This window comes from Citrobacter sp. MGH106, from assembly GCF_001037495.1.
GTDB lineage: Bacteria > Pseudomonadota > Gammaproteobacteria > Enterobacterales > Enterobacteriaceae > Citrobacter > Citrobacter murliniae.
Genome location: NZ_KQ089822.1, coordinates 2,798,926 through 2,856,596, shown reverse-complemented (window position 1 = coordinate 2,856,596; position 57,671 = coordinate 2,798,926). Strand labels below are relative to the sequence as shown.

The 57,671-nt window shown below is 51.0% G+C and carries 45 protein-coding genes and 1 pseudogene (2 of these 46 only partly in view); 30 read left to right on the top strand and 16 right to left on the bottom strand.

Annotated features, from left to right (window positions below):
• Nucleotides 1-749 carry the 5' portion of a formate transporter FocA gene (gene focA, locus SK36_RS13440; protein ID WP_003831909.1) on the bottom strand. The gene continues 109 nt to the left of window position 1, outside the view, so only the first 749 of its 858 coding nucleotides appear in the window; it begins with the start codon at nt 747-749; the stop codon falls past the left edge of the window.
• Between the two features lie 404 nt (nt 750-1,153).
• Nucleotides 1,154-2,914 (bottom strand): 30S ribosomal protein S12 methylthiotransferase accessory factor YcaO, encoded by a 1,761-nt coding sequence (ycaO, locus tag SK36_RS13435; RefSeq protein WP_048221759.1) that lies wholly within the window; start codon nt 2,912-2,914, stop codon nt 1,154-1,156.
• A 136-nt stretch (nt 2,915-3,050) separates the two neighbouring features.
• Here ycaO and SK36_RS13430 point away from each other — a divergent pair, with 136 nt between their 5' ends.
• From SK36_RS13430 to SK36_RS13370, 13 genes are all read left to right on the top strand, one after another.
• Complete coding sequence (locus SK36_RS13430; protein ID WP_045441258.1) at nt 3,051-3,743, top strand: DUF421 domain-containing protein; 693 nt, start codon at nt 3,051-3,053, stop codon at nt 3,741-3,743.
• A gap of 213 nt (nt 3,744-3,956) precedes the next feature.
• Nucleotides 3,957-5,045 carry a 3-phosphoserine/phosphohydroxythreonine transaminase gene (gene serC / locus SK36_RS13425; RefSeq protein WP_045441259.1) on the top strand — a complete coding sequence of 363 codons (1,089 nt, stop codon included), beginning with the start codon at nt 3,957-3,959 and terminating at the stop codon, nt 5,043-5,045.
• A gap of 70 nt (nt 5,046-5,115) precedes the next feature.
• Entirely contained in the window at nt 5,116-6,399 is a 1,284-nt protein-coding gene (gene aroA / locus SK36_RS13420) for a 3-phosphoshikimate 1-carboxyvinyltransferase (RefSeq protein WP_048221758.1), read from the top strand.
• Between the two features lie 182 nt (nt 6,400-6,581).
• Nucleotides 6,582-7,265, top strand: a complete 684-nt coding sequence (cmk, locus tag SK36_RS13415) for a (d)CMP kinase (RefSeq protein WP_045441261.1) — start codon at nt 6,582-6,584, stop codon at nt 7,263-7,265.
• Nucleotides 7,266-7,378: 113 nt separating this feature from the next.
• A complete protein-coding gene (gene rpsA / locus SK36_RS13410) occupies nt 7,379-9,052 on the top strand; it encodes a 30S ribosomal protein S1 (RefSeq protein WP_045441262.1) in 1,674 nt (557 codons plus the stop codon).
• A 161-nt stretch (nt 9,053-9,213) separates the two neighbouring features.
• Nucleotides 9,214-9,498, top strand: a complete 285-nt coding sequence (gene ihfB / locus SK36_RS13405) for an integration host factor subunit beta (RefSeq protein ID WP_003035780.1) — start codon at nt 9,214-9,216, stop codon at nt 9,496-9,498.
• 204 nt (nt 9,499-9,702) lie between these two features.
• Nucleotides 9,703-11,967 (top strand): ComEC family protein, encoded by a 2,265-nt coding sequence (locus tag SK36_RS13400; protein WP_048221757.1) that lies wholly within the window; start codon nt 9,703-9,705, stop codon nt 11,965-11,967.
• 36 nt (nt 11,968-12,003) lie between these two features.
• A complete protein-coding gene (gene msbA, locus SK36_RS13395; protein ID WP_048221756.1) occupies nt 12,004-13,752 on the top strand; it encodes a lipid A ABC transporter ATP-binding protein/permease MsbA in 1,749 nt (582 codons plus the stop codon).
• Nucleotides 13,749-14,726: a tetraacyldisaccharide 4'-kinase gene (gene lpxK, locus SK36_RS13390; protein ID WP_048221755.1), complete on the top strand. Its 978-nt coding sequence runs from the start codon at nt 13,749-13,751 to the stop codon at nt 14,724-14,726. The genes msbA and lpxK overlap by 4 nt, the downstream gene beginning before the upstream one ends.
• Nucleotides 14,727-14,767: 41 nt before the next feature.
• Nucleotides 14,768-16,000: a winged helix-turn-helix domain-containing protein gene (locus SK36_RS13385; protein ID WP_048221754.1), complete on the top strand. Its 1,233-nt coding sequence runs from the start codon at nt 14,768-14,770 to the stop codon at nt 15,998-16,000.
• Nucleotides 16,001-16,051: 51 nt separating this feature from the next.
• Nucleotides 16,052-16,234 carry a protein YcaR gene (gene ycaR, locus SK36_RS13380; RefSeq protein WP_045441267.1) on the top strand — a complete coding sequence of 61 codons (183 nt, stop codon included), beginning with the start codon at nt 16,052-16,054 and terminating at the stop codon, nt 16,232-16,234.
• Nucleotides 16,231-16,977: a 3-deoxy-manno-octulosonate cytidylyltransferase gene (gene kdsB, locus SK36_RS13375; protein ID WP_045441268.1), complete on the top strand. Its 747-nt coding sequence runs from the start codon at nt 16,231-16,233 to the stop codon at nt 16,975-16,977. The genes ycaR and kdsB overlap by 4 nt, the downstream gene beginning before the upstream one ends.
• A 153-nt stretch (nt 16,978-17,130) precedes the next feature.
• Nucleotides 17,131-18,024, top strand: a complete 894-nt coding sequence (locus SK36_RS13370) for a YcbJ family phosphotransferase (protein ID WP_045441269.1) — start codon at nt 17,131-17,133, stop codon at nt 18,022-18,024.
• Here the strand turns inward: SK36_RS13370 and elyC are convergent.
• The gene (elyC, locus tag SK36_RS13365; RefSeq protein WP_045441270.1) at nt 18,001-18,780 is read right to left on the bottom strand and encodes an envelope biogenesis factor ElyC; all 780 of its coding nucleotides are present in this window, start codon (nt 18,778-18,780) and stop codon (nt 18,001-18,003) included. The genes SK36_RS13370 and elyC overlap by 24 nt on opposite strands.
• Nucleotides 18,781-18,915: 135 nt before the next feature.
• Here elyC and cmoM point away from each other — a divergent pair.
• From cmoM to SK36_RS13330, 7 genes and pseudogenes are all read left to right on the top strand, one after another.
• Nucleotides 18,916-19,706: pseudogene (gene cmoM / locus SK36_RS13360) on the top strand (tRNA uridine 5-oxyacetic acid(34) methyltransferase CmoM).
• A complete protein-coding gene (gene mukF / locus SK36_RS13355; RefSeq protein WP_045441272.1) occupies nt 19,699-21,021 on the top strand; it encodes a chromosome partition protein MukF in 1,323 nt (440 codons plus the stop codon). Before cmoM ends, mukF begins: the two are co-directional and overlap by 8 nt.
• Complete coding sequence (mukE, locus tag SK36_RS13350; protein ID WP_048221753.1) at nt 21,002-21,706, top strand: chromosome partition protein MukE; 705 nt, start codon at nt 21,002-21,004, stop codon at nt 21,704-21,706. Before mukF ends, mukE begins: the two co-directional genes overlap by 20 nt.
• Nucleotides 21,706-26,166 (top strand): chromosome partition protein MukB, encoded by a 4,461-nt coding sequence (gene mukB / locus SK36_RS13345; RefSeq protein ID WP_048221752.1) that lies wholly within the window; start codon nt 21,706-21,708, stop codon nt 26,164-26,166. Before mukE ends, mukB begins: the two co-directional genes overlap by 1 nt.
• Nucleotides 26,167-26,431: 265 nt before the next feature.
• Nucleotides 26,432-28,183: a L,D-transpeptidase gene (ldtD, locus tag SK36_RS13340; protein WP_048222744.1), complete on the top strand. Its 1,752-nt coding sequence runs from the start codon at nt 26,432-26,434 to the stop codon at nt 28,181-28,183.
• A gap of 175 nt (nt 28,184-28,358) precedes the next feature.
• Nucleotides 28,359-28,907, top strand: a complete 549-nt coding sequence (locus tag SK36_RS13335; protein ID WP_016152461.1) for a peptidoglycan L,D-endopeptidase MepK — start codon at nt 28,359-28,361, stop codon at nt 28,905-28,907.
• A 28-nt stretch (nt 28,908-28,935) separates the two neighbouring features.
• Nucleotides 28,936-29,583, top strand: coding sequence for an MBL fold metallo-hydrolase (locus SK36_RS13330; protein WP_045441276.1), 648 nt, complete (start codon nt 28,936-28,938; stop codon nt 29,581-29,583).
• Between the two features lie 55 nt (nt 29,584-29,638).
• On the opposite strand, the gene aspC is transcribed toward SK36_RS13330, so the two are convergent.
• The 4 genes from aspC to pncB form a co-directional block, all read right to left on the bottom strand.
• Nucleotides 29,639-30,829 carry an aspartate transaminase gene (gene aspC, locus SK36_RS13325; protein ID WP_045441277.1) on the bottom strand — a complete coding sequence of 397 codons (1,191 nt, stop codon included), beginning with the start codon at nt 30,827-30,829 and terminating at the stop codon, nt 29,639-29,641.
• Between the two features lie 183 nt (nt 30,830-31,012).
• Nucleotides 31,013-32,086, bottom strand: coding sequence for a porin OmpF (ompF, locus tag SK36_RS13320; protein WP_045441278.1), 1,074 nt, complete (start codon nt 32,084-32,086; stop codon nt 31,013-31,015).
• 587 nt (nt 32,087-32,673) lie between these two features.
• Nucleotides 32,674-34,074 (bottom strand): asparagine--tRNA ligase, encoded by a 1,401-nt coding sequence (gene asnS / locus SK36_RS13315; protein WP_048221751.1) that lies wholly within the window; start codon nt 34,072-34,074, stop codon nt 32,674-32,676.
• 166 nt (nt 34,075-34,240) lie between these two features.
• Nucleotides 34,241-35,443 carry a nicotinate phosphoribosyltransferase gene (gene pncB, locus SK36_RS13310; protein WP_048221750.1) on the bottom strand — a complete coding sequence of 401 codons (1,203 nt, stop codon included), beginning with the start codon at nt 35,441-35,443 and terminating at the stop codon, nt 34,241-34,243.
• A gap of 265 nt (nt 35,444-35,708) precedes the next feature.
• On the opposite strand from pncB, the gene pepN reads away from it, so the two are divergent.
• On the top strand, nt 35,709-38,321 hold the full coding sequence (gene pepN, locus SK36_RS13305; protein ID WP_045441334.1) for an aminopeptidase N: 2,613 nt from the start codon (nt 35,709-35,711) through the stop codon (nt 38,319-38,321).
• A 37-nt stretch (nt 38,322-38,358) separates the two neighbouring features.
• Here pepN and ssuB read toward each other — a convergent pair whose 3' ends face one another.
• Genes ssuB through ssuE form a run of 5 tightly spaced genes read right to left on the bottom strand, consistent with a single transcriptional unit; the run spans nt 38,359 to nt 42,610 of the window.
• Nucleotides 38,359-39,126 (bottom strand): aliphatic sulfonates ABC transporter ATP-binding protein, encoded by a 768-nt coding sequence (gene ssuB / locus SK36_RS13300; protein ID WP_045441335.1) that lies wholly within the window; start codon nt 39,124-39,126, stop codon nt 38,359-38,361.
• Complete coding sequence (gene ssuC / locus SK36_RS13295; protein ID WP_045441336.1) at nt 39,123-39,914, bottom strand: aliphatic sulfonate ABC transporter permease SsuC; 792 nt, start codon at nt 39,912-39,914, stop codon at nt 39,123-39,125. The genes ssuB and ssuC overlap by 4 nt, the downstream gene beginning before the upstream one ends.
• An 11-nt stretch (nt 39,915-39,925) precedes the next feature.
• Nucleotides 39,926-41,071 (bottom strand): FMNH2-dependent alkanesulfonate monooxygenase, encoded by a 1,146-nt coding sequence (gene ssuD, locus SK36_RS13290; protein WP_048221749.1) that lies wholly within the window; start codon nt 41,069-41,071, stop codon nt 39,926-39,928.
• Nucleotides 41,068-42,042: a sulfonate ABC transporter substrate-binding protein gene (locus SK36_RS13285; protein ID WP_045441338.1), complete on the bottom strand. Its 975-nt coding sequence runs from the start codon at nt 42,040-42,042 to the stop codon at nt 41,068-41,070. Before SK36_RS13285 ends, ssuD begins: the two co-directional genes overlap by 4 nt.
• On the bottom strand, nt 42,035-42,610 hold the full coding sequence (gene ssuE / locus SK36_RS13280; protein ID WP_045441339.1) for an NADPH-dependent FMN reductase: 576 nt from the start codon (nt 42,608-42,610) through the stop codon (nt 42,035-42,037). Before ssuE ends, SK36_RS13285 begins: the two co-directional genes overlap by 8 nt.
• Before the next feature lie 244 nt (nt 42,611-42,854).
• On the opposite strand from ssuE, the gene pyrD reads away from it, so the two are divergent.
• Nucleotides 42,855-43,865, top strand: a complete 1,011-nt coding sequence (gene pyrD, locus SK36_RS13275; protein ID WP_045441340.1) for a quinone-dependent dihydroorotate dehydrogenase — start codon at nt 42,855-42,857, stop codon at nt 43,863-43,865.
• Between the two features lie 166 nt (nt 43,866-44,031).
• Nucleotides 44,032-44,574 carry a cell division protein ZapC gene (gene zapC / locus SK36_RS13270; RefSeq protein ID WP_045441341.1) on the top strand — a complete coding sequence of 181 codons (543 nt, stop codon included), beginning with the start codon at nt 44,032-44,034 and terminating at the stop codon, nt 44,572-44,574.
• On the opposite strand, the gene SK36_RS13265 is transcribed toward zapC, so the two are convergent.
• Nucleotides 44,571-45,680, bottom strand: coding sequence for a YcbX family protein (locus tag SK36_RS13265; RefSeq protein WP_048221748.1), 1,110 nt, complete (start codon nt 45,678-45,680; stop codon nt 44,571-44,573). The genes zapC and SK36_RS13265 overlap by 4 nt on opposite strands.
• Before the next feature lie 98 nt (nt 45,681-45,778).
• Here SK36_RS13265 and rlmKL point away from each other — a divergent pair, with 98 nt between their 5' ends.
• The 6 genes from rlmKL to rmf all read left to right on the top strand — a co-directional run bounded on the left by rlmKL (nt 45,779) and on the right by rmf (nt 53,704).
• Nucleotides 45,779-47,887, top strand: a complete 2,109-nt coding sequence (rlmKL, locus tag SK36_RS13260; RefSeq protein WP_045441343.1) for a bifunctional 23S rRNA (guanine(2069)-N(7))-methyltransferase RlmK/23S rRNA (guanine(2445)-N(2))-methyltransferase RlmL — start codon at nt 45,779-45,781, stop codon at nt 47,885-47,887.
• 12 nt (nt 47,888-47,899) lie between these two features.
• Entirely contained in the window at nt 47,900-49,807 is a 1,908-nt protein-coding gene (locus SK36_RS13255) for an ABC transporter ATP-binding protein (protein ID WP_045441344.1), read from the top strand.
• A 14-nt stretch (nt 49,808-49,821) separates the two neighbouring features.
• Nucleotides 49,822-51,075 (top strand): membrane integrity-associated transporter subunit PqiA, encoded by a 1,254-nt coding sequence (gene pqiA, locus SK36_RS13250; protein WP_048221747.1) that lies wholly within the window; start codon nt 49,822-49,824, stop codon nt 51,073-51,075.
• Between the two features lie 4 nt (nt 51,076-51,079).
• On the top strand, nt 51,080-52,720 hold the full coding sequence (gene pqiB, locus SK36_RS13245; RefSeq protein ID WP_045441346.1) for an intermembrane transport protein PqiB: 1,641 nt from the start codon (nt 51,080-51,082) through the stop codon (nt 52,718-52,720).
• Nucleotides 52,717-53,280, top strand: a complete 564-nt coding sequence (gene pqiC, locus SK36_RS13240; protein ID WP_048221746.1) for a membrane integrity-associated transporter subunit PqiC — start codon at nt 52,717-52,719, stop codon at nt 53,278-53,280. The genes pqiB and pqiC overlap by 4 nt, the downstream gene beginning before the upstream one ends.
• Before the next feature lie 256 nt (nt 53,281-53,536).
• On the top strand, nt 53,537-53,704 hold the full coding sequence (rmf, locus tag SK36_RS23765) for a ribosome modulation factor (RefSeq protein ID WP_003035871.1): 168 nt from the start codon (nt 53,537-53,539) through the stop codon (nt 53,702-53,704).
• A 107-nt stretch (nt 53,705-53,811) separates the two neighbouring features.
• Here the strand turns inward: rmf and fabA are convergent, their stop codons facing one another.
• Nucleotides 53,812-54,330, bottom strand: coding sequence for a bifunctional 3-hydroxydecanoyl-ACP dehydratase/trans-2-decenoyl-ACP isomerase (fabA, locus tag SK36_RS13235; protein WP_010429339.1), 519 nt, complete (start codon nt 54,328-54,330; stop codon nt 53,812-53,814).
• A 68-nt stretch (nt 54,331-54,398) separates the two neighbouring features.
• Complete coding sequence (locus tag SK36_RS13230) at nt 54,399-56,159, bottom strand: AAA family ATPase (RefSeq protein WP_048221745.1); 1,761 nt, start codon at nt 56,157-56,159, stop codon at nt 54,399-54,401.
• Nucleotides 56,160-56,344: 185 nt separating this feature from the next.
• Between SK36_RS13230 and matP the strand changes: the two genes are divergently transcribed.
• Nucleotides 56,345-56,797, top strand: coding sequence for a macrodomain Ter protein MatP (gene matP, locus SK36_RS13225; RefSeq protein WP_045441349.1), 453 nt, complete (start codon nt 56,345-56,347; stop codon nt 56,795-56,797).
• Nucleotides 56,798-56,883: 86 nt separating this feature from the next.
• On the opposite strand, the gene ompA is transcribed toward matP, so the two are convergent.
• Nucleotides 56,884-57,671 carry the 3' portion of a porin OmpA gene (gene ompA, locus SK36_RS13220; RefSeq protein WP_045441350.1) on the bottom strand. The gene runs 271 nt beyond the window's last position, so 788 of the gene's 1,059 nt are visible here — the last part of the coding sequence; its start codon lies beyond the right edge, outside the window — the gene reads right to left on this strand; its stop codon occupies nt 56,884-56,886.

The following is a 57,671-nucleotide window of genomic DNA, read 5'->3' as shown; positions in this document are numbered from 1 at the left end:
AAATTCATCACGGTCAGGTGAGAAAAATTCTCCGGAGAGGAACCGACTGCGGTCCAGAATTCCGGGGTGGCGAAATCGCGTATTACGATACCCATAGGGATCATAAACATGTTTGCGATACTGTGCTCAAAACCGCTGGCAACAAACATTGCGACCGGTAATACCATGATAAACGCTTTGTCCATCAGGCTGCGACCTGAGTAGCTCATCCATACGGCCAGACATACCATCAGGTTAGCCAGAATGCCAAGGCTAACAGCCTCAACAAAAGTATGGTGCACTTTGTGATCGGCTGTTTGTAGAACGTTAAGCCCCCATGCGCCATTGGCGGTCATGTACTCGCCAGAAAGCCACATCAGTAACACGAAGATGAGGGCGCCAATCAGGTTGCCGACATATACGTTAAGCCAGTTCTTTGCCAGTTGGCCCCAGGTAATACGACCACTCGCCTTAGCGACGACAATCAGTACCGTTGAGGTGAAGAGGTCTGCACCGCAGACAACACACAGGATCAACCCCAGGGAAAAGCAGATACCACCCACCAATTTTGCCATACCGAAAGGCATTGTTCCGGTGCCGGTGGTGGCGGTGATATAGAAAACAAAGGCAATTGAAATGAATACACCGGCAGTAATTGCCAGATAGAACGTCTTAAGCGGATGTTTCGTTGCTTTATAGACGCCTGCTTCTTCGGCAACTTTGGCCATTGCAGCAGGTAGAATAAGATCAAAAGGGTTGTCAGCTTTCACACTAACTCTCTCTTTATTAAGTCGGCGACGAGATACTAACAAAGCATTATAGATGAGAATTTGATATAGATCATATCTCGCCTGGCTTATAGGCCCGTAAGACGCATGGTTTTTATGCAATTACGGTGTAACTTTTTGATTATCCAAGTAAAAATAAATTTTAAAAATTATAAAGTGAGTTGAATTTTTTCCTTTTGCCCCCTGTTGAGCAGTTAATTAAAATGGAGTAATTGCAATAAAAGGTAACATTACTAAGTTAATTTTTTTAATATCAACTACTAATATTTAACCTTGCTTTTACATTTATTTTTGATTACGCAAAAATAAAAAAATGGGGCACTAAAAGCGCCCCGTAATATAGCGTAGTCAATTGTTGAAGCCTACTCAGAGTAGGCTGTTTGCCACTATTTTGACCAGTGTGCTGCTTTAGCACGCTGCAATTTTTCGTAGGCTCTCAGCAAAGACTGATGTGCCGGGAACGCTTGCAGATCGTTGTCAACGGGCTGGAGGCCATAGAAAGGCGCTTCTCCGCTCAATGCCGCACTTGCCGCTTCAACGGCATCAGCACCGTACATGCGAACAAAGGCATTCAGATATTGCAGCGGTTGCCGATCTTCTTCTTGCGACAGCAGCAACAGCGTTTGCAGACAACGGTAATAGTTTGCACGTTCGGCGCTAAAGACAGAGGCGTTAAATTCCATCGTCCATTCCGTCCAAATCAATGCCTGCTCCAGGTCGCCACCAGCCAGAGCCAGCATGACTTTTAACTCGCCAATGCGCAGGGTAGACCAACCGTTGTCCGGACCAGTCGCCAGGCCCAGCAGTTCACGCACGCGAGTAAAGTCGTCAAAACCTTCTTCATCCAGTTGTTCGAGCAGATTGAGATAGTCTTCTTTATCCCATTCACTGCCCGGCAGAGAAAGGATTGTCTCACGCAAATGCGCGCCCATACCGTTGTTCGCTAACCACAAATCTTCAGCCGGATAGATGTCAGACATACCGGGAACGATAATGCGGCAAGCGTACACGCCCAGGTGTTCGTAGTCGGCGATATACACTTCTTTATCTTCAGTGTTGAAGATAGCCATCAGGGTGGCGAACTCCTGTTCCGTGGTTCCGGAGAAATTCCAGTCGACGAACGGATAATCAGCATCCTGTTTGAACAGATCCCAGGAGATCAAGCCGCTGGAATCGATGAAATGAGTTTCGAGGTTGGTGTGTTCAGCGACTTCTTCGTCGTCGAAGGTCGGCGGAGTGAACACATCGAGATCTTTCAGACCACGGCCTTGTAACAGTTCGGTGACTGTACGTTCCAGTGCCACGCCAAAATCAGGATGTGCGCCGAATGAAGCAAAGCAGGTGCCATTGGCAGGGTTAAACAAAACCACGCAGATTACTGGGTATTTGCCGCCCAGAGAGCCGTCATACGCGAAAATCGGGAAACCTTCCGCTTCCAGTTTGGCGATGGACTCGACAACCGCCGGATAGCGCGCCAGCACGTCGGCAGGAATTTCCGGCAGGCTGATGCTTTCCGCGATAATACGATTCTTCACATAACGTTCAAAGACCTCAGACAAACCCTGAACGCGCGCTTCATTAGGCGTGTTACCGGCGGACATCCCGTTAGATACGTACAGGTTGCCGATAATGTTCATCGGAATATAGACGGTCTGGTTATCAGACTGGCGGGTAAACGGCAGGCCGCAGACACCGCGTTCTTCATTGCCTGACTGCAGATCGATAAGCATGCTTCCGGTCAGTTCATTTTCTGGATCGTAGAATGCGCGCAGACGCGGATCCAGCAGACCTTCCGGAACGTTGTCGTCTTCGGTCAACGGGAACCACTTTTCGTTCGGATAATGCACGAACGGACTGTTAGCGATGGTTTCACCCAACCAGAAATCAGCAAAGAAGTAGTTAGTGGACAGACGCTCAAAATATTCACCCAGCGCGGAAGCCAGCGCTGCTTTTTTCGTCGCGCCCTTGCCGTTGGTGAAGCACAGTGCGCACTCTTTATCGCGGATATGTACAGACCAGACGTTAGGAACGGGGTTTAACCATGAAGCTTCTTCAATATGGAAACCGAGGTCGAGCAATTTTTGCTGGAAGCGGGCGATGGAATCTTCCAGAGCGGCATCTTTGCCGGGGATAAATGTTTGCGTCATGAAAATCACTTTTGTCGTACGGAAAGCGCGCAATGATACGGGTTTTAAATGAATGGCGCTATCGCCGCTACCACTGCGGCGTAAATAAAAGTATTGGCTATGCTTTCACACAGTCCACAACGTTTAGAGCGTAAGAATGAAAGCATTTGATTTGCAGCGTATGGCTCTTGATAAGGTGCCAATGGATTTTCTTGGCGAGGTTGCTCTGCGTAGCCTCTATACCTTTATATTAGTTTTCCTTTTCTTAAAGCTCACAGGACGGCGTGGCGTTCGTCAGATGTCACTTTTTGAAGTGCTGATTATTTTGACGCTGGGTTCAGCTGCGGGTGATGTGGCGTTCTATGACGATGTCCCTATGCTTCCGGTACTGGTGGTTTTTATGACCCTGGCGCTGCTTTATCGTTTAGTGATGTGGTTAATGGCACATAGCGAAAAGCTGGAGGATTTGCTGGAAGGCAAGCCAGTGGTCATCGTTGAGGATGGCGAACTGGCATGGTCAAAGCTTCACAACGCCAATATGACGGAATTCGAATTCTTTATGGAGCTACGTCTCAATGGTGTCGAGCAACTTGGGCAGGTCAGGCTGGCGATTCTTGAAACGAACGGGCAGATTAGCGTCTATTTTTTCGAGGATAAACAGATCAAACCCGGACTAAGCATTCTTCCCAAACACTGCACACAACGATTTAAGGTTGTACCTGAAGCGGGAGACTATGCCTGCGTACGTTGTAGTGAAGTGATCCAAATGAGTGCGGGCGATCATCAATTATGTCCGCGCTGTGCAAATCCAGAATGGTCGAAGGCCAGCCGGGCAAAACGCGTCACCTGACAGCGAAAATCTCGGTTTTTTTCCGTCAATCCGATAGATTCTGTTGTGTGATGCATCGCTCATTTTTACCCTGGTCATTTTTACCCATTGCGGCGCGTGTCACTGAATGATAAAACCGATATCCACAGGAATAACTTATACCCAATGTCTGTCACAGGAATTATCGTAACGACAGGATGTTGATCGGATAACAACACAACGTGGTGAGGGGAAATGGCTCAGGTCTTCAATTTTAGTTCAGGTCCGGCAATGCTACCGGCAGAAGTACTTAAACTGGCTCAACAGGATCTTTGTGACTGGAATGGTCTTGGCACGTCGGTAATGGAAATTAGCCACCGGGGTAAAGAGTTTATTCAGGTCGCAGAGGAAGCCGAGCAGGATTTTCGTGATCTTCTCAGTATCCCCTCCAACTATAAAGTGTTGTTCTGCCATGGTGGTGGTCGTGGGCAGTTTGCCGGTATCCCATTAAATATTCTGGGTAATAAAACTACGGCGGATTACGTTGATGCCGGTTATTGGGCAGCCAGTGCTATTAAAGAAGCGAAAAAGTACTGCACGCCGAATGTTATTGATGCCAAAGTTACCGTTGACGGCCTGCGTGCTGTCAAGCCAATGAGCGAATGGCAGCTTTCTGATAACGCGGCGTACCTGCACTATTGTCCGAATGAAACCATCGATGGCATTGCGATCGATGAAACGCCGAAGTTTGCCAGCAATGTGGTGGTGACGGCGGATCTATCCTCCACCATTCTTTCCGGCCCGCTGGATGTTAGCCGCTATGGCGTTATCTATGCTGGAGCACAGAAGAATATCGGTCCAGCAGGGCTGACGATTGTTATCGTTCGTGAAGATTTACTGGGTAAAGCCCACGTGTCCTGTCCGTCGATCCTTGACTACACCGTACTGAACGACAATGACTCCATGTTCAATACACCACCGACTTTTGCCTGGTATCTTTCTGGTCTGGTCTTTAAATGGCTGAAAGAACAGGGTGGTGTTAATGCTATGGATAAAATTAACCAGCAAAAAGCAGAGCTACTGTATAGCGTGATTGATAACAGTGACTTCTACCGCAATGATGTCGCGAAGTCTAACCGCTCACGCATGAACGTACCGTTCCAGTTAGCTGACAGCTCGCTGGATAAACTCTTCCTGGAAGAGTCGTTCGCAGCGGGTTTGCATGCGCTGAAAGGACATCGGGTTGTCGGCGGTATGCGAGCGTCTATCTACAATGCCATGCCGCTTGAAGGTGTGAAAGCGCTGACCGATTTCATGATCGATTTCGAGCGTCGCCGCGGTTAATTTGTTGTTTCTTTTCATCCCCGCAGCCAGCCTGTGGGGTTTTTATGTCTGTTTTTGAGAGTTAAGTTTCATGGAATCCCTGACGTTACAACCCATTGCGCGGGTGGATGGCACCATCAATCTGCCTGGATCCAAAAGTGTTTCTAACCGCGCTTTGCTGCTGGCTGCATTAGCGAATGGTACTACTGTCCTGACAAACCTGCTGGACAGCGATGATGTTCGCCATATGCTCAATGCTCTGAACGCGTTAGGGATTAGCTATACCCTTTCAGCCGATCGCACTCGCTGTGAAATTACTGGCAATGGTGGCCCATTACATGCCGAAGGCGCTGTCGAACTGTTCCTCGGCAATGCCGGAACCGCGATGCGCCCTTTAGCTGCTGCGCTGTGTCTGGGAAATAATGATATCGTGCTGACGGGCGAACCGCGCATGAAAGAGCGCCCGATTGGTCATCTGGTAGATGCGCTACGCCAGGGCGGAGCAGAGATTGAATACCTTGAGCAGGAAAACTATCCGCCTTTACGTCTGCGCGGTGGTTTTGTTGGCGGGCAGGTAGAGGTTGACGGCAGTGTTTCCAGCCAGTTCCTGACAGCGTTATTGATGACCGCACCGCTGGCACCGCAGGATACGACGATCGCGATTAAAGGCGAACTGGTGTCAAAACCCTACATCGACATCACACTGAATTTGATGAAAACGTTTGGTGTTGAAATTGAGAACCAGAATTACCAGCGCTTTGTGGTGCAGGGGGGGCAGCAGTACCAGTCTCCGGGTCATTACCTGGTAGAAGGGGATGCGTCATCAGCCTCTTACTTCCTCGCTGCCGGAGCGATTAAAGGCGGTACAGTAAAAGTCACTGGGATTGGCCGCAATAGTATGCAGGGCGATATTCGTTTCGCTGATGTGCTGGAAAAAATGGGCGCGACCATTACCTGGGGGGACGACTTCATAGCCTGTACGCGCGGTGAATTAAACGCTGTTGATATGGACATGAATCACATCCCGGATGCGGCAATGACCATTGCCACCGCAGCGCTTTTTGCTAAAGGTACGACGACCTTACGTAATATCTACAACTGGCGTGTCAAAGAGACCGACCGTCTGTTCGCAATGGCGACAGAGTTACGTAAAGTTGGTGCTGAAGTGGAAGAGGGGCATGATTTTATCCGTATTACACCGCCAGCATCGTTAACATTCGCGGACATCGCGACCTATAACGATCACCGTATAGCGATGTGTTTCTCTCTGGTGGCGTTATCTGATACGCCAGTTACTATTCTTGACCCTAAATGTACCGCAAAAACCTTCCCGGATTACTTTGAACAGCTGGCGCGTATTAGTACGCCTGTCTGATTTGATCGCCGCACCATCGGGTGCGGCACATTCTTACGCTTTCTGACATCCCCGATTGTCCATTTATTCTACACTCAGCTTCAATGACTCTGTATTTTTCACACAAAGATAACGATCGTTGACGTTGGCGCGTATAATGCGCGGCGTTCACGTTAACGGTATGCCTGTTTAAGGAGAAAAAGATGACGGCAATTGCCCCGGTTATTACCATTGATGGCCCAAGCGGTGCAGGTAAAGGCACCTTGTGCAAGGCAATGGCGGAAGCATTGCAGTGGCATCTGTTAGATTCTGGCGCGATTTATCGTGTACTGGCGCTCGCGGCGTTACATCACCATGTTGATGTCGCTTCTGAAGATGCGCTGGTCCCGCTTGCGTCGCATCTGGATGTGCGCTTTATCTCAACAGACGGCAATCTGGAAGTTATTCTGGAAGGTGAAGATGTTAGCGGTGAAATCCGCACCCAGGAGGTGGCTAATGCTGCATCTCAGGTGGCTGCGTTTCCTCGTGTTCGTGAAGCACTTTTACGTCGCCAACGCGCCTTTCGCGAAGCGCCGGGATTGATCGCTGACGGACGTGATATGGGGACAGTGGTGTTCCCTGACGCACCGGTGAAAATTTTTCTGGACGCGTCCTCGCAAGAACGTGCGCATCGACGTATGCTACAGTTGCAGGAGAAGGGCTTTAGTGTTAACTTTGAACGCCTTTTGGCCGAGATCGAAGAACGCGACGACCGCGATCGTAATCGTGCTGTAGCGCCATTAGTTCCTGCTGCCGATGCTTTAGTTTTGGACTCAACCCGATTAAGCATTGAGCAAGTGATTGAAAAAGCGTTACAATACGCGCGCCAAAAACTGGCACTCGCTTAAGTGCGACCGAATTTGCAGTACCCCCGTTGCAATGGAATGACAGCGGGTATGTTAAACAACCCCATCCGGCATGGAGCCAGGTGGACGTTAAATATGAAACCTGAAGATTAAACATGACTGAATCTTTTGCTCAACTGTTTGAAGAATCCTTAAAAGAAATCGAAACCCGTCCGGGTTCCATCGTTCGTGGTGTTGTTGTTGCTATCGACAAAGATATCGTACTGGTTGATGCCGGTCTGAAATCTGAGTCTGCCATTCCGGCAGAGCAGTTCAAAAATGCCCAGGGCGAGCTGGAAATCCAGGTTGGTGACGAAGTTGATGTTGCTCTGGATGCAGTAGAAGACGGCTTCGGTGAAACTCTGCTGTCCCGTGAAAAAGCTAAGCGTCACGAAGCTTGGATCACGCTGGAAAAAGCTTACGAAGAAGCTGCGACCGTTACTGGTGTTATCAATGGCAAAGTCAAGGGTGGCTTCACTGTTGAGCTGAATGGTATTCGCGCGTTCCTGCCGGGTTCCCTGGTAGACGTTCGTCCGGTCCGCGACACGCTGCACCTGGAAGGCAAAGAGCTTGAGTTCAAAGTAATCAAGCTGGATCAGAAGCGTAACAACGTTGTTGTTTCCCGTCGTGCCGTTATCGAATCCGAAAACAGCGCAGAACGCGATCAGCTGCTGGAAAACCTGCAGGAAGGCATGGAAGTTAAAGGTATCGTTAAGAACCTCACTGACTACGGTGCATTCGTTGATCTGGGTGGCGTTGACGGCCTGCTGCACATCACCGACATGGCATGGAAACGCGTTAAGCATCCGAGCGAAATCGTAAACGTTGGCGACGAAATCACTGTTAAAGTGCTGAAGTTCGACCGCGAGCGTACTCGTGTATCTCTGGGCCTGAAACAGCTGGGCGAAGATCCATGGGTAGCTATCGCTAAGCGTTATCCGGAAGGTACCAAACTGACTGGTCGCGTGACCAACCTGACCGACTACGGCTGCTTCGTTGAAATCGAAGAAGGCGTTGAAGGCCTGGTTCACGTTTCCGAAATGGATTGGACCAACAAAAACATCCACCCGTCCAAAGTTGTTAACGTTGGCGATGTAGTGGAAGTTATGGTTCTGGATATCGACGAAGAACGTCGTCGTATCTCCCTGGGTCTGAAGCAGTGCAAAAACAACCCATGGCAGCAGTTCGCGGAAACCCACAACAAGGGCGACCGTGTTGAAGGTAAAATCAAGTCTATCACTGACTTCGGTATCTTCATCGGCCTGGACGGCGGCATCGACGGCCTGGTTCACCTGTCTGACATCTCCTGGAACGTTGCAGGCGAAGAAGCAGTTCGTGAATACAAAAAAGGCGACGAAATCGCAGCAGTTGTTCTGCAGGTTGATGCAGAACGTGAGCGTATCTCTCTGGGCGTTAAACAGCTCGCAGAAGATCCGTTCAACAACTGGGTTGCACTGAACAAGAAAGGCGCAATCGTAAACGGTAAAGTGACTGCAGTTGACGCTAAAGGCGCAACCGTAGAACTGGCTGACGGCGTTGAAGGTTACCTGCGCGCTTCTGAAGCTTCACGTGACCGCGTTGAAGATGCAACTCTGGTTCTGAGCGTAGGCGACGACGTTGAAGCTAAATTCACCGGCGTTGATCGTAAGAACCGTGCAATCAGCCTGTCTGTTCGTGCTAAAGACGAAGCTGATGAGAAAGATGCAATCGCAACTGTTAACAAACAGGAAGATGCAAACTTCTCCAACAACGCAATGGCTGAAGCTTTCAAAGCAGCTAAAGGCGAGTAATATCGAGTACTCTCTCATTCCTTTGTGCTATCAACAGCACAAAGGGTGACGAGTAGCTTGACAGATGACAGGATTCGTCCTGTAATCAATGACAAAGGGCGGCTACGGCCGCCCTTAATCAATGCAGCAGCTAATTTTGCCTTTAAGGAACCGGAGGAATCATGACCAAGTCAGAATTGATTGAAAGACTTGCAACCCAGCAACCTCATATTCCCGCGAAAGCGGTTGAAGATGCAGTAAAAGAGATGCTGGAACATATGGCCTCGACTCTTGCGCAGGGCGAGCGTATTGAAATCCGCGGTTTCGGCAGTTTTTCTTTGCATTACCGCGCACCACGCACCGGACGTAATCCGAAGACTGGCGATAAAGTGGATCTGGAAGGGAAATATGTTCCGCACTTTAAACCGGGTAAAGAACTGCGCGATCGCGCCAATATTTACGGTTAAGTTTTAAAAGAAACTTAAGCGCGAAAAAGCACCTGAATGGGTGCTTTTTTCATTTTGACACCCATATTTGAATGCCTCCTCGCAGTTAATTTGCACGTTACATTTCCCATGTAAAAACCGCGGAACCCACCGCGTTTAACGGACAATTTTCACCAGACAACCGTTAAGCTGTACTGCACACTTCCGCCAACAGGGAGGTGTCTGATGAAAATAACAACGGTGAGTTTGTGTGCGTTGTGCGGCATGCTGCCACTTACGCTATTGCCAGCGCTGCCTGGAGCGCTGTATTTCAGTGGTCTGTTTTGTCTGGCATGTATGCTCTGTCTTATTCCTCGCAAATATCTGCAATACACCGGATTAACCCTGTTGTTCTTTCTCTGGGGAATACTGGCGGCGAAAGAAGCGATCTGGGCGAGTAATACGCTCCCTGCCAGGACCCAGCAGGCCATCGTCCAGATTACCAGTACGGACAATAAGACGACACACTACGGGAAAATAACGCACCTTCAGGGACGTCGGATATTTCCAGCAGTGGGGATCGTGCTGTACGGACAGTATTTACCCGGCGATGTTTGTGCGGGCCAGCAATGGGATATGACGCTCAAGGTTCGTGCGGTACATGGGCAGTTGAATGAAGGTGGATTTGATAGCCAGCGTTATGCGCTAGCACAGCATCAGGTGCTGACTGGGCGTTTTCTGCAGGCCACGGTTATCATGCCAAAATGCAGTTTGCGTGCTCGTTACCTCTCTTCACTCAATACCGCTCTGGCCACGTATCCCTGGCAGCAGGTCATACTGGGCCTGGGAATGGGGGAACGATTATCCGTTTCGCAAGAGGTGAAAACCATAATGCGTGATACCGGCACTGCGCATTTGATGGCCATTTCCGGGCTGCACATTGCTTTTGCCGCACTACTGGTCGGCGGGTTGATACGCGGCGGACAATTTTTTATGCCGACACGATGGCTCCACTGGCAGGTACCGCTGGTTGGCGGAATAGCCAGTGCGGCATTCTATGCATGGCTAACGGGTTTACAACCTCCTGCATTACGTACGGTGGTTGCACTGATTGTGTGGGGAGCGCTTCAATTAAGTGGTAGGCAGTGGAGTGGGTGGTCGGTCTGGGTATGTTGCCTGGCCGCCATCGTACTGGTGGATCCAGTCAGCATTCTTTCTCAGAGCCTCTGGTTATCGGCTTTTGCTGTTGCGGCACTGATATTCTGGTATCAGTGGGTTCCAGTGTCGGATCGACCGCTATCCCGTGTCGGACATGTAATCCTGGCGCTGATCCATCTTCAGTTGGGTATTACCGTTCTGTTGATGCCTGTGCAAATCGCTTTTTTTCACGGCATCAGCCTGACATCTTTTCTGGCTAATTTATTTGCCGTCCCGCTGGTTACGTTCGTTTCCGTCCCGCTGATACTCGCCGCAATGATTGTGCATTTAACCGGTCTGGTGATGCTCGAATCGGGACTATGGTATTTGGCTGACCGTTCTCTGGCGCTTCTATTCTGGACGCTCAACAAGCTGCCAGAAGGGTGGGTTAACATTGATGAACGCTGGCAATGGCTAGCATTATCTCCCTGGTTGATGCTTATCGCATGGCGGCTGAATATCTGGCGTACCCTGCCGATAGTCTGTATTTCTGGACTGTTTTTGCTGAGCGTGCCGCTCTGGATAACGCCGCGAAATGACGTATGGCAGGTGCATATGCTGGATGTCGGGCAGGGGCTGGCGATGGTGATTACCCGTAATGGGAAGGCGATACTTTATGATACCGGTCTGGCCTGGCCGGAAGGCGACAGCGCGCAACAGCTCATTATTCCCTGGTTACGCTGGCACAACCTGGAACCGGAAGGGATTATTCTCAGTCATGAGCATATGGATCACCGGGGGGGATTACGCTCACTACAAAAGACCTGGCCATCTTTGTGGACAAGAAGTCCGTTGGGCTGGGAAGGGCATCTTCCTTGTTTTCGCGGGGAGAGGTGGCAATGGCAGGGTTTAACGTTTAGCGCACACTGGCCAATCAGAAGAAATAAAGAGCAGGGAAATAATCAATCCTGCGTGGTAAAAGTTGATGATGGAAATCACAGCATCCTTCTGACAGGTGATATTGAATCTTCTGCTGAACAAAAAATGCTAAGTCACTACTGGCAGCATCTTCGGTCTACTTTTATTCAAGTTCCGCATCATGGCAGTAATACCTCCTCATCATTAGCGCTGATTCAGCGGGTTGGCGGACAAGGCGCTTTAGCCTCAGCGTCACGCTACAATGCCTGGCGCCTGCCATCCAGGAAGGTGAAGCAGCGTTACCTGCAACAGGGTTATCAATGGCTGGATACACCTCATCAGGGCCAAGTTACACTGGATTTTTATCAGAAAAGTTGGCGAGTACGCAGTTTAAGGGATCAGATTTTACCCCGTTGGTATCATCAGTGGTTTGGCGTGCCGGAGGATAACGGGTAGAATATGCGGCTATTCTAACAAATGCTGGTTTTTTGAATGCATAACGATAAAGATCTCTCTACGTGGCAGACATTTCGCCGACTATGGCCAACCATAGCGCCTTTTAAATCGGGTCTGATCGTGGCGGGTATAGCGTTAGTCCTTAACGCGGCCAGCGATACCTTCATGTTATCGCTCCTTAAGCCATTACTGGATGATGGTTTTGGTAAAACAGATCGCTCAGTGCTGCTGTGGATGCCGCTGGTGGTTATTGGGCTGATGATTGTACGTGGCTTAACCAGCTACGTCTCCAGCTACTGTATTTCATGGGTGTCAGGCAAAGTGGTTATGACCATGCGCCGCCGCCTGTTTGGTCATATGATGGGCATGCCCGTCGCCTTTTTTGATAAGCAGTCTACCGGTACGTTACTGTCACGTATTACCTATGATTCAGAGCAGGTGGCGTCTTCGTCTTCCGGCGCGTTGATCACCGTGGTGCGTGAAGGGGCCTCAATTATTGGCCTGTTTATCATGATGTTTTATTACAGCTGGCAGCTGTCATTAATCCTGATTGTGCTGGCCCCTATTGTATCAATTGCGATTCGTGTTGTTTCCAAGCGCTTTCGTAGCATCAGTAAAAACATGCAAAATACGATGGGGCAGGTTACAACCAGTGCAGAGCAAATGCTGAAAGGCCACAAAGAAGTTCTGATATTCGGTGGTCAGGAAGTTGAAACCAAGCGTTTTGATAAAGTCAGCAATAAGATGCGCTTGCAAGGCATGAAGATGGTTTCTGCATCTTCCATCTCCGATCCTATCATCCAGTTGATTGCCTCCTTGGCTCTGGCCTTCGTGTTATACGCAGCCAGTTTCCCAAGTGTGATGGAAAACCTGACTGCGGGGACAATTACGGTTGTCTTCTCCTCTATGATCGCCCTGATGCGTCCGCTGAAGTCTCTGACTAACGTCAACGCGCAGTTCCAGCGTGGTATGGCTGCATGCCAGACCTTGTTTACTATTCTGGATAGTGAACAAGAAAAAGACGAAGGTAAACGTGTGATTGAACGTGCTACCGGCGATCTGGAATTCCGTAATGTGACCTTTACCTATCCGGGTCGTGAAGTTCCAGCGTTGCGTAACATTAATCTGAATATCCCGGCGGGTAAAACCGTGGCGCTGGTAGGCCGTTCCGGTTCAGGAAAATCCACCATTGCGAGTCTGATTACGCGCTTCTACGACATTGATGAAGGGCAGATTCTGATGGACGGACACGATCTGCGTGAATACACCCTGGCATCCTTACGCGATCAAGTGGCTCTGGTCTCGCAGAACGTACACCTGTTTAACGATACGGTTGCGAACAACATTGCCTACGCGCGCACAGATATGTACAGCCGGGAGCAGATTGAAAAAGCGGCGCAGATGGCTTATGCCATGGATTTCATCAACAAAATGGATGATGGTCTGGATACGGTGATTGGCGAGAACGGCGTCCTGCTGTCCGGCGGCCAACGCCAGCGTATCGCTATCGCCCGTGCTTTGCTGCGCGACAGCCCGATTTTGATCCTTGATGAGGCTACGTCAGCTCTGGATACAGAGTCCGAACGCGCAATTCAGGCTGCACTGGATGAGTTACAGAAAAACCGTACTTCACTGGTCATTGCTCATCGCCTTTCAACTATCGAACAAGCGGATGAAATCGTGGTGGTGGAAGACGGGCTGATTGTTGAGCGCGGCACCCATAGCGAACTGCTCGAACAGCGCGGTGTGTATGCACAACTGCACAAAATGCAATTTGGCCAATGATTGCGCGCATTTGGTCTGGTGAATCGCCGCTGTGGCGATTATTACTTCCGCTCTCCTGGCTCTACGGACTGGTGAGCGGAGGTATCCGCTTATGCTACACGTTAGGACTTAAACGTGCATGGCGCGCACCAGTGCCGGTTGTTGTTGTCGGAAACCTGACTGCGGGTGGCAATGGTAAAACGCCAGTGGTAATTTGGCTGGTTGAACAATTGCAGCAACGCGGCATTCGCGTGGGCGTTGTTTCTCGTGGCTATGGCGGGAAAGCACAGGCTTATCCGCTTTTGCTGACAACAGAGACGACCACGGCAGAAGCGGGTGATGAACCTGTGCTGATCTTCCAGCGTACCGGTGTGCCAGTGGCTGTCTCTCCGGTAAGAGCGGATGCGGTAAAAGCCATTCTTGCCCGGCACGACGTGCAGATTATTGTTACCGATGATGGGTTACAGCACTATCGTCTGGCGCGTGATGTTGAAATTGTAGTGATTGACGGTGAACGTCGGTTCGGTAATGGCTGGTGGCTTCCGGCTGGTCCAATGCGCGAGCGTGCCGGACGCCTCAAATCAGTTGACGCGACGATCGTCAATGGTGGCACTCCATTGCCGGGGGAAATTCCCATGTGCCTTGAGCCAGGTCTGGCCGTTAATTTACGTACAGGTGAGCGGCGTAATGTAGCGCAGCTACCCAATATTGTTGCCATGGCGGGTATTGGTCATCCCCCCCGTTTTTTTGCCACACTTGAGGCATGCGGCGCCCGTCCGCAGAAGTGTATCGCGCTGGCAGACCACCAGTCTCTGACCTACAGTGACGTCAGCGTGTTGTCAGGTGAAGACCAAACGCTCGTCATGACGGAGAAAGACGCAGTTAAATGTCGCGCTTTTGCCGATGACAACTGGTGGTACTTACCCGTTGATGCTCATCTGTCGGGTGAACAACCTGGTGTCTTACTCGATAAGTTAACCTCGCTGACTCGCTAACAGATTCAAGCCGCGGCAGCGAATCATTTATGAGGTCATAAATGTCGTTGCCGCACCTTTCTTTGAAGGATGCCCGTCATCTTCACCTTGCTGCACAAGGTTTGCTGAAAAAAACTCGTCGCCGGGCAACCTCTGCTGACATTCTCGCGACCATTTCGCAAATGTCCTTACTCCAAATCGATACTATCAATATTGTGGCTCGCAGCCCTTACCTGGTGCTGTTTAGCCGTTTGGGTGACTATTCGCCGCAATGGCTCGATGAATCATTACTGTGCGGTGAGCTGATGGAATACTGGGCACATGAGGCCTGCTTCCTGCCGCGTAGCGACTTTATGCTGATACGCCATCGCATGCTGGCTCCTGAGAAAATGGGCTGGAAGTACAAAGCAGAGTGGATGAAAGAGCATGCCTATGAGATTGAACAACTGTTACAGCATATCCAGCATAACGGACCAGTAAGATCCGCGGATTTTGAGCACCCGCGTAAGGGAGCCAGCGGTTGGTGGGAATGGAAACCGCATAAGCGTCATCTTGAAGGACTTTTCACCGCCGGGAAGGTGATGGTGGTGGAGCGGCGTAATTTCCAGCGAGTCTATGATTTAACGCATCGCGTCATGCCGCGCTGGGATGATGATCGTGACCTTCTCTCAAAGGCTGAAGCGGAAATAGTCATGCTTGATAACAGCGCCCGCAGCCTCGGTATTTTTCGTGAGCAGTGGCTGGCAGACTATTACCGCTTGCAGCGTCCGGCGTTAAAAACCTGGTGTGAAGTACGGGCAGAGCAACAACGAATTATTCCTGTAGACGTTGAAGGCCTGGGAACTCTGTGGCTCCATAGCGACCTGCAACCACTTCTTGAGCAGGCACTGGCGGGTAAGTTAACAGCGACCCATACTACGGTTTTATCACCATTTGATCCGGTGGTTTGGGATCGTAAACGGGCTGAACAGCTGTTCGATTTTAGCTACCGGCTGGAATGCTACACGCCAGCACCGAAACGTCAGTATGGCTATTTTGTCTTGCCCCTACTGCATCGGGGACAGTTGGTTGGGCGTATGGATGCCAAAATGCACCGAAAAACAGGCGTGCTGGAGGTCATTTCTCTTTGGCTGCAGGATGAGGCCAAACCTGGGGTTACCTTGCAAAAAGGATTGTTCCAGGCGATCGATGATTTCGCTCGCTGGCAGCAGGCTGTGCGAGTCACGATAGGCAACTGTCCTGACGGTTTATTTACTGACTTGCGTCAGGGCTGGGAAATAGACCCAGCCCTGTAAGCGATTATGTTAATATTTACGTATTCACAATCCGGTCCATCTGGAGGAACTATGGATCATCGTCTGCTTGAAATCATTGCCTGCCCGGTATGCAATGGCAAACTCTGGTACAACCAGGAAAAACAAGAACTGATTTGCAAACTGGATAACCTTGCTTTCCCACTGCGAGAGGGAATTCCCGTGTTGCTGGAAACGGAAGCTCGTGTCCTGACTGCTGATGAGAGTAAATCATGAGTTTTGTGGTCATTATTCCTGCGCGTTATGCGTCCACACGTCTGCCTGGTAAGCCGCTGCTGGATATTAACGGTAAGCCGATGATAGTACATGTGCTGGAGCGTGCGCGTGAATCTGGCGCTGAACGTATTATTGTTGCTACCGATCATGAAGATGTTGCGCGTGCTGTAGAAGCCGTTGGTGGCGAGGTGTGCATGACCCGCGCCGATCACCAGTCTGGTACGGAACGCCTGGCTGAAGTTGTCGAAAAATGTGGTTTTAGCGACGATACCGTCATTGTGAACGTTCAGGGTGATGAGCCGATGATCCCGGCGGTTATTATTCGTCAGGTAGCCGAGAATCTGGCGCAACGACAGGTCGGCATGGCGACGCTTGCAGTCCCCATTCACAGCGCGGAAGAGGCGTTTAATCCGAATGCGGTGAAAGTAGTGTTGGATGCTGAAGGGTATGCGCTTTACTTTTCCCGGGCGACAATTCCCTGGGATCGTGACCGTTTTGCAAAAAGCCTGGAAACCGTAGGTAATACTTTTCTGCGCCATCTGGGGATTTACGGTTATCGCGCGGGCTTTATTCGTCGCTATGTGAACTGGCAACCTAGCCCGCTTGAACAGATTGAAATGCTGGAGCAGCTTCGTGTGCTTTGGTATGGCGAAAAAATTCATGTTGCCGTCGCCAAAGAAGTGCCGGGGACAGGGGTTGATACGGCCGAAGATCTTGAGCGCGTCCGCGTCGAAATGCGTTAATCTTTTCACGGCACTCCACCCGTTTTTGGGAGGGGTGTCGTATCGTTACTCTTTTCCCGCCACTTTTCTTTTCATCAATTGATCTCATCCGGGTGACATCTGTCTATTCGACGCTCATTATGAAAGCAGTAGCATTTATGAGGGCAATCTGAAATGGAACAGTTGCGTGCCGAACTCAGCCATCTGCTGGGCGAAAAACTCAGTCGTATAGAATGCGTGAACGAAAAAGTAGATACGGCGCTGTGGTCACTGTACGACAGCCAGGGAAATCCGATGCCGCTGATGGCCCGAAGTTTCACCACCCCGGGCATGGCACAGCAGTTGGCATGGAAAACTACCATGCTGGCGCGCAGTGGTACGGTACGTATGCCGGTCATTTATGGGGTATTAACCCACGAAGAACATCCCGGCCCTGACGTTCTGTTACTTGAACGCTTACGTGGCGTGCCAGTGGAAGCGCCCGCCCGAACGCCAGAACGCTGGGAACATTTAAAAGATCAGATCGTGGAAGGTTTGCTGTCATGGCATCGTCAGGATAGTCGAGGCTGTGTTGGCGCGGTGGATAACACGCAGGAAAATTTATGGCCATCCTGGTATCGCCAACGAGTTGAAGTGCTGTGGAGCACGTTAAACCAGTTCAACAATACCGGCCTTACAATGCAGGACAAACGGATTCTGTTTCGCACCCGTGAATGTTTGCCAGCGTTGTTTGAAGGCTTTAACGATAACTGCGTTCTGATCCACGGTAATTTCAGCTTACGCAGTATGCTCAAAGATGCCCGTAGCGATCAGCTTCTGGCAATGGTGGGGCCTGGTTTGATGCTATGGGCGCCAAGAGAGTATGAGCTGTTTCGACTAATGGATAATGCCCTGGCGGAAAGCCTGCTCTGGCAGTATCTGCAACGCGCGCCAGTGGCAGAGTCGTTTATCTGGCGGCGCTGGTTGTACGTATTGTGGGATGAGGTTGCGCAACTGGTTAATACCGGTCGTTTTAACCGTTCCAATTTTGACCTGGCGACCAAATCACTGCTGCCCTGGCTCGCCTGACGAGCCTTTCAGCCACTGCCAGATCCTGCCCAGAGTTTCGTAACCGACGCGATCGCTATGCATAAGCCAGACGGGCGACGGAATGGCACGTTCCCACGGATTCAGCGGCGAGTCTATTGCCAACTGGTTGGCTGGTGCTGGCAGCGGATGCAGCCCGGCTTGTTGGAAGAAAATCATCGCTCGCGGTAAATGCGACGCAGAAGTCACCAGCAGGAAAGGCGCGTTGCCGATAGCCTGTTTTACCGCAGCAGCTTCTTCCTCGGTATCTTTTGGTGTATCCAGCGTAATAATGTTACTGCGAGGAACGCCCAGCGACTCGGCCACGCGCGCCCCCGCTTCTGCGGTACTGACGTTGTTGGTCTTCGCTGCTGCGCCGGTAAAGATCAGCTTTGATCCTGGATTGGCTTGCCACAGACGAATCCCCTCATTTAGCCGTGGAAGACTGTTATTGATCAGATTAGAACTCGGTGCCCACTGCGGGTTCCAGGTATAGCCCCCGCCCAGAACCACAATGTATTCCACTTTTTGCGTATCTTGCCAGGTGGGATATTTGTCCTCAATAGGTTTAAGCAGACTATCAGCAACCGGTTGCAAGCTGAGCAGTAACAGCGCGAGCCAGCTCAGGCTGATGAACACTTTCCCTGTTTTCTGAAAGCGACTAAACCAGACCAGCGCTAGCCCTGTGCCCATAACAATTAGCATCAATGGAAGCGGCAGCATCATACCGCCAATCACTTTCTTCAGCGTAAAAAGCATCCTTTTTGGTTCCTTTTTTAACCATACAGCAGGGGATCTGCAGGGATATTACACCAGGAAGGTTCATTCTCGGCGTGGGTGTGACAAAATAGCGGTTTTACTTAGTCACCCTAAAGCCAGTATGTGGAGAGCCCGATGCGGGATCGCAATTTTGATGACATTGCAGAGAAGTTTTCCCGTAACATTTACGGTACCACCAAAGGTCAACTGAGACAGGCTATTCTTTGGCAGGATCTGGATCGCTTACTGACGACGTTTGGTGGGCAAAAACTACACATTCTGGACGCCGGCGGTGGTGAAGGACAGACGGCCATCAAAATGGCTGAATGTGGGCATTTCGTGACATTATGCGATCTGTCCGGCGAGATGATTGCCCGTGCGCAACAGGCGGCAGAGGCAAAAGGTGTGAGCGGAAACATGCATTTTATACAATGCGCCGCTCAGGACGTTGCTTCGCATTTGGAAAGCCCGGTTGATCTGATATTGTTTCATGCTGTGCTGGAGTGGGTGGCTGAACCGGTCAGCATGCTGCAGACTCTGTGGTCGGTATTACGTCCCGGCGGCGCGCTGTCGTTAATGTTCTACAATGCTAACGGTCTGTTGATGCATAACATGGTCGCAGGGAATTTTGACTATGTGCAGGTTGGGATGCCAAAACGTAAAAAACGTACGCTTTCACCAGACTACCCGCGTGATCCTCAGCAGGTTTACCAGTGGCTGGAGGATATCGGTTGGCAGATAACCGGTAAGACTGGCGTACGCGTGTTTCATGATTATCTGCGAGAAAAACATAAACAGCGTGACGGTTATGAAATGTTACTTGAGTTAGAAACGCGCTATTGCCGCCAGGAGCCGTATATCAGCCTTGGTCGTTATATTCATGTCACCGCGCGCAAACCGCAGATGCAAGGATAACTTATGAGTGAATTTTCCCAGACAGTCCCCGAACTGGTTGCCTGGGCCAGAAAAAATGACTTCTCTATCTCTCTGCCGGTAGACAGACTTTCGTTCCTGTTGGCTGTGGCTACGCTAAACGGCGAACGACTGGACGGCGAGATGAGTGAAGGTGAACTGGTGGATGCGTTCCGCCATGTGAGTGATGCGTTTGAGCAAACCAGCGAAACCATCGGCGTTCGCGCCAACAACGCGATCAACGATATGGTGCGTCAACGTCTGCTGAACCGCTTTACCAGCGAACAGGCGGAAGGGAACGCCATTTATCGTTTGACGCCGCTCGGGATTGGCATCACCGATTACTATATTCGCCAGCGAGAATTCTCCACGTTGCGGCTGTCAATGCAGTTGTCGATTGTGGCAGGTGAGCTAAAGCGTGCAGCAGACGCGGCGGATGAAGGCGGCGATGAGTTCCACTGGCACCGCAACGTTTACGCTCCGCTGAAATACTCGGTGGCGGAAATTTTTGACAGCATCGATCTGACGCAGCGCATTATGGATGAGCAACAGCAACAGGTTAAAGATGACATTGCGCAATTGCTGAATAAAGACTGGCGGGCTGCGATTTCCAGCTGTGAAATGCTGCTGTCTGAAACTTCCGGTACGCTGCGTGAGTTGCAGGACACGCTGGAAGCGGCGGGTGATAAGCTACAGGCTAATCTGTTGCGTATTCAGGATGCCACGATGACGCATGACGACCTGCATTTCGTTGACCGTCTGGTATTTGACTTACAAAGCAAACTTGACCGAATTATTAGTTGGGGCCAGCAATCCATTGATTTGTGGATTGGCTACGATCGACACGTACATAAATTTATCCGCACCGCGATTGATATGGATAAAAACCGCGTCTTTGCCCAGCGCTTGCGCCAGTCTGTGCAGACATATTTTGACGATCCGTGGGCATTGACTTATGCCAATGCCGACCGATTGCTGGACATGCGTGACGAAGAGATGGTGTTGCGTGATGAAGAGGTTACCGGGGAGCTTCCGCCGGACCTGGAATATGAAGAATTTAACGAGATCCGCGAACAACTGGCGGCGATTATTGAAGAACAGTTGGCTATCTATAAATCCAGACAAACGCCACTGGATCTCGGTTTGGTAGTGCGCGAGTATCTGGCGCAATACCCACGTGCGCGTCACTTCGACGTAGCGCGTATTGTTATCGATCAGGCGGTACGCCTTGGCGTAGCGCAAGCAGATTTCACCGGACTGCCAGCCAAATGGCAGCCGATTAATGATTACGGAGCCAAGGTACAGGCGCATGTCATTGACAAATATTGAAAAAGTGATGCCGGTTAAGCTGGCGCAAGCGCTGGCGAATCCGTTATTTCCGGCGCTGGACAGCGCATTGCGTTCGGGTCGACACATTGGCCTGGATGAGCTGGACAATCATGCCTTCCTGATGGATTTTCAGGAATACTTTGAAGAGTTTTACAGCCGCTATAACGTGGAATTGATCCGTGCTCCGGAGGGGTTTTTCTACCTTCGTCCGCGTTCGACGACGCTCATTCCGCGTTCCGTCTTGTCTGAACTGGATATGATGGTGGGTAAAATTCTTTGTTATCTCTATCTCAGCCCGGAACGCCTGGCGAATGAAGGGATTTTTACCCAGCAGGAGCTGTATGACGAACTGCTGACGCTGGCTGACGAAGCAAAATTGCTCAGACTGGTGAATAACCGCTCTACGGGTTCGGACGTTGACCGCCAGAAGCTGCAGGAAAAGGTGCGTTCTTCTCTCAACCGCCTGCGTCGCTTAGGTATGGTGTGGTTTATGGGCCATGACAGCAGCAAATTCCGTATTACGGAATCTGTTTTCCGCTTTGGCGCGGATGTCCGCAGCGGCGACGATCCGCGCGAAGCGCAGCGTCGCTTAATTCGTGATGGTGAAGCGATGTCGGTCGAAAACCGCCTGCAACTCAATGATGAGCCAGAAGAGAATCAGCCGGACAGGGGAGAGGAAGAATAATGATTGAACGCGGTAAATTTCGCTCACTTACGCTGATTAACTGGAATGGTTTTTTTGCCCGTACGTTTGATCTCGATGAACTGGTTACCACCTTGTCGGGGGGTAACGGTGCGGGTAAATCCACTACCATGGCGGCGTTTGTTACGGCGTTAATCCCGGACTTAACCCTGCTGCATTTCCGTAACACCACGGAAGCCGGTGCGACCAGCGGTTCACGTGATAAAGGCCTGCACGGTAAGCTAAAAGCGGGTGTCTGCTACTCCATGCTCGATGTCCTCAACTCGCGTCATCAGCGCGTAGTCGTCGGCGTTCGTCTGCAACAGGTGGCCGGGCGCGACCGTAAAGTTGATATCAAGCCGTTTGCCATTCAGGGGCTGCCGATGTCGGTACAGCCAACCGAGCTGGTAACGGAAACGCTGAACGAGCGCCAGGCTCGCGTCCTGTCTCTTCCAGAGCTGAAAGAGAAGCTCGATGAGATGGAAGGCGTGCAGTTTAAGCAGTTCAACTCAATAACCGATTACCACTCACTGATGTTCGATTTGGGCATCATCGCCCGTCGTCTGCGCTCAGCTTCCGACCGTAGTAAATTCTATCGCCTGATCGAAGCTTCACTGTACGGCGGGATTTCCAGCGCCATTACCCGTTCACTGCGCGACTATCTGTTGCCAGAAAACGGCGGGGTGCGTAAAGCGTTCCAGGATATGGAAGCCGCATTGCGGGAAAACCGCATGACGCTGGAAGCAATACGCGTAACTCAGTCTGACCGCGACTTGTTTAAGCACCTGATCAGCGAGGCAACGAACTATGTGGCGGCGGACTATATGCGCCACGCCAACGAGCGTCGCATTCATCTGGATAAAGCGCTGGAATATCGTCGCGAGTTGTATACCTCGCGCAAACAGCTGGCGGCGGAACAGTACAAGCATGTCGAGATGGCGCGCGAGCTGGGCGAACATAACGGTGCGGAAGGCGACCTTGAAGCCGATTATCAGGCGGCCAGCGATCACCTGAATCTGGTGCAAACCGCGCTCCGGCAGCAGGAAAAAATCGAACGCTATGAAGCGGATCTCGAAGAGTTGCAGATCCGCCTCGAAGAACAAAATGAAGTGGTAGCGGAAGCCGCTGACCGCCAGGATGAAAATGAGGCTCGTGCGGAAGCCGCCGAACTGGAAGTGGATGAGCTGAAAAGCCAGCTTGCCGATTACCAGCAAGCGCTGGACGTTCAGCAAACACGAGCCATTCAGTACACCCAGGCGATTCAGGCGTTGAGCCGGGCTAAAGAGCTCTGCCATTTACCGGATCTGACGGCGGACAGCGCGGCGGAATGGCTGGAAACCTTCCAGGCAAAAGAGCAAGAAGCTACTGAAAAACTGCTGACGCTGGAACAGAAAATGAGCGTGGCGCAAACCGCGCACAGTCAGTTCGAACAGGCTTACCAGTTGGTAGTGGCGATCAACGGCCCACTGGCGCGCGGGGAAGCCTGGAGCGTTGCTCGTGAATTGTTGCGTGAAGGCGTTGAGCAGCGTCATCTGGCGGAACAGGTTCAACCGCTGCGTATGCGCCTGGGTGAGCTGGAACAGCGCCTGCGCGAACAACAGGAAGCGGAACGTCTGCTGGCGGAGTTCTGTAAACGTCAGGGCAAACATTTCGATATTGATGAGCTGGAAGCCCTGCATCAGGAGCTGGAAGCTCGTATCGCTTCCTTGTCTGATAGCGTGTCGTCTGCCAGCGAACAGCGTATGACGCTGCGTCAGGAGCAGGAGCAACTGCAATCCCGCATTCAGCATTTAATGCAACGTGCTCCTGTCTGGCTGGCGGCGCAAAATAGCCTGAATCAGCTCAGCGAGCAGTGCGGCGAAGAGTTCACCTCCAGCCAGGAGGTTACTGAATATCTGCAACAACTGCTGGAACGCGAACGTGAAGCCATTGTTGAGCGTGATGAAGTCGGTGCGCGTAAAAACGCCGTCGATGAAGAGATTGAGCGCTTAAGCCAGCCGGGTGGTGCGGAAGATCAACGTCTGAATGCGCTGGCGGAACGCTTCGGCGGCGTGCTGCTGTCTGAAATCTATGACGACGTTAGCCTTGAAGATGCACCGTACTTCTCCGCGCTGTATGGTCCGTCACGCCATGCCATTGTTGTGCCGGATCTCTCACTCATCACCGGGCAACTCGAAGGACTGACAGATTGCCCGGAAGATCTCTATTTCATCGAAGGGGATCCGCAGTCGTTCGATGACAGCGTCTTCAGCGTGGATGAGCTGGAAAAAGCGGTGGTGGTGAAAACCGCTGAACGTCAGTGGCGTTATTCCCGCTTCCCGACAGTACCAATTTTTGGTCGTGCCGCGCGGGAAAGCCGCATTGAAACCCTGCATGCTGAACGTGAGGGGCTGTCCGAACGTTTCGCCACGCTCTCTTTTGACGTCCAGAAAACTCAGCGTTTGCATCAGGCGTTTAGCCGTTTTATCGGTAGCCATCTGTCGGTTGCGTTTGAAGCCGACCCGGAAGCGGAAATTCGTCAATTAAACAGCCGTCGTGTAGAACTGGAACGTGCGTTGACCAATCATGAAAATGATAACCAACAGCAGCGTATGCAGTTTGAACAGGCGAAAGAGGGCGTCTCTGCCCTGAACCGCCTGTTGCCGCGATTGAATCTGCTGGCAGATGATACGCTCGCCGATCGCGTGGACGAAATTCGCGAACGCCTGGATGAAGCCGAGGAAGCGGCACGCTTTGTTCAGCAGCATGGCAATCAACTGGCCAAACTGGAACCGATCGTTTCGGTTCTGCAAAATGACCCCGAGCAGTTTGAACAACTCAAAGAAGACTACGCGTATTCCCAGCAGGTACAGCGTGATGCACGTCAACAGGCTTTCGCGCTGACCGAAGTCGTACAGCGTCGGGCGCACTTTAGCTATTCTGACTCTGCTGAAATGCTTAACGGCAATAGCGATCTGAACGAGAAGCTACGTGAACGTCTGGAACATGCGGAAGCGGAGCGTACTCGCGCCCGTGAAGCGCTGCGCAGCCATGCTGCACAGTTGAGCCAGTACAGCCAGGTCATGGCCTCACTGAAAAGCTCCTACGACACCAAAAAAGAGCTGCTGAACGATTTACAACGCGAACTGCAGGATATCGGTGTTCGCGCTGACAGCGGCGCGGAAGAACGCGCGCGTATTCGTCGTGATGAACTGCATGCACAGTTGAGTAACAACCGTGCGCGCCGAAACCAGCTGGAAAAAGCGCTCACCTTCTGCGAAGCAGAGATGGATAACTTAACCCGCAGGTTGCGTAAGCTGGAGCGGGATTATCACGAAATGCGTGAGCAGGTAGTCACGGCGAAAGCCGGGTGGTGCGCGGTGATGCGGATGGTGAAAGATAACGGTGTTGAACGCCGTCTGCACCGTCGTGAACTGGCTTATCTTTCCGGTGATGAATTGCGTTCGATGTCGGATAAGGCGCTGGGGGCGTTGCGTCTGGCGGTGGCAGATAACGAACATTTGCGCGACGTGCTGCGCATGTCTGAAGATCCAAAACGGCCAGAACGTAAAATTCAGTTCTTTGTAGCGGTTTATCAGCATCTGCGCGAACGTATCCGTCAGGATATTATTCGTACCGACGATCCGGTTGAGGCCATCGAACAGATGGAAATTGAGCTGAGCCGCCTGACGGAAGAATTAACCTCTCGCGAACAGAAGCTGGCGATCAGCTCACGCAGCGTGGCGAACATCATCCGTAAGACTATCCAGCGCGAGCAAAACCGTATTCGTATGCTGAACCAGGGACTGCAAAGCGTATCGTTTGGTCAGGTGAACAGCGTTCGTCTGAACGTGAATGTGCGTGAAACGCATGCCACCTTGCTGGATGTACTTTCTGAGCAACATGAACAGCATCAGGATCTGTTTAACAGCAACCGTCTGACCTTCTCCGAAGCGCTGGCGAAGCTGTATCAGCGTCTTAATCCGCAGATAGACATGGGACAACGCACGCCGCAAACCATCGGTGAAGAACTACTGGACTACCGTAACTATCTGGAAATGGAAGTCGAAGTTAACCGTGGTTCCGACGGCTGGTTGCGTGCTGAATCCGGTGCTCTGTCAACGGGTGAAGCGATCGGAACCGGGATGTCGATTTTGGTGATGGTTGTGCAAAGCTGGGAAGATGAAGGCCGTAGGCTGCGCGGGAAAGATATTTCCCCATGTCGCCTGCTGTTCCTTGATGAAGCAGCCCGACTGGATGCGCGCTCTATCGCGACCCTGTTTGAGCTTTGCGAGAGGCTGCAGATGCAGCTTATTATCGCTGCGCCGGAAAACATCAGTCCTGAGAAAGGCACCACCTATAAACTGGTGCGTAAGGTCTTCCAGAATACCGAGCACGTTCATGTGGTTGGCCTGCGCGGCTTTGCACCTCAGTTACCGGAGCCGCTGCCGGGAATCGAAGATGCCTCCTCGCAGGCAAGCTAAGTATAAGTAATAAAGCGGCCAAAAGGCCGCTTTATTCTTTTATGAAAACCCGGTTTGCTGGGTGAAATTTCTTTAAACTTCTTTACATTAGGTCAGGCAAAAAATTTTTGATGTTTATATACTGAAGGTAAGCCTGACGAGTAAACCAGGCTTGCTCGTCATACTTTAGATTGTATTGGCGTTTTTCAGGTCCAGCCCATGATGAATGGAGATGAGCATGCGGCCTGGCTATTCAGAGTATGATAAAGAAAACAGGGGGCAAGGGATGTTGCTTAATAAAATGTGTGGTCGTCGGCTGTCGGCAATCAGTTTGTGCCTGGCCGTAACATTCGCTCCACTGTTCAATGCACAGGCCGATGAGCCTGAAATGATTCCTGGTGACAGCTCTGCGGTTGTTAGTGAACAGCCAACCGCGCTATCACAACCGCAGGCACAATCTTTTGCGACAGCCATTATGGCGGGGATTCAACCTCTGCCGGATGGCGTGTCTGTGGATAAAGCCCGCGCAGAATTACAATCTCAACTTCCGGCAGGTTATACGCCAGTTTATATGAGCCAACTGGAACTGCTGTACGCCGCACGCGAAATGAAACCGATGTGGGAAAATCGTGATGCGGTAAAAGCTTTTCAGCAACAGTTAGCCGAGGTGGCTATTGCCGGTTTTCAGCCGCAGTTTAACACCTGGGTAGCGTTATTGACCGATCCAGGCGTAACGGGGCTGGCGCGGGATGCTGTTCTTTCTGACGCGATGATGGGTTATCTTCACTTCATTGCCAATATCCCCGTTAAAGGTAACCGCTGGCTTTACAGCGATAAGCCTTATGCGCTGGCGACGCCGCCGCTCTCGGTGATTAACCAATGGCAGGTGGCCCTCGATAATGGTCTGTTAACCTCGTTTATTGCCAGCCTGACGCCTCAGCATCCGCAGTATTCAGTGATGCATGAGTCATTGCTGAAGCTGGTGGGGGATTCACGCCCCTGGCCGCAATTAATCAGCACGACTACGCTGCGCCCGGGTGAGTGGAGTAAAGACATTCCGGCGCTGCGCGAAATTTTGCGGCGTACCGGGATGCTGGATGCGTCAGTCAGCACGGCAGCAAAAGAAGGGCGTAGCGCTTACGATCGTGAGCTTGTCGACGCGGTGAAGCGTTTTCAGGCCTGGCAAGGTCTTGGGGCCGACGGTACGATTGGACCTGCCACCCGTGACTGGTTGAACGTGACTCCAGCGCAGCGTGCCGGCGTACTGGCCCTGAATATTCAGCGTTTGCGCCTGCTGCCGGGTGATTTATCGACCGGTATCATGGTCAATATTCCCGCTTATTCACTGGTTTATTATCAGAATGGTAATCAGGTGCTGGCGTCCCGCGTTATCGTCGGGCGACCTGACCGTAAAACGCCGATGATGAGCAGTGCGCTGAATAACGTGGTCGTTAACCCACCATGGAACGTCCCACCGACGCTGGCACGTAAAGATATTCTGCCCAAGGTATGGAACGATCCGGGATATCTTGAGCGCCACGGATATACCGTGATGCGTGGCTGGAACAGCAAAGAGGCGATAGATCCATGGCAGGTCGATTGGGCAACAATTACGCCTTCAAATCTGCCGTTCCGCTTCCAGCAAGCGCCGGGCGCGCGCAACTCATTGGGACGATATAAATTCAATATGCCAAGTTCAGATGCTATCTATCTGCACGATACGCCGAATCATACGTTGTTCCAGAAAGATACTCGGGCGCTGAGCTCTGGTTGTGTGCGCGTCAATAAGGCTTCTGAACTGGCGAATATGCTGCTGCAGGATGCGGGCTGGAATGATACGCGGATCTCGGATGCTCTGAAGCAGGGGGATACCCGGTATGTGAATATTCGCCAGAATATTCCAGTCAATCTCTACTACCTGACTGCATTTGTTGGAGCTGATGGTCGTACCCAATATCGTACAGATATTTACAATTACGATCTGACGGCGCGATCCAGTGCACAAATTGTGTCAAAAGCTGAACAATTAATCAGATAAATTAAGCAGTTCGAGGAAAATGATTGTCGTAAGTTATGCTGGAAACGGGGCAAAATGGCTGTAAGCCCCGTGTTTCCTGGGGTTGGGAGCCTTGACGTGGACTACTTAGCCAGATAAGGTTTCCCGCGTGCGCTGAAGCATACATACGATAACATTGACCTGTAGACTTAATACCATGGACAAATTTGACGCTAATCGCCGCAAATTGCTGGCGCTTGGTGGCATTGCCCTCGGCGCTGCCATCCTGCCTACGCCTGCGTTTGCTACACTCTCTACCCCACGTCCGCGCATTTTGACTCTGAATAACCTTCATACCGGAGAGTCAATTAAAGCAGAGTTTTTTGATGGCAGGGGCTATATTCAGGACGAATTAGCTAAACTTAATCACTTTTTCCGTGATTTTCGCGCGAATAAAGTGAAATCCATCGACCCGGGATTGTTCGATCAACTCTTCCGTCTGCAAGGCCTTCTGGGCACGCGTAAACCCGTACAGCTTATTTCTGGTTACCGCTCTATTGATACCAATAATGAATTACGTGCGCACAGCCGTGGTGTGGCAAAGAAAAGCTACCACACGAAAGGGCAGGCCATGGATTTCCATATTGAAGGCATCGCATTAAGTAATATTCGCAAAGCTGCGTTATCTATGCGCGCAGGTGGTGTAGGATACTACCCACGCAGTAACTTTGTGCATATTGACACCGGACCGGCGCGTCACTGGTGATCCATAAGCTTAATGAAACAGGAGCCGTATGAACTATCGTATTATTCCGGTCACTGCATTCGCCCAGAATTGCTCGCTGATCTGGTGTGAGCAAACCCGTCTGGCTGCGCTGGTCGATCCCGGCGGCGATGCTGAGAAAATCAAACAGGAAGTGGATGCCAGCGGCCTGACGCTAATGCAGATCCTGCTTACGCACGGTCATCTTGACCATGTAGGTGCAGCGTCTGAACTGGCGCAACACTACGGCGTACCGGTTATCGGTCCGGAAAAAGAAGATGAGTTCTGGTTGCAGGGGCTTCCCGCTCAGAGTCGTATGTTTGGTCTGGGAGACTGCGAGCCGTTGACGCCCGATCGCTGGTTGAACGAAGGCGATAGAGTAAGCGTTGGGAATGTGACGCTACAGGTGTTGCATTGTCCGGGTCACACCCCGGGACATGTGGTCTTCTTTGATGAACAGTCACAGTTACTGATTTCAGGTGACGTGATTTTCAAAGGTGGCGTTGGACGCAGTGATTTTCCACGTGGGGATCACAGCCAGTTGATCGATTCGATTAAACGTAAATTATTGCCGCTGGGTGATGATGTGACGTTTATTCCGGGGCACGGCCCACTTTCGACGTTGGGCAACGAACGGCTACATAATCCGTTCCTGCAGGATGAAATGCCAGTCTGGTAATCTACTCCGATAAATGAAAAAGGCCGCTATTGCGGCCTTTTTAGTGCTCAATAGCTTACAGCACAGCAACAATCGCTTCGCACAGTGGCGCCATGTTATCTGGCGTCATTCCTGCAACGTTTACACGTCCGGACGCTACGGCATAAACACCGAACTCTTCACGCAGACGCAGAACCTGCTCTTTTGTCAGGCCACTGAATGAGAACATGCCGTTCTGTTTAATGATAAAGCTGAAGTCGCGGTTCGCACCTTTCTCCTGCAGTGTATTAACAAACAGCAGACGCATGCGCTGAATGCGTTGACGCATATCGGTCAGTTCTTGCTCCCAGATAGCGCGCAGGGCATCATTGCTCAGGATGGTTGCCACAACCGACGCACCGTGTGCTGGTGGGTTGGAATAGTTGGCACGAATGACAGACTTCATCTGGCTGAATGCGCGATCGACGGTTTCGGCATCGGCAGCAACCAGCGTACAGGCGCCTACGCGCTCATTGTACAGACCAAAGTTTTTGGAATAGGAGCTGGCGACAATAAGCTCTTTATGTAACGCAGCGAATGCGCGCAGGCCTTCAGCATCTTCTTCCAGGCCACGGGCAAAGCCCTGATAAGCGAAGTCGAACAGCGGTAACCAGCCTTTTTCGACAGACAGTTGCGCCAGCGTCTGCCACTGTTCCAGTGTAGGATCAATACCGGTTGGGTTATGGCAGCAACCGTGGAATAACACCACGTCACCTGCCTGCGCTTCACTAAGGCTTGCCAGCAGCGCATCAAAGTCTAAAGAATGGTTTGCCGCATCGTAATAGTTGTATTCACGTACTTCCAGACCAGCAGAGTTAAATACACTCTTATGGTTTGGCCAGCTTGGATTACTCACCCATACGCGTTTGGTTGCGGTGTTTTTTGCCAGGAAATCAGCAGCCACACGCAATGCACCGGTACCGCCAGGGGTCTGTGCTGTACGTGCGCGTTTGTCGTTAATCAGAACGCTACCTTTACCAAACAGCAATTCCTGAGTGCAACGACCAAACTCTGGAATACCGTCAATGCCAAGGTAGTTTTTGGTGGTTTCATTTTCCAGTATATACTGCTCGGCTTTTTTAACGCTGGTCAGCACCGGCGTTTTGCCTGTCTCATCTTTATATACACCAATCCCAAGGTTGATTTTTCCTGGGCGGTCATCGGCACGAAACAAATCAGCCAGACCTAAAATAGGGTCGGCAGGAGCGGCGGTAATGTTCTCAAACATGACGAGGTTCCATTGTGATTACAGAAGGGAAGTCCGCTATCAGGTTAACGGTAGATTTACAAAATGCCAACCGTTACTGACAAAAAGCAGAGGGGTTTTTTGAAGACGCAAGAATCCGCTGGCACAGATAAAAAAACAGGACCGAAGTCCTGTTTTTTAGGCATTTAACAAAGAGGTCTGCTATTAGAACTGGTAAACGATACCAACTGCAACGGTGTCGTCAGAGCCTACGCCCAGTTTGTTGTCAGAATCGATCTGGTTGATGATGTAATCAACATAGGTGGACATGTTTTTGTTGAAGTAGTAAGTCGCACCCACTTCGAAGTAGTTCACCAGATCTACGTCACCAATGCCTTCGATATCCTTACCTTTAGATTTGGTATAGGCGATGGACGGGCGCAGACCGAAGTCGAACTGATACTGAGCAACTAACAGCACGTCTTCAGTTTTGTTAGCATAGCCATTAGAAATACGGGTAGCGTTGCGGGTTTCGCTGTAGTTCGCCGCCAGGTAGATGCTGTTAGCATCGTATTTCAAGCCGGTCGCCCATTGTTCAGCTTTATCGCCATGACCACGCAGAGTCGGGTTCTGTTGTGCATCAGTACGATCTGCTGCACCGTAAGCACCCACGATACCGAAACCATCGAATTCGTAGCTTACAGAACCGCCAACGCCGTCACCGTTAGAGCGACGAACGTCATCACGCTCGTTTTTGCCCAGGTACTGGACAGCGAAGCTCAGGCCTTCAACCAGACCGAAGAAGTTGGAGTTACGGTAAGTTGCGAGACCACCGTTACGCTGGGAGAAGAACTGGTCAGAAGCGGCAGTATCACCACCGAATTCTGGCAGCATATCGGTGTAACCCAGTGCATCGTAAACGACGCCATAGTTACGACCGTAGTCGAAGGAGCCAGCATCACCGAATTTCAGACCAGCGAATGCCAGACGGGTTTTGTTACCGTCCTGAGCATTTGAGCCTTCAGCGTTGTTACCAGCAAAGTTGTATTCCCACTGACCGTAACCGGTCAGATCGGAATTGATCTGAGTTTCCCCTTTGAAACCAAGACGGGCATATGTCTGGTCGCCGTTAGCGGCGTAGGCATTGTCACCGTTGTGCTTGGAAAAATAGTGCAGACCTACTGCTTTACCATACAGGTCTACTTTGTTGCCATCTTTGTTGTAGATTTCTGCAGCGTTAGCTGCCCCGGCTACCAGCAGAGCAGGGATAACCACTGCCAGAATATTGCGCTTCATCATTATTTATTACCCTCATCGGTTTTTATATGACACCTGCCACTGCCGCCAATAAATTCCGTCAATAAAAATTTACGGAACTATTGATGAGAGTTTGGTGTCTTTATGTGTCTGACAGGCATCTTTCCATTCAAACTACCGTTCCGCTACCGTCAAAGTGCTACAAATATAAAGATTTAGTTTCAAAAAGAAAGAATGTGTAACTAAATGTTATTTTTGTGCAACTTTGTGAACGACTTCAAATTTCGGCTGTCCCTGTGCTTAAAATTGCTCCGTTTATTTCTATTTATATGATTTCCTTATACTTAATTTTTCTAATGGCATTTTCCCTGTGTCATATGAGAAAGATCCATTTTTACACTTGACTATTTATAGACGTCCAGAGCGCCATGTGGTTGGTTAAAAAATGTGCTATATAATCAGAAAATGCTAATCCACAATAAAATCAGTGATTATTTTTTGTGCAAATATGTTGCAAGGAAATATTAAGTAACAGGATGGGAGAGTTTTGGGATTGTGTTTAAGGAGTAATGCGAGTCTGAATATAAAAAGGCCAGCATTGCTGGCCTTATAGGTTTAAAAATTCTGGATTAGAAGCTGGCGTTACGCGGAGTACGCGGGAACGGGATAACATCACGGACGTTTTGTACGCCAGTGACATAAGCGATTAGACGCTCAAAGCCCAGACCGAAACCGGAATGCGGAACGGTGCCATAACGACGCAGATCGCGATACCACCAGTAATCTTCTTTGTTCAGTCCCATCTCCAGCATACGGGCATCAAGCACGTCCAGACGCTCTTCACGCTGAGAACCACCGATGATTTCACCGATTCCTGGTGCCAGTACGTCCATCGCAGCAACGGTTTTACCGTCTTCGTTAAGGCGCATGTAAAACGCTTTAATGTCTTTCGGGTAGTTTTTAACGACCACCGGTGCTTTAAAGTGCTCTTCGGCGAGGTAACGTTCATGCTCGGAAGATAAGTCCACCCCCCAGTAAACCGGGTTCTCGAACTTTTTGCCGCATTTTTCGAGGATGCTCACCGCATCGGTGTAATCAACCTGCGCAAAATCTGCCTCAATGAAACGCTCCAGACGTGAAACCGCGTCTTTGTCGACACGTTCTGCGAAGAATTTCATATCATCTGCACGTTCTTCCAGTACGGCCTTGAACGCGTACTTCAGCATGGCTTCAGCCAGTCCTGCTACATCGTTCAGATCGGCGAAAGCCACTTCCGGCTCCAGCATCCAGAACTCTGCCAGGTGGCGGCTGGTGTTGGAGTTTTCTGCACGGAAAGTTGGTCCAAATGTATAAATTTTGGACAGGGCGCAGGCGTAGGTTTCGCCGTTCAACTGACCGGAAACAGTCAGGAAAGCTTCTTTACCAAAGAAATCTTTGTCGAAATCGACTTTGCCCTGATCGTTACGCGGCAGGTTTTCCAGATCCAGCGTAGACACGCGGAACATTTCACCAGCACCTTCGGTATCGGAGGCAGTGATCAGCGGCGTGGAGACCCAAAAGAAACCCTGCTCATGGAAAAAGCGATGCAGCGCTTGCGCCAGCGTATGACGTACACGCGCGACAGCACCAATCATGTTGGTACGAGGACGCATGTGAGCCACTTCACGCAGATACTCAATGCTGTGACGCTTTGCTGCCATTGGATAGGTATCAGGATCTTCAACCCAGCCAGCTACTTCAACCTCAGTGGCCTGAATTTCAAAGCTCTGTCCCTGTCCCGGTGACGCAACGACTTTACCCGTTACGATAACTGAACAACCCGTCGTCAGGCGTAATACGTCCTGATTGTAATTGGGCAGAGAATTATTGATGACGGCCTGTACAGGATCAAAGCAGGAACCGTCATAAACGGCGAGGAAGGAGATGCCAGCTTTTGAATCTCGGCGGGTACGTACCCATCCGCGCACGGTGACTTCGCTGTCAACGGCTACGCGGCCCTGGAGTACGTCGGCTACAGGCACAACGCTCATAATATTCTCTCTGTTAATAGTCGGATATATAAACACATGTCCACCCGTAATGGGGGGGATACCTATGTTACCTGGCATCTGCAATCAGACAAGCAGAATTCGTAGCTGGAGTGAAAGATTTCAGAAATAAACGTTAAAAGGGAGTCGAAACGACTCCCTGAAGGGATTAACTGGCTTTTTTGATATGTGGAAGGTCAAAGGCTTTGCGCAATGCGCGGACAAATGCTTTATCGTGGCAGATTGTTTTACCCGGACTGTCAGATAACTTTGCCACCGGCTTACCGTTGCATTCAACCAGCTTGATTACAATATTCAGCGGCTTAACCTGGGGGATGTTGCAGGTTAAGCGCGTCCCGATGCCAAAACTCAATTGTACGCGAGAAGAGAAGTGACGATAGAGTTCAATCGCTTTCTTCAAGTCGAGATTATCTGAGAACACCAGCGTTTTGCTGAGCGGATCAATCCCCAGTTTCTCGTAATGCGCGATGGCTTTTTCACCCCATTCCACCGGATCGCCTGAGTCATGGCGTAAGCCCTGATAGCGGGTAGCAAACTCAACGCCAAAGTCGCGTAAAAACGCGTCCATGGTAATGCAGTCGGTCAGAGCGATGCCGAGTTGGTCGGGGTATTCATTAAGCCATGCAGCAAGCGCAACGCGCTGGCTGGTAGCCAGTTCGGGGCTGATTTGCTGATGCGCCTGGAACCATTCATGCGCCTGGGTTCCCATCGGCGTTAATGACAGACGACGGGCAAGATCGTAGTTACTGGTGCCAACAAACCACGGTTCCTGCTGGAGACGTTCAACAATTGCCTGCTGTACTTCACGAGAAAAACGACGACGCGTGCCGAAATCCATCAGATGGAAGCGGGACATATCGATATCTTTCGTTAAAGCAGAGAATTCGACTAGTTTGCCTTCCAGCTCATCCAGTGCCTGCGGTACGCCAGATTCTGGCGAACGGTAACGGTGCACCAGTTCGCTGATGACCGCGAGCAGAGGGACTTCCCACATGATCACTTCACGCCACGGGCCGGTTAAGCGGATATTCAACTTACCATTATCGTTGGTGACGCAGACTTGTTCCGGGTTGTAGCGGAAATCGCGTAACCAGGTAAGGTAGTCAGCTTTAAAGAAGGGCAGGCCGGAGAGCCACTGGTACTCGTCCTCCTGAAGTCGCAGGTGCTGCATAGCATTCACCTGCTCTTGAATAGTATCGGCATAAATACCGAGCAGGTCATCGCCACGGCAACGAAATTCAGCCGCTACTTGTACATCATAGTAGTGGTGAAAAACGGCTTGCTGCATATGCAACTTATAAGCGTCTGTATCCAGCAGCGAGTGCAGAACAGGAGAAGCGAATTGTGTCATAGGTGCGCAGTAGCATCCTCTCACGGGAGCGTTTAGTACAATAAACAACTAAGAAAACCGCTGGAGTATACCCTGTTTAGCGATTTATTGAACCCCGATCACACCATAAGCGCTCTTTCTGGTCGAGGGCATTTTGTGCCTCGTGTTATTAAAATGTAGCAAAAAGGGTGTTTGTGCCTGAAAAGATGAACATTCTGCGTAGCGCGATTTACGCAACAGGAATAGACTGAAGCCGAGACTCTACAAAAGATGCTAAAGGTTTTTTATGACACAACAGCCACAAGCCAAATACCGTCACGACTATCGTGCACCGGATTACCAGATTACTGATATTGACTTGACCTTTGACCTGGATGCTGAAAAAACCGTGGTCACAGCACTGAGCCAGGCTGTCCGCCATGGTGCGTCTGATGCTCCTCTTCGCCTGAATGGCGAAGACTTGACCCTGGTGTCAATCCACGTGAACGATGTGCCGTGGACAGAGTATAAAGAAGAAGAGGGTGCTCTGGTCATTAGTCACCTGCCGGAACGTTTTACCCTGTGTATCGTAAATGAGATCAGCCCGGCGACAAATACCGCGCTGGAAGGGCTGTATCAGTCCGGCGATGCACTTTGTACACAGTGTGAAGCGGAAGGTTTCCGTCACATTACCTGGTATCTTGACCGTCCGGACGTGCTGGCGCGGTTTACCACTAAGATCATCGCTGATAAAACCAAATATCCTTTCCTGCTTTCTAACGGAAACCGTATTGCTCAGGGTGAGCTGGATAACGGTCGTCACTGGGTCCAGTGGCAGGATCCGTTCCCGAAACCGTGTTATCTGTTCGCGCTGGTAGCCGGTGATTTTGACGTGCTGAGCGACACCTTTACGACCCGTTCCGGGCGTGACGTGGCGCTGGAATTGTACGTCGATCGCGGCAATCTGGACCGCGCACCGTGGGCAATGACCTCCCTGAAAAACTCCATGAAATGGGATGAGGAGCGTTTTGGCCTGGAGTATGACCTCGACATCTACATGATTGTCGCAGTGGACTTCTTCAATATGGGCGCGATGGAGAATAAAGGTCTGAACATCTTTAACTCCAAATATGTTCTGGCGCGTACTGATACCGCCACCGACAAAGACTACCTCGATATTGAGCGCGTCATTGGCCATGAATATTTCCACAACTGGACTGGCAATCGCGTGACCTGCCGCGACTGGTTCCAGTTAAGCCTGAAAGAAGGTTTAACCGTGTTCCGCGATCAGGAGTTCAGCTCCGATCTGGGTTCCCGTGCGGTCAATCGCATCAGCAACGTGCGTACCATGCGTGGTTTGCAGTTTGCCGAAGATGCCAGCCCGATGGCGCATCCTATCCGCCCGGACATGGTCATCGAAATGAACAACTTCTATACCCTGACCGTGTACGAAAAGGGTGCAGAAGTGATTCGCATGATCCACACCTTGCTGGGTGAGGCTAATTTCCAGAAAGGGATGCAGCTCTATTTCGAACGCCATGACGGTAGCGCCGCGACCTGTGACGATTTTGTTCAGGCGATGGAAGATGCCTCAAATGTCGATCTCTCACATTTCCGCCGCTGGTACAGCCAGTCCGGAACGCCCATTGTGACAGTGCGTGATGACTATAACCCAACAACAGAGCAGTACACGCTGACTATCAGTCAACGTACGCCAGCTACGCCGGATCAGGCGGAAAAGCAGCCATTGCACATTCCTTTTGCCATTGAGTTGTACGACAACGAAGGTAAAGTGATCCCATTGCAAAAAGGCGGGCACCCGGTGAATTCGGTGCTCAACGTCACGCAGGCTGAGCAAACATTCGTCTTTGATAATGTCTACTTCCAGCCAGTTCCGGCACTGCTGTGCGAATTCTCCGCACCGGTGAAGCTGGAATATAAATGGAGCGATCAGCAGTTGACGTTCCTGATGCGTCACGCACGCAACGATTTCTCTCGTTGGGACGCAGCGCAAAGTCTGCTGGCGACGTACATTAAGCTGAACGTTGCCCGTCATCAGCAGGGACAGCCATTGTCGCTGCCGGTACATGTTGCCGACGCATTCCGCGCGATTCTGCTGGATGAGAAAATCGATCCGGCTCTGGCGGCAGAGATCCTGACGCTACCTTCGGTGAATGAAATTGCTGAGCTGTTTGAGATTATCGATCCAGTGGCGATTACGGAAGTACGTGAGGCGCTAACCCGTACGCTGGCAACCGAACTGGCAGATGAATTCTTGGCAATTTATAACGCCAATCATCTTGATGAATACCGTGTTGAACATGCCGATATTGGTAAGCGCACTCTGCGCAATGCCTGCCTGCGTTTCCTGGCTTTTGGTGAAACCCATCTGGCGGATACCCTGGTTAGTAAGCAGTACCGCGAAGCCAATAATATGACTGATTCGCTGGCGGCTCTGTCTGCAGCAGTAGCAGCGCAGTTGCCGTGCCGTGATGCATTGATGCAGGAGTATGACGACAAGTGGCATCATGACGGCCTGGTAATGGATAAATGGTTTATCCTGCAATCCACCAGCCCGGCGGACAATGTGCTGGGAACGGTACGTGGCCTGTTGCAGCATCGCTCCTTTAGCATGAGCAACCCAAACCGTATCCGTTCTTTGATTGGCGCTTTCGCGGGCAGCAACCCGGCGGCATTCCATGCAGAAGATGGCAGCGGTTATCAGTTCCTGGTCGACATGCTCACTGAACTGAACAGCCGAAATCCACAGGTTGCCTCTCGTCTGATTGAACCGCTGATTCGTTTAAAACGTTATGATGCAAAACGACAGGCGAAGATGCGAGCGGCACTGGAGCAATTGAAAGGACTGGAGAATCTCTCTGGCGACCTGTTCGAGAAGATCACCAAAGCGTTAGCCTGATAATTTTGCCGGATGGTTGCATCACCATCCGGCATTATCAGCCGTGTCGACGAACCGGCTGCTCCGTATATCCGCGTTGCATGACCCGATTCAATACCTCCGCTTCAAGCTCGGCTAATCGTACCGACCCCAGCCGACGCGGACGCGGAATATCTACAGTCAGATCCAGTCCGATTTTCCCGTCTTCAATCAGCAACACGCGATCGGCCATTGCTACAGCCTCGCTGACATCATGCGTCACCAGCAAAACGGTAAATCCGTGTTCCTGCCACAACGAAACAATCAGGTCCTGCATTTCGAGACGGGTTAATGCATCCAGCGCACCGAGCGGTTCGTCGAGCAGCAGTAGACCGGGCCGGTGTATTAATGCACGCGCCAGTGCGACGCGCTGTTTTTGTCCACCAGAAAGAGCGGCAGGCCACTCTGTCGCCCTGTTTTCCAGCCCCACTGCGGTTAGTGCCTTGCAGGCAGCATCTCGCCAGTTACCTTTGAGGCCCAGACCCACGTTATCGATCACGGATTTCCACGGCAGCAGGCGGGCATCCTGAAACATCATTCGGGTGTCATCCTGAATATCAGCCAGTGGAGTGATTCCGGCAAGTAACTCACCTGCGGTGGGCGATTCCAGCCCAGCAAGCAGTCGCAATAAAGTACTTTTTCCACCGCCGCTGCGACCGACTACCGCAACAAATTGCCCTGCGGGAATATGCAAATCTAACTGATTCAGTACCGTATTCCCGGCGTAGCGTTTCGTCACGGCGCTTAGCAAAAGCGGCGTTCCCTGATTTAAACGAGCAGTATTCATACTGTAGCCTCCTTCACGTGGTAAGCCGGGTTCCAGCGTAGCCAGATACGCTCCAGCAATTGCGCGCTGACGTCGGCAAGTTTGCCAAGCAGGGCGTAAAGAATGATCGCCACCACCACCACATCCGTTTGCAAAAATTCGCGGGCGTTCATCGCCAGATAGCCAATTCCGGCATTAGCGGAAATTGTTTCTGCCACGATCAGCGTTAGCCACATCAGCCCGAGGGCAAAACGCACACCGACCATAATTGAGGGCAGGGCACCGGGTAAGATGACATGAATAAAAAGTGAAACGCCGGATAAACCATAGCTGCGAGCCATCTCCACCAGCCCGCGATCGATATTGCGGATCCCGTGCCAGGTGTTAATGTAAATCGGGAACAGGGTACCCAACGCGACGAGAAAGATCTTGGCGGATTCATCTATACCGAACCACAAAATCACCAGTGGGATCAGCGCCAGGTGTGGCACATTACGCAGCATCTGTACGGAGGTATCCAGCAGGCGTTCGCCCCAGCGGGATAAACCACTTATCAGCCCCAGCGTCAGTCCAATGGATCCACCGATTGAAAACCCGATCAGCGCCCGCCAGGAGCTGATCGCCAGATGCTGCCAAAGTTCACCGCTGGATGAGAGCGTCCAGAAGGCCTCTATAACACCCTCTGGAGAGGGCAGAATACGGGTGGACAGCCAGCCCATTGAGGATGCCAATTGCCAGAGCGTCACCAGACTTACTGGTAAAAACCAGGGGGCAAGACGCAGCAGCCATGTATTTTTCGGCGTTGCCATCAGCATACTCCTTAGCTTTGCGCGGCTTTACGCGGGATAAATTCATTAGCTACCGCTTCGCCTTGTTGATGCAGGTGCTGGGGTTGCGGTATTTCCGGGATCGCAACATCCAGATGCGGAAACAGCAGTTCACCGACTCTCCAGGCTTCCTCCAGGTGCGGATACCCGGATAAGACAAAACTGTCGATACCCAGTGCGGCATACTCGTTAATACGTGCTGCAACCGTGGGACCGTCACCAACCAGCGCCGTGCCTGCGCCTCCACGCACCAGACCTACGCCAGCCCACAGATTTGGGCTAATTTCCAGTTTGTCGCGCTTACCGTTGTGCAATGCCGCCATTCGATGCTGGCCGACAGAGTCCGTTCTCAAGAACGCAGCCTGAGCTTTTACAATAGTGTCATCATCAAGATGGGCTATCAGACGATCTGCCGCCTGCCACGCCTCTTCAGTGGTTTCACGTACAATCACATGCAGGCGAATACCGAAACGGATCTTGCGTCCCTGTGCCGCTGCTTTTTCCCGGACCTGTTCAATTTTCTCCTTCACCAGTTCAGGTGGTTCACCCCATGTCAGGTAGAGATCGACCTGTTCAGCGGCAAGATCCTGTGCCACATCGGAAGAACCGCCAAAGTAAAGTGGAGGATGAGGTTGTTGTATCGGTGGAAAAAAGAGCTTCGCCCCGCGAACGTGAATATGTTTGCCGTTGAAATCCACGGTTTCGCCCTGCAACAGACGTCGCCATACCCGAGTGAACTCAGCAGAGGCTTCATAACGCTCAGTGTGATCGAGAAAAACACCATCACCCGCCAGCTCTTGCGGATCACTACCTGTGACCAGGTTAAACAGCGCCCGACCATTAGACAGTCGGTCAAGCGTTGCGGCCTGGCGAGCGGCAACCGTTGGCGACGTCACGCTTGGACGCAGAGCGACCAGAAATTTTAACCGCTGCGTAACCGGGATCATTGAGGCGGCGACCAACCAGGCATCTTCGCATGAGCGACCAGTTGGGATCAGTACGCCGGTAAAACCCAGACGATCGGCAGTTTGCGCGATTTGTTGCAGATAACTGTGATCGACCGGACGTGAACCTTCTTCTGTCCCCAGATAGTGCCCATCACCGTGTGTAGGTAAAAACCAAAACATATTCAGACTCATAATTTTGCTCCTGCCTGCTGAGTGGGTTGCCAGATGCGTTGGCGAATATCGATTTTTTTCGGTACCAGACGGTTGTCATAAAACAGATCGGCGGTTTGCTGCTGTAATGCGGCGACTGTGGTACTGACGGGCGTAATGGTGGTTGGTGGGCGATGATCCAGCCAGGAGGCAATAACCGGTTCTGGCAGCCCAATGGTTTTAGCCAGCAGCGTGATGCTCTGCTGACGTTGGCTGAGCGTTAAGGCATCGGCCTGGCTAAAGGTGTCGAGGACGCCGAGGATAAAAGCGCCATTTTTCTCGGCATAAGGACGTGCGGCGAGATAAAAAGAACCGGTCTGCTTGAGGTCGGTACCGTCTTTCAGCACGCGAACGTCACCTTGCAGCAAGGCTGCGGAGTAGTACGGATCCCAGATAGCCCAGGCATCAACGTTTCCCTGTTCGAAGGCGGCACGGGCGTCAGCGGGCGTCAGATAAGTAGCTTGAATGTCGGTAAATTTCAGCCCGGCCTGTTGCAGGGCACGGAGCAGTAGATTGTGTGAACTTGAGCCTTTCTGGAAGGCGACTTTGTGTCCTTTCAGTTCTGCAACGGTTTGAATTGGGCTATTTTTCGGCACCAGAATGACTTCGGCTTTCGGCTTGGCGGGTTCGACGCCCACGTAGACCAGGTCGGCTCCGGCAGCCTGGGCAAAGATCGGCGGGATATCACCGGTGCTGCCCAGATCGATGCTGCCGATATTCAATGCTTCCAGCATTTGCGGGCCGGCTGGAAATTCTACCCAGGAGATTTTTGTCTGCGGATAGCGTTTTTCCAGTAGCTGATGGTTTTTTGCCAGCACCATGCTGATGCTACTTTTCTGATAGCCAATACGCAGTACGTCTGGTGCCGCGTCTGCGGCGTGAGCCAGTGTTGACAGAGAAAGCAGTCCGCTCAGCGCCAGCCACGAAGTGTGACGCTTTAGTAAATTAAACATGGGCCGCACCTCGCAGAGCGTTCAACGGTGGAAGCTGCACATCGCGGCGATGCAACGCCAGCCAGAAAGTGTCGAGCGCGCTGTCCAGGCGCAATTGCAGGTTTGGCGTAAACTGCGGCTTATGTTGATAATCGATGATCTGCGAATCGTCGGCAAAAACGCCGTGCAGGATCTCCTGGGCTTTGAGTGCGCTCAGCACCGGTTTCAGCGCGTAATCGACAGCCAACAGATGTGCAACTGTGCCGCCGGTCGCCAATGGCAGAACAACTTTTCCTTCCAGCGCGCGTTCAGGAAGCAGGTCGAGCAACGTTTTCAGAGCGCCAGAGTAAGCGGCTTTATATACAGGAGTGGCAACAATCAGTCCGTCAGCATCTTTTAACTGTTCGATAAACGCCTTCAGGGCTGGGCTGTCAAAGCGTGCATAGATCAGATCTTCTGGCTCAAAATTGTGAAGGTTCCAGTGGTAAACGTCGACATCCTGCCCGTTCAGTTTTTCTCGTGCATATTCCAGTAAGGCACTGGAGCGAGAGGGAAAGCGTGGGCTTCCCGCCAGGGTGATAACGCGCATAATTTATAAACTCTCCTTATAACTAATTGTTCGCTTTTATTTAACATTGATAACAATTTATGCAGTCTGGCAGAGAGATTTTGTTTATCGAAATGATTTATACGGAATAGAAAAGCTGAAAAATGCATAAAACGAACCTCGGGAGGGAAACGTTTGCTATTTATTGCCACAGGTCAATTCCCTTTTTGCTCGCGATCGCACATAATACGCCCCCGGTTTGCACACCGGGAATCCAGGAGAGTTCATGTACTACCCCTTCGTTCGTAAAGCCCTTTTTCAGCTCGATCCTGAGCGCGCTCATGAATTTACATTCCAGCAATTACGTCGCATTACGGGCACGCCGCTTGAAGCGCTTGTCCGTCAGAAAGTACCCGCAAAGCCGGTTACCTGTATGGGGCTGACGTTTAAAAATCCGCTTGGCCTGGCAGCCGGGTTGGATAAGGACGGGGAGTGCATTGATGCACTTGGCGCAATGGGATTCGGCTCGATTGAGATAGGCACCGTGACGCCACGACCTCAACCGGGTAACGATAAGCCGCGCCTTTTCCGTCTGGTGGATGCAGAAGGTCTGATCAACCGTATGGGGTTTAATAATCTGGGTGTTGATAACCTGGTGGAGAACGTTAAGAAATCGCATTTTGACGGCATTCTGGGGATTAATATTGGTAAGAATAAAGATACCCCGGTAGAGAATGGCAAAGATGACTATCTGATTTGTATGGAAAAAGTCTATGCTTATGCTGGTTATATTGCGGTGAATATTTCCTCGCCAAATACCCCAGGATTACGCACGCTGCAATACGGCGAAGCGCTGGATGATTTGCTGACGGCAATTAAAAATAAACAAAACGATCTGCAAGCGATCCATCATAAATATGTTCCAGTGGCGGTAAAGATCGCGCCGGATCTTTCTGAGGAAGAACTGATCCAGGTGGCTGATAGTTTAGTTCGCCATAATATCGATGGCGTTATTGCCACTAACACAACACTCGATCGTTCTCTGGTTCAGGGAATGAAAAATTGCGATCAAATGGGTGGGTTGAGTGGTCGACCGCTGCAATTAAAAAGTACGGAAATTATTCGCATGTTGTCTCGTGAATTAAAAGGGCAACTGCCAATTATCGGTGTGGGCGGTATCGACTCCGTTATTGCTGCGCGTGAGAAAATAGCAGCGGGTGCTTCGCTGGTTCAGATTTATTCCGGCTTTATTTTTAAAGGTCCGCCGTTGATTAAAGAAATCGTCACCAATATCTGAACTTTGCCTTAATCAGACAACCAGGGCTTTATTTCTAGTCCTGGTTGTTTTATATTCCTTTACTGTTGCTTATTTAAACATTTTAGGCTTTTATTATTAGGGCAATTAACGAAGCGGAAAAAGGATACTACCGCGACGGCGATGATTAAGGAAAGGAGAGAAACTGATGCGAATTAAACCTGACGATAACTGGCGCTGGTATTATGATGAAGAGCACGATCGTATGATGCTCGATTTAGCCAATGGCATGTTATTTCGCTCGCGTTTTGCTCGCAAAATGCTCACCCCTGATGCATTTTCTCCGTCCGGTTTTTGTGTTGATGATGCCGCACTTTATTTTTCTTTTGAAGAAAAATGCCGTTACCTGGATTTAGCTAAAGAACAAAAAGCTGAACTGGTGCTTAATGCGCTGGTGGCTATTCGTTATCTCAAACCGCAGATGCCAAAAAGCTGGCACTTTGTAGCGCATACCCTTAACTGGTCTCCGACCGTGGGAGATGCTGCCTGTGTCTGGTTAAGTGATACCGAAGAACAGGTGAATTTGTTAGTGGTTGAACCTGGTGAAAATGCCGCGCTTTGTCTGCTCGCACAGCCTGGAGTCGTTATTGCCGGACGCACGATGCAACTCGGTGACGCCATCAAAATTATGAACGACAGACTGAAACCGCAGATCCCTGCCGACAGTTTCAGCCTGGAGCAGGCGGTTTAACTCTCCAGCCTGATTGCCGTTTTCGGCACACAACTGCAGCAAAGAATCGTCCCGTCATCACCAATTGCTGTTTTTTTCAGCGGGCTGACTTCACCTTCTACCAGTCGAATTCGACAGCATCCGCAAATCCCCGCCCGACATGAATAGGGTACACGGATCCCCTGGTTTTCCAGTTGCTCAAGTAATACCTGCTGATTGTTTCCGCGAAAGGTTTGTCCCTGCCAGTCAATAAGTAGTGTTGTATCAGGAGACTGTTTTTCCGGTACGGTATCGTCAGATTCTGCCGCGCCATAGACTTTAGCTGGGGCGGTTGCCAGGATTTCGACTTCATCGCCAACACGGATCACGCCGCTGTTACGGGCAATGAGGTTTTGACCGAAATCGACGTCGCCGTTATCTGGCGCAGTACGGAAAGTTTGCAGTGTAGCCAGCGGTTCACCAGACGGGTGCTTCTGACCTTTTTCTGGGCTGACGGTGGTAAAAATACAACGGCTGCAGGGTTTGACGACGTCAAAGATAACGTCGCCAATGCGTATAACCTTCCAGGTATCTTCTTCCCATGCCGCGGCTCCCGAGACTACGAGATTGGGGCGAAACTGCTCCATCTTGACGCTTGCCGGGCAGCGCTGTTGTACGTCACGCAGTGATGCTTCATTAGTCAGGAGATAAGGAAAACCATCGGCGAAAGATAAAGGCACGCCAGCGTGGCGTTTTACCCGACGCGTCAGATGCGGACCAACCCAACGCAATTGTACTTCGCGGGAGAAAAAGCCGCTGAGCCACTGGTTGATCGCCGCCGGTGCGATACGCGCGGTAAAATGGTTTCCCCAGACTTCCGTTGGTGCATCCTGCGTGGCGAAGTCGGCAAAACGAACCAGTGCGCTACTGCCGTCTGGAGCTGTGAGATGCAGCCCGTCATGCAAAGGTGAGGGGGTGAAGCGTACCATCTGTGGGAACTGTCGGGCGGTGATGAACGTTCCGTCAGGTTCGGTAATCATAAATATGCGATCAAAGGCCAGACCGCTAACGTCTGCCAGGGCGTGTGTAAGCCCAATGCCGCGCATTGATTTAACCGGATGAATAAAAAGTCGGGTTAACGTTACCACTGTAAAGTCCCTCGAACGAAAATAAGCCTTCAACTTTATGACATGCGCGTGAGATTGGCTATAATGCGCAGCAATTTTCCTGGAGTAAAAGTGACATTATGAATTCTCTGTTTGCCAGTACGGCCCGTGGGCTGGAAGAGCTGTTAAAAACTGAACTGGAAAACCTCGGCGCCGTGGAGTGTCAGGTAGTTCAGGGTGGGGTCCATTTTAAGGGCGACACGCGGCTTGTTTACCAGAGCCTGATGTGGAGCCGCCTGGCCTCGCGCATTATCCTGCCGATGGGAGAGTGCAAGGTCTACAGCGATCTTGATCTGTACCTCGGTGTTCAGGCAATCGACTGGACAGAGATATTTAATCCGGGGGCTACATTCGCAGTTCACTTTAGCGGCCTGAACGATACGATTCGCAACAGCCAGTACGGCGCGATGAAAGTAAAAGATGCGATTGTCGATGCCTTTACCCGAAAAAATCTCCCGCGACCGAATGTGGATCGCGAATCTCCTGATCTACGTATCAACGTCTGGTTGAATAAAGATACCGCCAGTATTGCGCTTGATCTGAGCGGTGATGGTCTGCACCAGCGCGGCTACCGTGAGCGTGCAGGGCAGGCACCAATCAAAGAGACGCTGGCTGCCGCGATTGTTATGCGTTCTGGCTGGCAGCCGGGGACACCGTTACTCGATCCAATGTGTGGTTCCGGTACGTTGCTGATTGAAGCGGCGATGTGGGCAACCGATCGTGCACCTGGCCTGCATCGTGGCTACTGGGGTTTTAGCGGCTGGGCACAACATGATGAAGCTGTCTGGCAAGAGGTTAAAGCTGAAGCACAGGTTCGTGCGCGTAAAGGACTAGCGGACTATACGTCGCATTTCTATGGATCCGATAGCGATGCTCGCGTCATTGAAAAAGCTCGCAGTAACGCCCGTCGCGCCGGTATTGGCGAGCTGATGACTTTTGATGTCAAAGATGTGGCTAAACTGAGTAATCCGCTGCCGAAAGGGCCGTATGGTACGGTTATCAGCAACCCGCCATACGGTGAACGTCTGGATAGCGAACCGGCGCTGATCGCGTTGCACAGCCTGCTGGGACGCACGATGAAAAACCAGTTTGGCGGCTGGAACCTGTCGTTGTTCAGCGCCTCCCCAGATTTGCTCAGCAGCCTGCAGCTTCGTGCTGATAAGCAGTTCAAAGCGAAAAATGGTCCGCTGGATTGTGTACAGAAAAACTATCACGTTGCGGAAACGACAGCGGAGAGCAAACCTGCAACGGTGGCAGAAGACTATGCTAACCGTCTGCGTAAGAATATTAAGAAGCTGGAAAAGTGGGCGCGCCAGGAGGGGATTGAGTGCTATCGCCTGTATGACGCCGATCTGCCGGAATACAATGTTGCGGTAGATCGCTACGGTGACTGGGTAGTGGTTCAGGAATATGCGCCGCCGAAGACGGTTGATGCGCAGAAAGCGCGCCAGCGTCTGTTCGACATCATTGCCGCCACGCTGTCGGTGTTGGAGATCGCACCAAACAAACTGGTGCTGAAAACCCGTGAACGGCAAAAAGGGAAAAACCAGTATCAGAAGATGAATGAAAAGGGTGAATTCATTGAGGTTAGCGAGTACAACGCGCGCCTGTGGGTTAACCTGACCGACTATCTTGATACCGGTCTGTTCCTCGATCACCGTATTGCACGCCGCATGCTGGGCCAGATGAGCAAGGGTAAAGATTTCCTCAATCTGTTCTCTTATACCGGCAGCGCCAGTGTACATGCGGGATTAGGCGGTGCACGTAGCACCACAACGGTAGATATGTCACGCACCTATCTGGAGTGGGCGGAACGCAACCTGCGACTCAACGGGCTGAGTGGTCGTGCACACCGCTTAATTCAGGCCGACTGCCTGGGCTGGTTACGTGAAGCCAATGAACAGTTTGATCTAATCTTCATCGATCCACCGACGTTCTCTAACTCTAAACGTATGGAAGACTCGTTTGACGTGCAGCGCGATCATCTGGCGCTGATGAAAGATCTGAAACGTCTGCTGCGTAAAGACGGCACGATCATGTTCTCCAACAACAAACGTGGGTTCCGTATGGATCTTGATGGGCTGGCCGAGCTGGGACTGAAAGCACAAGAAATTACCCAAAAAACGCTTTCTCAGGACTTTGCCCGTAACCGTCAGATCCACAACTGCTGGCTGATCACCTCAGCCTGAAAGGAAAAGTAAATGTCATTAATCAGTATGCATGGTGCATGGCTGTCGTTTAGCGATGCGCCGCTTCTTGATAATGCAGAACTGCATATCGAGGATAACGAACGCGTCTGCCTGGTTGGCCGTAACGGCGCAGGCAAGTCGACGCTGATGAAGATCCTTAACCGTGAGCAGGGTCTTGACGACGGACGTATCATTTATGAGCAGGATTTGGTTGTGGCGCGTCTGCAACAGGATCCGCCGCGTAACGTGCAGGGTAGTGTCTACGATTTCGTCGCTGAAGGGATTGCAGAACAAGCGGTTTACCTCAAGCGTTACCACGATATCTCGCATTTGGTGATCACCGATCCGAGCGATAAAAACCTGCAGGAACTGGCGAAGGTTCAGGAACTACTGGATCATCACAATCTGTGGCAGTTGGAAAACCGCATTAATGAAGTACTGGAGCAGCTTGGGTTGGAGCCAGACATGGAGCTGGCATCGCTCTCTGGCGGCTGGCTGCGTAAAGCGGCGCTGGGCCGGGCGTTAGTCAGCAATCCGCGCGTATTGTTGCTGGATGAACCGACAAACCACCTGGATATTGAAACCATTGACTGGCTGGAAGGGTTCCTGAAAACCTTCAACGGAACAATTATTTTCATTTCCCACGACCGTTCGTTTATTCGCAATATGGCAACGCGTATCGTCGATCTCGATCGCGGCAAGCTGGTGTCATATCCGGGGGATTATGATCAATATCTGCTGGATAAAGAAGAAGCGCTGCGAGTAGAAGAGTTACAGAATGCGGAGTTTGATCGCAAACTGGCACAGGAAGAAGTCTGGATCCGCCAGGGTATTAAAGCGCGTCGTACCCGTAATGAAGGTCGCGTCCGTGCGCTGAAGGCAATGCGTAGGGAACGTGGCGAACGCCGAGAAGTGATGGGCACGGCGAAGATGCAGGTTGAAGAGGCGAGCCGCTCAGGCAAGATTGTCTTCGAGATGGAGAATGTTGATTACCAGGTTGAGGGTAAACAGCTGGTGAAAGACTTCTCCGCGCAGGTGCAACGTAGCGACAAGATTGCCTTAATTGGACCTAACGGCTGCGGTAAAACGACGCTGCTCAAGCTGATGTTAGGTCAGCTTCAGGCAGACAGCGGTCGTATTCATGTCGGGACAAAACTGGAAGTTGCTTATTTCGATCAACATCGTGCGGAACTCGATCCCGATAAAACCGTAATGGATAACCTTGCTGAAGGTAAACAAGAAGTCATGGTTAATGGTAAGCCGCGTCATGTTCTGGGCTATCTTCAGGACTTCCTGTTCCATCCGAAACGTGCGATGACACCTGTGCGTGCTCTTTCCGGCGGAGAACGAAATCGTCTGCTGCTGGCGCGTCTGTTTTTGAAGCCCAGTAACCTTCTGATCCTCGATGAACCAACTAACGATCTCGACGTCGAAACTCTGGAACTGCTTGAAGAACTGATTGACGGCTATCAGGGCACCGTTCTGCTGGTGAGTCACGATCGTCAGTTTGTCGATAACACGGTAACCGAGTGTTGGATCTTCGAAGGCGGCGGCAAAATTGGTCGTTATGTGGGCGGTTACCATGATGCGCGTGGTCAGCAGACACAATATGTGGCGTTTAAACAGCCTGTAGCGAAAAAAACAGAGGAAGTTGCTGCCCCTAAAGCAGAAATTGTAAAACGCACGACTAGCAAACTAAGCTATAAACTACAGCGCGAACTGGAGCAGCTCCCCGTATTGCTTGAAGAGCTGGAAGCTAAACTGGAAACGTTACAGGCTCAGGTTGCTGACGCTGACTTTTTCAGCCAGCCGCATGAGCAAACGCAACAGGTACTCGCTAACCTGAGCGAAGCGGAACAAGAACTTGAGCAAGCCTTTGAGCGCTGGGAGTATCTTGAGTCTTTGAAGAATGGCGCATAATTAAAGGAGCACATATGTGCGAACATCACCATGCCGCGAAGCATATATTATGCTCGCAGTGTGACATGCTGGTGGCGTTACCTAGCCTTACGCATGGTCAGAAAGCGGCATGTCCACGATGTGGCACTACGTTAACCGTTGAGTGGGACGCGCCAAGACAGCGTCCCACTGCCTATGTTTTAGCGGCGCTTTTTATGCTGCTTTTATCCAACCTCTTTCCCTTTGTAAACATGAACGTAGCAGGGGTGAGAAGTGAAGTGACGCTGCTGGAGATCCCCAGCGTTCTCTTTTCAGAGAACTATGCCAGCCTCGGGACTTTCTTTTTATTATTCGTTCAAATGGTTCCCGCTTTTTGCTTGCTGACCATCTTGCTGCTGGTGAATCGGGTTCAGATGCCTGGCCGGCTTAAAGCCCGGTTAGCACGTGTCTTGTTCCAGTTAAAAAGCTGGGGAATGGCGGAAATCTTTCTTGCAGGGGTGTTAGTCAGCTTTGTTAAGTTGATGGCCTATGGCGATATTGGCGTGGGCAGCAGCTTCATTCCGTGGTGCTTCTTTTGTATTTTGCAACTACGCGCATTTCAGTGTGTCGATCGTCGCTGGCTGTGGGATGATATCGCACCCATGCCGGTTATTAAGCAAGTTTTAAAGCCTGGCGTTCCCGGTATTCGACAGGGGTTACGTTCATGTTCCTGCTGCACGGCTATTCTTCCTGCTGATGAACATGTCTGCCCCCGCTGTCAGACAAAAGGCTACGTTCGACGTAAAAACAGCCTACAGTGGACGCTGGCGTTATTGTTCACGTCGATCATGCTTTACCTTCCAGCCAATATTTTGCCGATCATGATCACCGATTTGTTAGGGTCAAAGCTGCCGTCAACGATTATTGAGGGTGTTGTTTTAATCTGGAGCGAAGGTTCATACCCGGTGGCTGCGGTAATATTTATCGCCAGTATTCTGGTGCCAACGCTAAAAATGATCGCTATTGCCTGGTTGTGTTGGGATGCGAAAGGGCATGGTAAACGTGACAGTGAGCGGATGCATTTCATTTATGAGGTCGTAGAGTTTGTTGGCCGCTGGTCAATGATTGATGTCTTTGTTATTGCGGTACTCTCTGCGCTGGTGCGCATGGGAGGGTTGATGAACATTTATCCTGCAATGGGTGCTTTGATGTTTGCTTTAGTCGTCATTATGACAATGTTTTCTGCGATGACGTTCGATCCACGTCTGTCGTGGGACCGTGAACCAGAACCAGATCATGAGGAGTCCTGACAGCATGGAATCTAAAAGTGGGGAAGCCAAAGTGCAGAAGGTGAAGAACTGGTCACCCGTATGGATATTTCCGATCGTCACTGCGCTCATCGGCGCATGGGTGCTGTTTTATCATTACAGTCATCAGGGGCCGGAAGTCACGTTGATCACGACCAATGCTGAAGGTATCGAAGGTGGTAAGACAACGATTAAAAGCCGCAGCGTTGACGTCGGCGTGGTTGAGAGCGCGACGCTGACAGATGATTTAACTCATGTAGAGATTAAAGCCCGTCTCAATTCTGGTATGGAGAAGCTGCTGCATAAAGATTCTGTCTTTTGGGTGGTGAAGCCACAGGTGGGACGTGAAGGCATCAGCGGTTTAGGTACGTTGTTATCCGGGGCTTATATTGAACTGCAACCCGGGAATAAAGGTAGCAGACTGGAAAACTATCAACTGTTGGACTCTCCTCCGCTGGCACCACCAGATGCGAAGGGGATCCGTGTAATCCTCGACAGTAAAAAAGCCGGCCAGTTAAGCCCTGGCGATCCGGTACTGTTCCGGGGATATCGCGTGGGGTCGGTTGAGACCAGTATGTTTGATGCGCAAAAACGTACGATCAGCTATCAGCTTTTCATCAATGCACCAAACGATCGCCTGGTGACAAGCAACGTACGCTTCTGGAAAGACAGCGGAATTGCAGTGGATCTCACCTCGGCAGGCATGCGTGTGGAAATGGGTTCTCTTACCACGTTGTTTGGCGGCGGAGTCAGTTTTGATGTACCGGAAGGACTAGAGCAAGGCCAGCCGGTTGCGCAGCAGGCCTCATTTACTCTCTATGATGATCAAAAAAGTATTCAGGATTCCCTGTACACAGACCATATCGATTACCTGATGTTCTTTAAGGATTCGATTCGTGGGTTGCAACCAGGAGCACCGCTTGAGTTCCGAGGTATTCGCCTTGGTACAGTAAGCAAAGTGCCTTTCTTTGCACCGAATATGCGCCAGGTCTTCAACGATGATTACCGCATTCCGGTGCTGGTACGTATTGAGCCTGAACGCCTGAAAGCGCAGTTAGGTGAAGATACTGATGTCGGTGCCCATCTGGCTGAATTGCTCAAACGTGGATTAAGAGGATCGTTGAAGACAGGGAACCTGGTAACGGGGGCTCTGTATGTCGATCTCGACTTCTATCCGAAAGATCCGCCGATTACGGGTGTGCGTGAGTTTAATGGTTATCAAATTATCCCGACTGTTAGCGGTGGCCTGGCGCAAATCCAACAGCGTTTAATGGAAGCGCTGGATAAGATAAACAATCTGCCGTTGAACCCGATGATTGAGCAGGCGACCAGTACACTGACGGAAAGCCAGCGTACGATGAAGCATTTGCAAACCACGCTGGATAACATGAATAAGATAACCGGTAGCCAGTCGATGCAGCAGCTTCCGGCGGATATGCAGAACACGCTGCGCGAGCTTAATCGTAGTATGCAAGGCTTCCAGCCTGGTTCCGCGGCCTACAACAAGATGGTGGCAGATATGCAACGTCTTGATCAGGTTCTGCGTGAACTGCAGCCGGTGCTGAAAACGCTGAACGATAAGAGCAATGCGCTGGTATTTGAAGCGAAGGATAAAAAAGATCCAGAGCCGAAGAGGGCGAAACAATGAAAAAGTGGCTAGTGGTGATGATGGCGGTCTGGCTGACGTCATGCAGCTCCAGTGGAGAAAATAAAAGCTATTACCAGCTTCCCATTGCGCAGGGCGGTGTGCAGAGTACGGCCAATCAGGGGAACCGTCTGCTGTGGGTTGAGCAGGTAGCGGTGCCGGATTATCTGGCGGGAAATGGGGTTGTGTACCAGACCAGCGATGTTAAGTACGTCATTGCCAACAGTAATCTTTGGGCCAGTCCGTTAGATCAGCAATTGCGCAATACGCTTGTCGCCAACCTCAGTATGCAGTTGCCGGGATGGGTTGTTGCTTCTCAGCCTCTGGGAAGCACACAGGACACGCTTAATGTGACGGTGACAGGCTTCCATGGCCGCTATGACGGGAAGGTGATAGTGAGCGGCGAATGGCTGCTGAACCATCAGGGACAGCTGATCAAGCGTCCGTTCCACATCGAAGCCGTACAGACTCAGGATGGCTATGATGAGATGGTGAAGGTTCTGGCTGCTGCCTGGAGCCAGGAAGCGACGGCTATCGCTCAGGAGCTGAAAAGGATCCCTTAAGTTTAAATAATTGTAAATTTTACCGCCTCTGGTTTAGTGCCCGGGGCGGTTTTTTTTATTTTTTTAGCGGTTGAGATAGCTGTTCTGACAGCAAATTTTTGTACAAATGATTTACCAGCTAGCTCACAAATATGACACTGGCGTGAATTTTGCGCATTGACGGGCATGATGTTTCGGGGTATTCGTTTAGTGTGATTGCATACTTAGTAATCACTGTTTTCTTTTCCACCAGACCTAAAAATGAGGGAAACGAGGCATGAAGAGACAAAAACGAGATCGCCTGGAACGGGCACATCAACGTGGTTATCAGGCCGGCATTGCCGGACGCTCAAAAGAAATGTGTCCCTATCAGACGCTGAATCAAAGGTCATACTGGCTGGGAGGCTGGCGAGAAGCCATGGGGGATAGGGTGTTAATGGCCTGATTCTGTCTCTTTAGATAAAAGAAACCTCCGCACGCGGAGGTTTCGCCTTTTTGTAGGCCCGATAAAACGTAATAACGTCGCTATCAGACAGTCTACGCAGTCCTGAATCAGAACGCAGAAGTATCCTGGAAAAGACCTACTTTCAGATCATTAGCCGTGTAGATCAGACGGCCATCAACCAGCACTTCACCATCAGCCAGGCCCATGATCAGACGACGGTTAACGATGCGTTTGAAGTGGATGCGGTAAGTGACTTTCTTCGCGGTCGGCAGAACCTGGCCAGTAAACTTCACTTCGCCTACGCCCAGTGCACGGCCTTTACCTTCGCCGCCCAACCAGCCGAGATAGAATCCAACCAACTGCCACATAGCGTCCAGACCCAGGCAGCCTGGCATCACCGGATCGCCGATAAAGTGGCATCCGAAGAACCACAGGTCCGGGTTGATATCCAGTTCAGCTTCAACATAACCTTTGTCGAAGTTACCACCGGTTTCGGTCATCTTGACGACACGGTCCATCATCAGCATGCTTGGTGCAGGCAGTTGTGGGCCTTTTGCGCCAAACAGCTCACCGCGACCAGAGGCAAGAAGGTCTTCTTTTGTATAGGATTCGCGTTTATCTACCATGTTCTCTGTAAGCCTTATTTTATTGAAGCACGCAGGATAGCTAACACGTGTACGCTGAACAAGTCCGATCAGTTCGGAATAAATGCATTCAGCCAACGTAGCGGCCAGGGGAAACGATGACGACCTTCCTGTTGCGTTGCCGTGGCAATGCGCTCCTGGATAGTTTGCATCAGCGTTGTCTGGCCTTCACCATCCCACACAAGATTTAACAAAAGCGGCAGCGCATCGGTCACGTCGTCCACCGCCCAAATAGTGAATTTTTCTTCTTCAACGGCCTGTAGCAGAGCTGGTTGTAGACTCAGGTGCCTGACGTTGGCTGAAGGAATAATGACACCCTGAGTACCGGTTAATTCACGCTGCTGGCAGATAGTAAAGAAGCCTTCAATTTTCTCATTCAGGCCACCGACAGGCTGTGCACGGCCGAACTGATCAACAGAGCCGGTGATCGCAATGCTTTGATTTACAGGCACATCTGCGAGAGCGCTGATCAGCGCGCACAGCTCTGCCATTGATGCACTGTCGCCATCCACCTCGCTGTACGATTGCTCGAAAGTCAGTGAGGCAGAAAACGGGATCTGCTGTTCAAGCTGCAGCTCCGACATCAGGAAAGCCTGCATTATCATCATGCCTTTAGCATGAATATTTCCGCCAAGCTCGGCTTTACGCTCGATATCAGTAAATTCGCCATCGCCAATATGAACGACGCAACTGATACGTGACGGTTCACCAAATGCGCGTGGATGACCCGGAAATTCAATCACTGACAGGGCATTGATTTGACCAATACGCTCACCTTCAGTCTCGATAAGGATCTGCTCTTGCAGGATCTCATCCTGCATACGTTCGGCGAGAAAACCTTCCCGCCATTCGCGCTGTGCAAGCATCAGGCTGAATTGTTCGGCGTTGCAAGTATCCCCATCGCATAAAGGAGCTACTTCCTTAAGCTGTCGGATGATCCACAGTGGGTTAAGCGGCAAAGTATCCTGCTCACCGGTGTAGCGAACAGCTTCACGGATCAATACCTGCCAGGCATCAGGGGCGGGGTAAGGCAGAGCGTTGCGTCTGGCGGTATGCGTCACCCATTGACACCATTGCGTCATGGTTTCGGCATCCACTATCTGCAAATTATCTTCAAACTCGCTATAAATTGCCTGCTCTGCCAGTTCCGGCTCCATTTCCTGGAAGTCTGCCAGTGATTCGCGCTCTCCCACTAACACCACTTTCATTTTAAGCGGCATAGAAGGAACGGAGACAGGAAGTGGGCGAGACTCATCAAAGGCCACCCAGTCAAAGCGCTCGTGGCTGACAATGGCTTTCAGGCGCATCCACAGCAGTGGTTGAGCCAGAAGCGTGCGTAATGAGATAACCAGTATGCCGCCGTTGGCCTTATGTACCAGACCCGGTTGCAGGGTAATTTCGCCATTAAACTGGCGCAGGCAGCCAAACAGTTGTTCGGCTTCAACCCAGTCAGCATTTACCACCTGAGTTAAGGTCGCAAAATTGTCTTCTGCATTTTCTGCTTCATGGTAACGAATAGTGTGGCCAGAGATATCGTAGTGACCCCCGGTCAGGCTTCCGGCATCCATGTGCAATGTGCGTGCAGCTGATGAAATAAGATTGAGATACTCAAGCTCTTCCGGCGCTTTCACCAGCATAAAGGAGGACGTCGTCCAGTGCTGAAGAAGCTGCTCTAGCGCAAATTGTAAACGTGGCTGAGTATCACTGAGTAAGGTGTCGGTTTCGTCAGTGACGTGCGGCTGTGCAAATATTTCCTGATAACTGTCGGTATCAGGAACCAGATCACGCCATGCAAGTTTCGTAATGGTCAAAGTTGATGTTTTTTAGTCTGTTGTAAAAAACGAGATTATACCGTAACCGTCAGCACTGCACACGCGGAAAGCACGGCTAAACAGATGCGATGACGCGCGACAGTTCACAGGCTGGATATTCTTTTCTTCAGATGCCCAAAAAGCTGATATTCTGATAAGAGTTACACGGTAACATTGAGATCGCAATGAAATATCAACAACTTGAAAACCTTGAAAGCGGCTGGAAATGGAAGTACCTGGTGAAGAAGCATCGTGAGGGGGAGTTGATTACCCGTTACGTGGAAACCAGCGCTGCCGAAGAAGCCGTTGATTTGTTGCTAACCCTCGAGAATGAGCCGGTTCGGGTCAATGCCTGGATTGATGAACACATGAACTCTGCGCTGCAAAATCGTATGAAACAGACTATACGGGCGCGGCGTAAACGGCATTTTAATGCTGAACATCAGCATACGCGTAAGAAATCTATCGATCTGGAGTTCATCGTCTGGCAGCGATTAGCCGGACTTGCGCAACGGCGCGGCAAAACGCTTTCAGAAACGATCGTGCAACTGATTGAGGATGCAGAGCATAAAGAGAAGTACGCCAACAAAATGTCCACGTTGAAACAGGATTTGCAGGCATTGTTGGGAAAAGAGTAGGCAATGATATTTTCAATGTGTTGAGCAATGGTGTTCTTCAGATAAAAAAAACCCCGCATAGCGGGGTTTTTTTATAAGACGAAAACTTAAGCCTGAGGCTGAGTTACAACGTCTTTGATGCCTTTAACTTCGATCTCAACGCGACGATCCGGAGCCAGGCAGTCGATCAGTGCAGCGCGAGCTTTCACGTTGTCACAGGTGTTGCCAGTAACCGGGTTGGATTCGCCCATACCACGTGCAGAGATTTTGTCAGAAGGAATACCTTTAGAGATCAGGTAATCAACAACGGACTGAGCACGTTTCTCAGACAGACCCTGGTTGTAAGCGTCAGAACCGATGCGGTCAGTGAAGCCCAGAACCACTACGGAACCGTCTTTCGGATCCAGGTTGCTCAGCTGGCTGTACATCTGATCCAGAGCCTGCTGGCCTTCTGGTTTCAGAGTTGCTTTGTTGAAGTTGAACAGAACGTCAGACTTCAGGGTGAAGTGCTTGGTCTGTACTTCTGGAGCCGGAGCCGGAGCCGGAGCAACTACTGGAGCTACTTCACCCTGGCCGAAGCGGTAAGAAACACCAACGCTCAGCAGGCCGTTATCCGGACGACCACCAACGGTGTTCGCGTCACCGATGTTGTTGGTCCACTGGTATTCCAGACGGGTAGCGATTTCAGGAGTAATTGCATACTCTACGCCGCCAGCGAATACTGGGGATACACCAGTGTCGTGGTCTTTGAAGCCTTCGTTGTTTTTAGCGTCTGCACGCCAAACCATACCACCCAGACGAGTGTAAACGTCCAGATCGTCAGTGATTGGGTAACCCAGTTTAGCGGTCAGCTGAACGCCCTGAGCTTTGAAAGCGCCGTTTTGATGAGTAGAGT

Coding starts and splice junctions, on each gene's coding strand:
- ycaO (WP_048221759.1), bottom strand. CDS start 2,914: ATGACGCAAACATTTATCCCCGGCAAAGATGCCGCTCTGGAAGATTCC.
- SK36_RS13430 (WP_045441258.1), top strand. CDS start 3,051: ATGAAAGCATTTGATTTGCAGCGTATGGCTCTTGATAAGGTGCCAATG.
- serC (WP_045441259.1), top strand. CDS start 3,957: ATGGCTCAGGTCTTCAATTTTAGTTCAGGTCCGGCAATGCTACCGGCA.
- aroA (WP_048221758.1), top strand. CDS start 5,116: ATGGAATCCCTGACGTTACAACCCATTGCGCGGGTGGATGGCACCATC.
- cmk (WP_045441261.1), top strand. CDS start 6,582: ATGACGGCAATTGCCCCGGTTATTACCATTGATGGCCCAAGCGGTGCA.
- rpsA (WP_045441262.1), top strand. CDS start 7,379: ATGACTGAATCTTTTGCTCAACTGTTTGAAGAATCCTTAAAAGAAATC.
- ihfB (WP_003035780.1), top strand. CDS start 9,214: ATGACCAAGTCAGAATTGATTGAAAGACTTGCAACCCAGCAACCTCAT.
- SK36_RS13400 (WP_048221757.1), top strand. CDS start 9,703: ATGAAAATAACAACGGTGAGTTTGTGTGCGTTGTGCGGCATGCTGCCA.
- msbA (WP_048221756.1), top strand. CDS start 12,004: ATGCATAACGATAAAGATCTCTCTACGTGGCAGACATTTCGCCGACTA.
- lpxK (WP_048221755.1), top strand. CDS start 13,749: ATGATTGCGCGCATTTGGTCTGGTGAATCGCCGCTGTGGCGATTATTA.
- SK36_RS13385 (WP_048221754.1), top strand. CDS start 14,768: ATGTCGTTGCCGCACCTTTCTTTGAAGGATGCCCGTCATCTTCACCTT.
- ycaR (WP_045441267.1), top strand. CDS start 16,052: ATGGATCATCGTCTGCTTGAAATCATTGCCTGCCCGGTATGCAATGGC.
- kdsB (WP_045441268.1), top strand. CDS start 16,231: ATGAGTTTTGTGGTCATTATTCCTGCGCGTTATGCGTCCACACGTCTG.
- SK36_RS13370 (WP_045441269.1), top strand. CDS start 17,131: ATGGAACAGTTGCGTGCCGAACTCAGCCATCTGCTGGGCGAAAAACTC.
- elyC (WP_045441270.1), bottom strand. CDS start 18,780: ATGCTTTTTACGCTGAAGAAAGTGATTGGCGGTATGATGCTGCCGCTT.
- mukF (WP_045441272.1), top strand. CDS start 19,699: ATGAGTGAATTTTCCCAGACAGTCCCCGAACTGGTTGCCTGGGCCAGA.
- mukE (WP_048221753.1), top strand. CDS start 21,002: ATGTCATTGACAAATATTGAAAAAGTGATGCCGGTTAAGCTGGCGCAA.
- mukB (WP_048221752.1), top strand. CDS start 21,706: ATGATTGAACGCGGTAAATTTCGCTCACTTACGCTGATTAACTGGAAT.
- ldtD (WP_048222744.1), top strand. CDS start 26,432: ATGTTGCTTAATAAAATGTGTGGTCGTCGGCTGTCGGCAATCAGTTTG.
- SK36_RS13335 (WP_016152461.1), top strand. CDS start 28,359: ATGGACAAATTTGACGCTAATCGCCGCAAATTGCTGGCGCTTGGTGGC.
- SK36_RS13330 (WP_045441276.1), top strand. CDS start 28,936: ATGAACTATCGTATTATTCCGGTCACTGCATTCGCCCAGAATTGCTCG.
- aspC (WP_045441277.1), bottom strand. CDS start 30,829: ATGTTTGAGAACATTACCGCCGCTCCTGCCGACCCTATTTTAGGTCTG.
- ompF (WP_045441278.1), bottom strand. CDS start 32,086: ATGATGAAGCGCAATATTCTGGCAGTGGTTATCCCTGCTCTGCTGGTA.
- asnS (WP_048221751.1), bottom strand. CDS start 34,074: ATGAGCGTTGTGCCTGTAGCCGACGTACTCCAGGGCCGCGTAGCCGTT.
- pncB (WP_048221750.1), bottom strand. CDS start 35,443: ATGACACAATTCGCTTCTCCTGTTCTGCACTCGCTGCTGGATACAGAC.
- pepN (WP_045441334.1), top strand. CDS start 35,709: ATGACACAACAGCCACAAGCCAAATACCGTCACGACTATCGTGCACCG.
- ssuB (WP_045441335.1), bottom strand. CDS start 39,126: ATGAATACTGCTCGTTTAAATCAGGGAACGCCGCTTTTGCTAAGCGCC.
- ssuC (WP_045441336.1), bottom strand. CDS start 39,914: ATGGCAACGCCGAAAAATACATGGCTGCTGCGTCTTGCCCCCTGGTTT.
- ssuD (WP_048221749.1), bottom strand. CDS start 41,071: ATGAGTCTGAATATGTTTTGGTTTTTACCTACACACGGTGATGGGCAC.
- SK36_RS13285 (WP_045441338.1), bottom strand. CDS start 42,042: ATGTTTAATTTACTAAAGCGTCACACTTCGTGGCTGGCGCTGAGCGGA.
- ssuE (WP_045441339.1), bottom strand. CDS start 42,610: ATGCGCGTTATCACCCTGGCGGGAAGCCCACGCTTTCCCTCTCGCTCC.
- pyrD (WP_045441340.1), top strand. CDS start 42,855: ATGTACTACCCCTTCGTTCGTAAAGCCCTTTTTCAGCTCGATCCTGAG.
- zapC (WP_045441341.1), top strand. CDS start 44,032: ATGCGAATTAAACCTGACGATAACTGGCGCTGGTATTATGATGAAGAG.
- rlmKL (WP_045441343.1), top strand. CDS start 45,779: ATGAATTCTCTGTTTGCCAGTACGGCCCGTGGGCTGGAAGAGCTGTTA.
- SK36_RS13255 (WP_045441344.1), top strand. CDS start 47,900: ATGTCATTAATCAGTATGCATGGTGCATGGCTGTCGTTTAGCGATGCG.
- pqiA (WP_048221747.1), top strand. CDS start 49,822: ATGTGCGAACATCACCATGCCGCGAAGCATATATTATGCTCGCAGTGT.
- pqiB (WP_045441346.1), top strand. CDS start 51,080: ATGGAATCTAAAAGTGGGGAAGCCAAAGTGCAGAAGGTGAAGAACTGG.
- pqiC (WP_048221746.1), top strand. CDS start 52,717: ATGAAAAAGTGGCTAGTGGTGATGATGGCGGTCTGGCTGACGTCATGC.
- rmf (WP_003035871.1), top strand. CDS start 53,537: ATGAAGAGACAAAAACGAGATCGCCTGGAACGGGCACATCAACGTGGT.
- fabA (WP_010429339.1), bottom strand. CDS start 54,330: ATGGTAGATAAACGCGAATCCTATACAAAAGAAGACCTTCTTGCCTCT.
- matP (WP_045441349.1), top strand. CDS start 56,345: ATGAAATATCAACAACTTGAAAACCTTGAAAGCGGCTGGAAATGGAAG.